This is a genomic window from Ruminococcus flavefaciens MA2007 (assembly GCF_000621845.1).
Classification (GTDB): domain Bacteria; phylum Bacillota; class Clostridia; order Oscillospirales; family Ruminococcaceae; genus Ruminococcus; species Ruminococcus flavefaciens_E.
Genome location: NZ_JHXF01000023.1, coordinates 1 through 57220 on the forward strand (window position 1 = coordinate 1; position 57220 = coordinate 57220).

Genomic DNA, 57220 nt, shown 5'->3' on the forward strand with positions numbered 1-57220 from the left:
TGATCTGTCATTGCTGTTGCCTCTATTATTTCTACTCCTTTTTGTTCGCACAGCTTTCTGAGTATCTGCCCTATATCTGCCTTCAACTGTCCATATATAGCTTTTCTTCTGTATTTCGGCGCAAACACTATGTGATACTGACATCTGTATGTGGAGTGGGTTGTATGCTTTATTTCATTTTTCATTGTTAATAACCTCCTTGTATCTCAGATAGTAATGTGGTCGCCAAACCTTTACTATTCTACCATACTTGGAGGTTATTTTTAAGCTTTTGCTAAAGCATTTTTATTCCCCCAGTAGAACTGGGGGTTTAGTTTCGCTAAAGCGCCAATAAGAAAAAGGGACTGCGTTTATTGCAGTCCCTTTTGTTTTATTCAAAAACTACTCTTTCAGTTCCCTCAGCATTTCCGCTACTTCCTCCACGGAGCATTTATAGTCGCCGTCGCCGCTGCGCTTATAGGTGCCTGTGTAGACGCTTCCGCCGATATAAATGGGCTCCTCGCCCTTTTTTATCTTAGGTACAGTTATGACTATGATATGCTTGCCGTCTATGCGCTTTATCTGAACGTCGTCATGTGTAAGGATATTTCTGCTCACCTTGCGCTTGTCGTTGATTATCTCCCAGAAATCGCTGAGAAGCCACTCGGGATCGGGTAGGTCTACATGTCTCAGAGTCTTATCGCTGAGCTCCTCTACTCCTAAAAGTATCACGCCGCCGAGAGTATTTGCAAATGCGGAATAGGTCTCCCACAGACTGTCTGGAAGTCCGCCCAAAGCTTTTTTTGCTTCTATACGGTTAGTCTCCTTGTATTTTTCAAGGTGCATTATGTCTATCATAGCCATTCCCCTTTCTGATTATATTATAGACTATATTTCGTCGTTCGTCAAGCTCAGGACAAAGAACTCGTGACGGCTGTCGCTACTTAGCAATAAGTGATTTGACAATCTATATGTTTTGCTATATAATATAATAGTATTTCTATATAACAAGGAGCGATAACAATGCTTAAAAAAATTACCGCAGCCGCACTGAGCACTGCTTTGTGTGTAACGGCTTCAATACCATTCACAGTAAACTGCGCAGCAGGTATTCAGCCCACAAATATCAACCTGTCAGCTGTACGCTCGGCAGACGATATCCCCGTACCTGCTGACCTGAGAACAGGTGAAACTCCCATGAAAAAGGGCGAACTTGGAAATAATATCCTGTACTTTCTCTATGAGGACGGTACGGTTTATATCAAAGGATACGGTGAAATGGGCGATTTCATCGGCACTCCCTTTGAAAAGTCGGCAAAAAACATAAAGAAAGCCGTTTTCATCAACGACGGCGACGGCATTACAAATATAGGCAATAGTTTGTTCTGCAACTGCCCCGAGCTTGAAGAAGCAGAGCTCCCCGACACTGTAACATCTATCGGAGTAAGCAGCTTCAGCTCCTGTCCAAAGCTCAAAAAGGTCAATATCCCCAAGGCTGTTACATCTATCGGAGTATGGGCTTTCGCAGACGATACCAGCCTTGAAGCCATTGAGCTCCCAGACAGTCTCAAGCTCATCGACAGAGCCGCATTTCAGGGCTGTACCGCACTTAAAGAAGTGACGTTTCCAGAAAAGCTGGAAACTCTGCGCGGATTGAGCTTCCAGAACTGCACATCTCTTACCGAGGTTACTGTCCCCGAAAACGTAACAACTATCGGACCTTACGCTTTCGGCGGCTGCACCTCACTGAAAAAAGCCGTTGTCAACGGCGGTTCAAAGCAGCTTGGCGAAAAGCTCTTTGAAAAATGTACAGCTCTTGAAGAACTCACTCTCCCCAATGCAGACACTGCTATTTTCAGAGAAAACGACGCAGAGCCTCTGAAATGGCTCGGCACTCTCTTCGGTTCTTTCGTCTCGGGTTATACATACGGCGTAGGCTTCGCCAATACTACCTATTATATCCCGAACTCACTCCAAAAGGTAACGATAACAGGCGGCACAAAGGTTGCCGATGAAGCATTCTACGGATTCAGCTCCCTTACAGAAGCAGTCATTCCTGATGATACCGAGTACCTTGGCGTAAGCTCTTTCAGCGGCTGTTCAGCTCTTGAAACGTTCAAAATGCCCTCTAAGGCAACATTTATCGGAGCTAACGCATTCCTAAACTGCAAGATGATAAATGTTGATATACCAGTCGGCGTTACCGAGATAGGCGCAAACGCCTTTGAAAACTGCTCATCTATCACAGAGATAAACATTCCAAAGGCAACAAATAAAATAGGCGATGCAGCATTCAGCGGCTGTACTTCGATTAAAAAGGCTGTGATAAGCACCTGCAAGGACGGTATCGGCAAGAGAACATTCAACAAATGTATGTCTCTCAGCGACCTCACTCTTCCCTATACAGGCTTTGATGCAGAATCCGCCGCAGCAAAGGACAGCTCATGCCTGTGTCAGCTCTTCGGCGAATATATCTCGGGATACACCTATAGCGTTACATACAGCGGCGCTACTTATTATGTGCCGAATAGCCTTGAAAAAATAACCGTTACAGGCGGAACCAATATCCCCGACGCTGCTTTCTATGGCTTCAATTCCCTTACTTCGGTAAGCATGCCAGATAATACAGAATATATCGGTGAAAACTCGTTCAGCGGCTGCTCAAAGCTCAAAGAATTCAAAATGCCCTCAAAGGCAACATTTATCGGAGCTAATGCATTCCAGAACTGCACACTGATAAACGTTGATATCCCCAAGGGAGTTACCGAGATAGGTGCAAACGCCTTTGAAAACTGCACTTTCCTCACTGAGATAAATGTGCCCGAAGCTACAGATAAGATAGGCGATTCAGCATTCAGCGGCTGTATCTCACTTAAAAAGGCTGTGATAAGCACCTGCAAGAACGGTATCGGCAAGAGAGTCTTCAACAAATGCACTTCCCTCGGCGACCTTACTCTCCCCTATGCAGGCTTTGATCCTAAGAACGCTGCAAGCAAAGACAGCTCTTGTCTGTGCCAGCTCTTCGGTGATTATGTCTCGGGATATACCTACGGCATATCATACGACAGCTCTACTTATTATGTGCCGAATACCCTTGAAAAAATAACCGTTACAGGCGACACCAATATCCCCGACGCTGCTTTCTATAGCTTCAGCTCTCTTACCGAAGTAAGCATTCCCGACGATACAACATATATCGGAAACCTTGCATTCTCAGGCTGTTCAAATCTCGAAAAGTTCGATATGCCGTCAAAGGCTGAATACATCGGTAATCATGCATTCAACGGCTGTGCAAATATAGTCGTTGATATCCCCGAAGGCGTTACAATGATAGGTGAAAGAGCCTTCGGCGGCTGCAACGCTCTCGCAGAGATAAATGTGCCAAAGGCTACTAAAGAGATAGGCGGTACCGCATTCTTCGACTGCACAGGGCTCAAAAAAGCAGTCATAAACGGCGAAGATACAATAATCGGTCCAAACTGCTTCAACAAATGTATCTCTCTTGAATCGCTCACGCTTCCTTTTGTTATACCTGATACAGTCAAGCAGACAGAGTCAGAATCATCATGGTTCAAGGGGCTTTTCGGCACCTATGTCTCAGGCTATACCTACGGTCTGTCTTGGGGAAACGGCACTATCTATATCCCCAACTCGTTAAAGGAACTCAATATAACAAACGGCAAAGAGCTTCCTGCTAACGCTCTCAGCGGAATGCAGCTGGAAAACGTTACTCTCCCGAAGACTATCGAATCTATCGGCAACAGCGCTTTCGACGGCTGCAATAAGATACTCAACGTATTCTATCCAGATAAGCAGGCTGCATGGGACAAGGTAAAGGTCGGTGAAAAAAATACAGTTCTTGACGAAAGACTGAGAGTTCTCGGTGATGACGGTGAATATCACAACGTGATAACTACCACAACAGTTTCCACAACAACTACGACTGCCGCAACAACAACTACAGTTACTACTACATCAGCACCTGTATCAAAGGACTATACACTGGGAGATGTTGATAACAACAAGGCTGTAGACGCAGTTGACGCTTCAACAGTTCTCACTGACTACGCATTAACATCTACCAACAAAAAAAGCGAATTTACCGAGGCACAGAAAAAAGCTGCCGATGTTGACGCAAACGGCGCTATAAATGCAGTTGACGCTTCATATATCCTTGAATACTACGCTTACACAGCTACCACAAAGGAAAAGCCTGTGACAATGAGCGAATACATGTCAAAGAAGTTAAAATAACAAAAAACAACCGCAGATAATCATAATACTCATGTAAAAGTTTTATGCTTAATATTGAGAGAACCCCTTTTGAAAAAGGGGCTTCTCTCAAACTCTCTCCCTAAAACTTTCAGTTTTATTTTTTCTCATATAGGGCTCGCTCTGTATAATTACAGGGCTTTTTTATTTGGGACGAGCCCTATATGAGAAAAAATCAGCTAAAAAAGTCTTTGGAAAGGGGTATGGGGGAAAGCCTTTCTTCAGAAAGGTTCCCCCCATAATTAGCTATAAGTTTCTATATAAGTATTGCGATTAAACTCTGCGGCTGTTTTTTTATCGATTATGGTCGGATAACAGAATGACTGTGAATGAAGAACTCCTCCTGACTTGGCTGCCAGCCCTTTTCCTTCGGCGGAAAGAGCTTATCGAACTCTGCAACAGCTGCCTCATCGTCACAGGGCTTATCTACGTCACTTGGATAGTAGAACCACTTCCTGCCGTCAAGAACGCCCTCTTTCAGCTCCTTGACAAGGAGCGCCGACGGGAAGAAATCTCCCTCGAAGCAGACATTGTACTTCAGACAGCTCTTATAGCCCCTTGCAACGTAATTATCGGGATTGCCGAAGTTTATGACCACGTCGTATCCCATTTCCGAAGCCTTGGCAAAGGTGTGCTCCAGCAGAGCCTTGCCGATGCCCCTGCGCTGATACTCGGGCAGTACGCAGAGCGGTCCCATGGTGAGGATATCCTTTTCATTGCCCTGCTCGTCCCTGAGCTTAGCTTTGCAGTACATAACGCTGCCCACTATCCTGCCGTCTGTTTCAGCAACATAGTCCAGCTCGCGGACAAAATCTGAGTGGTCACGCATGATATGTATGAAATAATGCTCAAAGCAGCCCGGAACGCTGAGATTCCAGAACGCCTCGCGGGCAAGATTTTCTACCTCGCGGTAGTCCTTTTCTGTTTCCTTGCGAATGATAAAGTCAAATTTATTCATTTTTATAACCTCCTGAAAATGCTGACAAGACACGAGAGGTTTGTGTGAGAAAGTAGTCGCAAACCTCTCGTTTACGCTGCTATCTCAGTTCTGTTATTATTTTTCAAACAACTGACTCCTTAATAAATATTGCGGTCATATCCGCTGGTTTTATTATAGCTTGTTTTTTCGGGATTGTCAATAGAATTTTCAAGTAAAAAAAATAATCAACTATCGATATCTGCCAAACTAAAGCTTTAAAGCAATATCACATTTGTGCTGCGGACTTAATCAGCACAAAATGAACATAACGTTATAAACGGGCAGTAAAATACAAAGCTGCAATACTTTACGTAAAAATAATTATACGAAATGCATAAAAAACAGCAAAAAGTGAACAAACAATCGTTTAAATCACAATAATCGACTTGTGTTGTTCATAAAAATGTAATAAAATTGTTGTATAAGCTGGGGAAAAGATGGGACGCAGCGGCTTCAACGCCATTGTGCTTTTCTTCAGTTGAGAAAAGGAAGAAACTTTAAAACAAAATCATGTTTGGAAAGTGAGGAATGATCGACATGAGAAAAGGCACTTTCAAGAAGATCGTCAGCGCTGGTATCACAGCAATGATGGTCGCAGCAAGTGTACCTTCAGTTCCTGCAGCCGTTGTTCACGGTGCTGATCAGCAGACCAGAGGCAACATCGGCGGTTTTGACTACGAAATGTGGAATCAGAACGGTCAGGGACAGGTTTCCATGAATCCCGGCGCAGGCTCATTCACCTGCTCTTGGAGCAACATTGAGAACTTTCTTGCTCGTATGGGCAAGAACTACGACAGCCAGAAGAAGAACTATAAGTCATTCGGCAATATAATTCTCACTTACGATGTCGAGTACACCCCAAGAGGAAATTCGTATATGTGCGTATACGGCTGGACAAGAAATCCTCTTATGGAGTACTATATCGTTGAAGGCTGGGGCGACTGGCGTCCACCCGGAAACGGTGCTGAAAACAAGGGCACAGTAACCCTCAACGGCAACACCTATGACATTGCCAAGACAATGCGTTATAACCAGCCCTCTCTTGACGGTACTGCTACATTCCCTCAGTACTGGAGCATCCGTCAGACCAGCGGTTCAAGAAACAATACCACAAACTATATGCAGGGCACAATTGACGTATCCAAGCACTTCGACGCATGGAGCCAGAAGGGACTGGATATGTCGGGTACTCTTTACGAGGTATCCCTCAATATCGAAGGCTACCGTTCAAACGGTTCAGCTAATGTAAAGAAGATAACTGTCGGCAGCGGCTCTCCTTCACCAAGCGAGACAACTACTACCACACCTACTCAGACTGTAAAGGCTGACGGCGACGGCAATTACTTCACAAGCACATTCGAGAGCGGTGCCGGCGACTGGTCAGGCAGAGGAAGCGCTTCTGTTGATACAGATTCATCTAACTACTATGACGGCAGCAAGTCTCTCTTAGTATCGGGAAGAGAGTCAGAATGGAACGGCTGCGCTATCCCGCTTGATCCAAGCGCTTTCGTACCGGGCAACACATACAGCTTCAGTGCTGCTGTTATGCAGAAATCAGGCGGAAGCTCAACGATCCAGATGTCACTCCAGCAGGGAGACGGCAACAGCGCTTCTTATACAAAGATAGCTGACTGCGACACCAAGAGCGGCGAGTGGACAAAGATCGAGAATACAGAGTTCACTATCCCTGATAACTCAGTCGATCTCATTCTCTACATTGAGACTCCCGAGAGCTCAGGTGACCTCTGCAATTTCTATGTTGACGCTGTTCAGGTATCCGAAAAAGGCAAAAAGTCCGCTGTTGTAACAGGACAGGGCAAGGTAGACACTACTTCAGCTCCTGATGATACACCGAAGACTACAGGCAAGAACTACAAGGGCGTTCGTGCTCATCAGAACCTTACATATAATTACGAAAAGGGCGGCAACGGCTTCAAGGACTACATGGGACCATACTTCCGTCTCGGTACTTCCGTAAGCGGCTATGAGATCGGCAACTCACAGGCTCAGCAATTCATCAAGAAGAACTACAACTCAATCACCTGTGAGAACGAAATGAAGCCTGATTCTATCGTTAAGGGCGTAAACGGAGACGAGGTTCAGATCAGCCTCCAGTCTGCAAACAGTATCCTTAAATTTGCAGAGCAGAACGGAATCGGCGTCCGCGGTCATACTTTCGTTTGGTACAGCCAGACTCCTGAGTTCCTTTTCAAGGACAACGGCAGCTATGTATCAAAGGACAGAATGAACAAGCGTCTCGAAAGCATGATCAAAAACACATTCTCACAGCTCAAGTCAAACTATCCTAAGCTTCAGGTTCATTCATACGACGTCTGCAACGAGCTCTTTGAGAACGACGGCGGCGGAATGAGAAACTGGTCCAAGTGGAAGGACGTTTACGGCGCAGGCAACTACGACTTCGTAGTAAATGCGTTCAAATATGCAAGAAAGTACGCTCCAAGCGAAACAAAGCTCTACCTCAACGACTATAACGAGTATATGTCCAAGAAGACTAACGACCTCGTTAACATGGCTAAGAATGTCATGAAGGAAGGCGACTATATCGACGGTATCGGTATGCAGGCTCACCTTGCAGCAAGCTATCCTTCAGCAAGCGAGTTCGAGACAGCTGTTAAGCAGTTTGAGTCACTTGGTCTTGACGTTCAGGTAACCGAGCTTGATATCACAAGAAATCAGAGCAATCAGGGCGAGCTCTATACTCAGATATTTGAAGTATGCATGAGACACGCTAAGAATATCTCAACTGTTACTCTCTGGGGTACAACAGACGAGAGAAGCTGGAGAAAGTCTGAAAACGGCGGTTCACCGCTCCCATTCAGCAATTACCAGCCTAAGAGCTTCTATAATGACATCATTGCTCTTACAAAGAAGATCGATCCGCCTAACTATGACGATGACGAAGAGGAAGTAGTAACAACTACAGCTACTACTACAACTGCTCCTCCTGTAAACGTTACAACAACTACAACCGCTCCTCCTGCACCTGCTAAGGACCTCAAGGAGATTCTCAACGAGAAGGTTTCTATCTGGGGCGACTCCAACAAGGACTCAGGCGTAGATATGGGCGACGTTGTACTTATCATGCAGTCACTTGCTAACCCTGACAAGTACCAGATGTCAGAGCAGGGACGGTTCAACGCAGACGTTGCAGAAGCAGGAAACGGCATCACAGCACAGGACGCTCTTATTTTACAGCGTTACCTCTTAGGTCTTATAAAGTCACTTCCTGCAAGCTATGCAGACCAGATCAAGACTGTAACTACAGAAGCTACTACAACTAAGGCTACTACTACATCAACTACTACAACTACAACAACAAAGGCAACAACCACAACTACAACAACTCAGCCAAAGTCAAACTTCAACTACAACGGCAACGTACAGTTCAAGGAAGCTCCCGGCAACTACTTCAACGGCTGCCAGCAGCAGGGCAAGGTTACAAAGGAGAGCTATAACGGTATAAACGGTTATAACAACTGCAATGTTTATACTCCTTATAATTATGATCCGAACAAGAAGTACAACATATTCTATCTCATGCACGGCGGCAGCGAGAACGAGAACACTTTGATCTCCCAGAACGATACAATGATCCAGAATATGCTGGACAACATGATCATGAACGGCGAGCTTGAACCTCTTATCGTTGTATTCCCGACATTCAACAAGACAGAAGCTGGCAAGTTCTACAGCGAGTTCCGTCAGAGCTTAGTTCCTTTCATTGAGGGTAAGTACTCAACATACGCAAATAAGGACACTTCTGCTGAGTCACTCAAGGCTTCAAGAATGCACAGAGCATACGGCGGCTTCTCAATGGGTTCTGTATCAACATGGGCTGTATTCGAGAACTGCCTCGACATCGTTGGCTACTTCATGCCTCTCAGCGGCGACCACTGGAACGGCAACTCCGCATATGACAAGGCTAAGAGTCTGGCAAACGCTGTTGACAAGTCAGGCTACAAGACAAACGAGTACTTCATCTTCGCTTCAACAGGTTCAGATGATATCGCTTATCCTAACGTAAATCCTCAGGTCGAGGAAATGAAGAAGATGAGCCAGTTCGTATTCACATCAGACTTCTCCAAGGGTAACTTCTACTTCATGGTTGCTCCCGGAAAGACACACTGGTGGGGATATGTAAGACACTATGTTTACGACTCTCTCCCATACTTCTTCCACGAGGGACAGTAAATATCAGAGAATTCTTCATAATTTAAAACTTTCTACGGAAAAACCGAGGCTTTTGTCCTCGGTTTTTTCTATATTATAAAAAATAGAAAGTTTTTCGCCGCGAATGTTGCTCTTTTCATGATTATATGCTATAAGCGCGGAGCCCGCGCAGCCTTTTTCGCGCTATAAATATTAAAATCGGTAGTTTTTCGCCGCGAATGTTGCTCTTTTCATGATTATATGTTATAATATACGCAAGCAGAGGAATTCTGCTAATAATAATGAAATGGCAGGTGAACACAATGAAGTTCAAAAAGTTTGCGGCTGCTGTTATTGCAGCGGCAACGGCAATTATCCCTCTCTCTTCAGATATTTCGGCAGCACTTCCCTCTTCTGCTGTTTATGCTGCTGAACACGCTACGGGAGCCGCTCTCCCCGAGTGGATACCTCAGAGCTTTGAATCTGCTCTGGATTTCCGCAATACCTACGGCGCTACTCATGTACAAGACGGACTTATATGCATTGTTTTCAGAGAGCAATATGAAAAAGTTCCCGAGGGCGAACCTCAGGGAGTTCTCAGATACGATATCAGAACTACCGAGAACATGATGAATGAGCTGTTCCACAAGACATACGCTGATGAAAACAGCAGGGACTGCTATGAAGTCGTTGTATATTATGCTCCGCAGAAGCAGGGCAATTTTGAAGCAGCACTGGTCGATACATGGATAAAGTCATCTGAGCTCGACCTTGGCTACAATCACGCTATAGCTCATTATTCGTTCTCTATAGGCGAGGAAAACGAAATAACCGAGACAGATATTTACAGCTGGCTTCCCGACAGCTATACGGAGTTCTATGACTATGCCGAAAAGAACGGCTCTGTTTCCGTAAAAGACGAGTTCGTTGTGTTCTGCATCAACGATACAGCAGGCATAAGATATCAGTGGGAGGAAACGTCGGACGACTATAGTACCTATTTCCAGCGCTATACTTCAAGCTACTGCTCAAGGGAGACTGCTCAGCCTCTTGCAGGCGGTCAGACGCCTCATATGGAGGTCTACAAAGCCGTAAAGGACGGAAAAGCACTGATAAAGTGGAGCTTTGTCCCATATGACGATGAGCTGAAGCTTCAATCAACAAAAAATCTTTTCGCGGACGCTGCTGTATCTGATAACGCTTCAAAGGTAACGCTAAGCAATAATTTTGTTAATAGCGGAGAATTCTCATACAATAATTACTCCATATACGGCACTGACGTGGCAATTTCGGGTGAGGACGCATACAGTTCATATGCTGAACCAAAGTCCGAGGTCGTAACCTCACAGAAGGAGCTTACTGAATTTCTTTCCTCTTACCTTAACGAGACCGCTCTGAAAAAATTCGTGTCACAGTACAGCGAGAAATACTTTGAGAACAACGTTCTTATGCTGAATGCTTATCTCGACGAATACCACGGACGTGTATCGAGGTTCGGACTTGACAGCATCTATCGTCCCAACGATATGCTCTATATAGACTACACTCCTATTATAAGCGGAGTACAGTCCAGAACATCATATCTCAGTATTCTTCAGCTGTCAATGCCAAAGAACGAATACAAGGACAATAAGGTTGAATGGAGCAAAGGCAGTGCACTCGCAGAAAACGTAAAGTGTATCACTTTCTATGATGAGGACACAGGTCAGCTTGTTGATATGAATAATGTTGACCTTTCCAAGCTCTTCGGTATAGAGATGAAGAATGTAGACGGTCAGAATCCTTATTACTGGGAAGTTATCACCGCTGAATGGCTCTCCCTCAATATTGACGAAAATTACCTCCCGAAGGGGTATAAACTGTCAAAGAATAAGCCGATATATGTCGACAACAATGGCAATAACACAGGCTATATCACGATCAGACTTACAAATAAGGAAAAAGTCAATGCAAAATACGCAATTGATAAGTACTCAACCATTACTAAGAATTTATTTACTGACGTATATACTACACTAAACGACTTCAAGCCTGCGGCAGTAAAAACACAGTCCGAGCTTAAAGAAATAATATCAAAGTATTTCTCGGAAGAGTATCAGGAAAAGATATTCGGAGCTTATGACGAAGCATTCTTCAAAAATAACGTTCTGCTCTTTGACTTGTGTTTTGACTCAACAGGCGGTCAGAAGGTCAGCATGAATGATACTGTATTATCGGACAACAAGATAACCGTTTACTACAATAAGCCTGCTCCTGACTTCGGAATGTGCAATACCGATTTCTTATTTATATTGCAGGTTACTGTTCCAAAGGACGAATATAACGGTCAGACAGCGGACTTCAAATGCATTGGAGACGCTAACGGCGACGGAGAATTCGGTATAGCCGATCTTGTTACGTTACAGAAATGGCTCCACAGCGGTTCAGACATCAAGCTTGATGACTGGAGAGCAGTTGATCTCTGCAAGGACGGTGCTGTTGATATATTCGACCTTGTTTCCATGAGGAAAAAGCTTATCAGGTTACACGATCTTGAGCCTCCGAAGAAATACCCTATCAATGTTCAGTATAAACGCTGTTATTGTACTCCCAGCTATAACCGTGAGGGAAGTATAAGCTATCTGACAAGTGCAGAGAAAGTCGGGACACTCTTAAACAGCCAAGGCGAACCATACGATGATGAGTGGTTCAATACTCATAAGCTCATGGTCATTACTGTTACCGAATCAAGCGGCTCTATAAGACATGAAGTTACAGAGCTTACAGACCAATATGTCACTATCAACAGGCTATTAACTCAGGTAATGACCTGCGATATGGCTGAATGGAATATCTATCTTGAGCTTGACAAGGACGCAGTAATAAGAGATGATTTCAAGATAAACTGGATCGAAGTACAAAAGTTATATTAATAATATTAAAGGCTGTACAGATTTTCTGTACAGCCTTTGTTTTTTATTTGCTTATGATAGCCTTTCTCATAAGAACAAGATCGTAAATATCAAGCTTTTCGTCCTTGGTGTAGTCAGCTGCCTTCCAGCTTTTCAGCTCTGCGCTCTTGTCGCCCAGAAGCCATTTCTGGAAGAGAAGAAGGTCAGTTACATTGAACTCGCCGTCCATGTTCACGTCGCCTGCCAGGTCATCAACAGGATCAACATGACTTTCATCAAATACCATTTTTGCATTTTTAAGGAACGGATCATCTGAGGGCTTCTTTACCTTTTCCCATGTATCTTTGCTGCCGTAGAAAGTAATAGTAGCCTGAGCCTTATTATCAGCAAACGCCATATCGTCGATAGATGTCAGCTTGCCCGAGATCTTAAGGTCTGTCAGCTTATCACAGCCGTCAAAAGCCATACTTCCTATCTCGGTAACGCCGTTGAGCTCTACCGATTTAAGCTCGGAGCAGAAGAAGAACACATTGTCTTTAAGCACTGTTACACTTGACGGTACAATAACAGATGTGATATCCATATTGCGCTGGAATGCGCCCGAAGCTATATATTTAATATCTGAACCCAACTTTACATCGCCCTTGCACTTGTCACCGTCAAGAAGTGCGCCGTTTACGACTACCAGTGGTGACTTCTCACGCTGTGCGGCTATCCACGGTGTATCCTCAAACACCTTCGTATTCCATTCAATTATATGGTCAGGGAACTCAACTTTCTCCAGTGATTTACAGTACTCAAATGCTCTGATACCAACCTTTTCAACGCTGTCAGGTATAGTTACCGATGTAAGATCAGGGCAGTTGTTGAATGCATAGTGACCTATTTCCTTGACTGAATTAGGAATAGTAACGCTTTTTATCTTGCTTATCTGGAATGCATACATTCCGATAACTGTAACGGGCACACCGTCGATACTTGCAGGTATCTCTACTGAAGTAGCTGACTTATCGCACAAAGTAATCTCAACATGGTCGGAATACTTCTTGTAAGTAAGCGCACCTGACTTGCCCTCATTACCTGTTTCTTCTGCATATGCACTGAGTACAGGAGCTGAAATTGCTCCTCTCTGAGACGGCAGAGAAATACCTGCTGTCATAGTTACTGCGGCAATAAATGCTGCTGCCTTTAAAGTTTTTTTCTTGTTGTTCATAAATAACCCCTCCTGTTATTATGATTATTATCAAGACACATCTGAAACAGATGTATTGATTACATTTTACCATATAAAAACAAAAATGGCAATACCCAAGTCATTAACGAATTATTAATTATAAGGAAAGCCGCCAATGTAACTCGGCGGCTTTATCATGGATTTATTTACTGTAGCTTTGTTCGTAATAAAGGTCGGGATCGTATTCCTCCCCTGTTTTGTTATCTACTATCTTGATAGAATCCCTTGCCTTTTCTATCATCACATCGTTTCCTGTTCGGTCAGTGATAAATAGGGTTATAGAGCCTATCTGCACCTCTGCAAGCACCTTTTCTCCTGTTACTACAGGAGTAGCTGCTTCCAGAAGAGTTTCTACCGCATCGGTGTTGGCAAACTCAAAATGCTTCTTTTTGCCGTAGTGAATATAGCTACGTCCTCTGTAAAGTCTGAGGTTGAAAACGGAATCCAGCTTTATGCATTCGTTTGTATAGTTGTCATAATCAGAAGGTTCGTTATAGCTGAAGTCATTAGTGTAATTATAATTCTTGAAATACATCAGTGGGAATACATATTCACGCGCAGGAGATACTGTAACAGGGCTCGAATAGGTATCAATTTCATCAAGAAGCTCGCTGCCCGTCTTTTTGTACGCGATATTATGCTCGTCCATGAAGCGTAAAGACTCATGGCAGGCAGAATTGATTATAATATCGCCTATATAGCTGTAAAACTCCGCGTTCTTGAACTCCTCCGCTGTCATTGCGGTATAATCCCTGCGGATAGCCTCGGCAAGCTCTTTTCCCTCTTCAACTGACAGTTCGATACTCTTGGATACATCCAACTTATCTCTAAATTCAAAATTACAGTAATCAGCATGACTTTCATCGATGTAATCTATGGGATCGCCTTCTCTTCTCAGGCTGTTATAATAAATTTCTTTTGTTTTGTTCTCTGCGAATTCTTTATCTGTATATATATCGCAGCTTATATCTGTGAGCATTTCAGAAGGAACTTTATACTGACGAACAATAGCTGAACCGCCCTTTGTGTAGTATATCATTCTTATATCCGCTATATCCAAATCATAATTTTTTTTCTTTGTTTCGCTATAAAGTCTGTCATCATCACTTAATCTGTAATCTGATAGAACATAGCTGTATTTATCAGGCTCAAAATGGCGGTCTATAATTTCCCTGTTAAGCCTTATAGCGTCATCAATTATCTTCTTGTCATGGAGAATAACAGCATTGTCTGCCATATCATATCCCCATATCTCTATCTCAATATCACTGACCAATAAAGACGAGGGGATATATTTTGCTCTGCCAAGACCGTCTGTAAGCTCAATGACCTTGATAATGCCTATAACAGCTGCGCTTGCAGCGGCAAAGCTTATGATAGCCGTCCAGAAGCGCTTGAAGCCGCGGCGTCTTATGACCTCCATAACGAACCAGATTATACCGCTGATTATAAGCGCTGCTATAAGTCCGCTCTTAATCGCAGTCATCTTCATTATTGTAACAATACTGTAAACCGCTGCCGACATGATGATGTAATAAAATGCTTTGTAAACATAGGGCTTTGAAACGTCCTCTGCCTTGCGGTGCTTGTAAAGCAGGAATGTAATTGCAATTATCACCGCAATAAAAATGAGACTTCTTATAATGAAGTTGAAATACATGGAATCCATGAATGTATACTCGGTCAAATCATATACTGCTCCGCTTGATATATAAGAATGAGGCATATAATAATCATCAAGATAAGTTATAAAAAATCCCAATACGCCTATCGGGCTTGTGGTAAAGAAAGTATAATTCTTGGTGACAGAGCTTTCAGTCAGTCCGAAATGTGCCGCTGAAACGATATTACCCCATGTAATATAAATGAACAGAGGAATCATTACATTTACAGCTGCTATGCTGAACAGTGCCTCGAAGGTGCTGCCTGCAAAGGTAATGGCAAATACAGAGATAGTATACAGCAATATCAGTCCAATTATCATGATAAAGAATATCCTTACCATATCATAGATATAATCCATCACATAGTCCATTTCAACGCAGCACGAACCGATAAGGAGCACTATCAGGGCAACTATTCCGCCTATAAGGAAAGGTACGACATAGGTGATAAGTCCTGAGGAATAATCCGCAAAGAAGCGCTGACGGTTGTTCAACGGAAGCGAATAGTTCATATCCACAATGGATTTATTGTAAAGATAGCGGAAATTGACCATAGGAACTACAAAGCCCATTCCTATACTGAGAAACAGTGCGATGACTGCAATAATTGCAAAGGGTATAGAATCGGTACGGTCAAAGATCTGGTTGTTTTGCAGATGTGTCTCCCATATAAGTATTCCCGCAAATACAGGCAGACAGAAGAGCTGGAATACGATATTGGTGATAAACAGCTTCATATCCTCTGAAAATTTGCTTTTGAAGCGCACAGAGAAGAAGCCTTTCTTTTTATTCTCCGATGTTGTCGCTGCTGTCATAGCCGAGCACCTCCAGTTCATAGATAAATATTTCTTCAAGCGTGAGCGGTATGACCTCTGTCAGCATAGGACGCTTTGTAAGGAGAGAAGCTTTTATTGCCTCTATATCGCCCTTTGCGATTATGAAGCATATACTCTGGCTCTGCTCATAATGGAGTATCTCGATTCCCTCCTGAGCGAAGTCCTCCTTGGTATAGCTCGGTACAGAGCCGTCCTCGTTTTTGTTGAATACCACCTGTATCTTGTGTACGCTGCCCTTAACATCGTCGATATCACGGGAGAATACTATCTTTCCGTTGTGTATCAATGCAGCCGTATCACAGACCTCGTTTATTTCCTTGAGGTTATGTGAGGATATAACTGTTGTAAGCTGACGGTCAAGCATTGCGTCAACAAGCATTTTCTTAACGATGATACGCATTGTGGGATCAAGTCCGTCAAATGCTTCGTCAAGAAGCAGATAATCGGTTCGGCAGGCAAGACCTATGATAACTATCGCCTGTCGCTTCATGCCCTTTGAGAACGTATTTATCTTCTTATCAAGAGGAAGTCCCGTCTTTTTGCGCAGTGCTTCAAATATTTCATCAGAAAAATTGCTATAGTAGTTCTTGTAGTAGTTTTTCAGCTTTTTCAGCGTAAAAGCTCCGAACTGTACGGTCTCGTCATTAATGAAAAATACCTTCTGCTTTACGTCTGTATTATCAAAAACGCTTTCTCCGTCAACGAGGACTTCACCTGATTCGGGAGAATATATGCCAGATATAAGGCGAAGTATAGTGGATTTGCCTGCTCCGTTGGAGCCGAGAAGTCCGAATGCTGTACCTTTTTCGATTTTCAGGTCTACGGCGTCAAGAGCCGTATAGCTGTCGAATTTTTTTACTGTATTCTTTAGTTCGATCATGCTTCATCATTCCTTTCCGTATGAGAGATACAGATTATCTATCCTTGCTTTCAAATCCTCGGGAGATATCCCCTTTTCAAAGGCTTCATTCACAGTGGAATCAAAATCTGTCAGTACCTTTTTTCTGAACTCATCATAATTCTGAGCCGATACGAAGCTCCCCCGCCCCGGAACAGAGTATATCACACCGTTGCGCTCAAGCTCCTGATAAGCCTTGGACACTGTATTGGGGTTGACTCCTGTGGACTTCGCAAGGCTTCTTACGCTGGGAAGCTGATCATTCTCTGCAAGAGTACCGTTTATGATGAGATTTACTATCTTATGATATATCTGCTCATAAATGGGTATCCTGCTCGTCAGGTCAATAGAAAACATAGGCAGCTCCTTTCTGTAGTGTGTGTACTATATCGAATAGTACAGTTATTACACTTGAATAATAACACATATTATCCCGTTTGTCAAGGGCTTTTTTGAAATTTATAAAAAACTCCCACTGTATTATCCAGTGGGAGTTGAAATATAATTATCACTTTTCTGCCTGTGGAAATGCCTTGATCTTGCCGACAACGAAGGATTGCAGAAGCAGAACGTCCGCAATATCAAATGCACCGCTCTGATTTACGTCCATTATTTCAAAATCAGAAGTGTTTTCAAGTGTAAGCTGACTTATAAGAAGCTTTCTCGCTGTAACAACGTCCAGCGAATTTACGCTTGAATCCTTATTAAAATCGCCGATGATAACATCAGGAACTTCAATTTTCTCAAAGTCTATGTCGTTTTTAAGTGCCTTTACAGAACCGTTCACAAAAAGTGATTCTGCGATAAGATTGACTCTGAGGATCGAAAGTCTGCCTGAGAAGCCAGCATTTATACCGCTGATATGTTCGCTCAGGTCAACGCTGCCCTCAAGAATATCTCCGTCATCCTGATCTTTTCTTATGCTGACATATTCCTCGAAGTAGTTTATACCAAAGCAGCCATGGTATTCGTGCTTATAGCTGTAAAGGTCATATTCATGACCGCCTGCTGAATATGTAGTTACATACTCATACAGTTCACGTTTATGTCCGTCTGCCGTTTCTGTCGTTATATACTCACCCGAGCCATATCCGCTTGTTGAATTTGACGGTGAAAAATCAAACCCGTTATTGTCAAACTCACTCTTGCTGTAATTATAGTCTATGGGGAAATTCTTGCATTTTTCGATAATACGAATACCCACGTTCTTCCAGACTGTTGTGGCACTGATGGAATATCCTATCTCGTACTTATCCTCAAAGGTATTTTCAACCTTGTACTTAGCCTTTACGTTATTACAGGAATCAAGAACGAACTTCTCTCTGTCAGGAATACGCTTGCCTGCTGAGAATTCCGAATAATATGTATCCTTTGATTCGGCTTTGAAAAGTCCGTTTTCATAACCGCGCATATAACCCTGAGTAATGGCATTGAAATAGTACGGTGCTATACATACGTCACGATGCTTTTTTACATCTGTGTAGATACTGCCCTTTTCTGTCGGCTCAGCCTCTGTAAGGCTTGTTTCGAGAATATCTACGTTATAATCTCCTGAGAATGAATTGCAGACAACGCTTACACGGGCAAGATTTCCTGCCTCTAAGCCATAGGGCTTTGCTGCATCGATAAGTGCGCATATCGGATATGAAAATTCCTTTGTTTCGCTTTCTTCCTTATCGGTTACATCGTCAACATGGACAATATAGTACGACTTAAATCCTTCTTCCAAAAGCGGCTGTATATCATAGTCGGGATGACTATGACGATAGACCTCGTATTCTTCGCCGTCAAGCTCGATATTACCCTGATATTCAAACATCTCAAGTTCTGACGCGCATGATTTCTCCTGAAATTCCACACGCACATAGGGATCAAGCATATATACTGAAGCGGCAGGGGAAATGCTTTTTGATGACTTATACTTACAGCTTAAATTGTAATTCTTATCAAGAACAGATGCCTTACCGTCAAATTCCTTTCCTACAGAAGCGCATGAGGTTATCCACTCTGAGACCTCTGCATGGAACTTTCCGTCTCCCAGCGGAGTCATCTTTGAATTATTTTCGTGAGAAGGATTTACATATCTTCCGTCTTCAAGCTGGTCAATAGGCCAGCAGGCATTAAAGTTCTGGAATGAATATCTCCAGCCGTCGATATTTTTGACGAAGCTGTGGTCGTAGGTTATCGGCTCGTGGTTCTCGTCCAAGGTCAGTTCTTCCTCGGGCAGCGTAAGATATGAACCTGTCAGGCATGAATTAGTAAAGGAATAGCCTCTACCTTTCTTGCCCTCGTTAAGTATACCGTACTTGTCGAGCCTCGTTCCTGCGCCTGTCAGCTCGTGGAGCTTTGCAAGGTGATCTGAGATATTTGATATCAGGTCTCCATAGAACTGCTCCTCTGTACCTTCCTTTACGATACCTGTTACATTTACTGCATAATAGCGAACAGGAGCTTCTGCGTCCTCTTTTGCTTCCTTGTAAAGTTCATAGACCATATCATCAGATACATATGAGCCTATCTTCTCGCAAGCAGAAAAATCTGTTGACTCAGTGCGCTTTTCAACGATAAAAAGCTCATCCTTGCCGCTGTTGAGCTCAAGAAGAGGTCCGAATTTCAGCTCGCCCTCTTTCTTTATATTGCAGTTAAGGTACATATCCATTTTCAGGTCAAGCTTATCGGCATATTCGGGCAGTGGGAAATCCTTGGACTGATACATGGTGAAATTATCGCAGTCATGCCAGTTTGCGCTATAGCAGAAGTACGTTACGTAAGCCTGATATGAGAACATGGCGTAGCCGCCGTCATACTGAAGCTTGTTGTGGTTCTTGTCGGCGTCATATTCAGTGTTTTCAACAAATCTGTTGCTGCCGAGTCCTGTCCAGTCGATATCGAATTCGTCAAGGACTTCCTGCGGAAAATCAGGTATGTAAATTATGTCCTCTCCTTCTTCTTCGGCATAGACCGCACTGAGCGCATTGACCGTCGGGATATATGCGCAGGATAATGTCATGGCTGCTGAAAGTGCTGATACTATTCTCTTTAGGTTCATTCTTATTCCTCCTTATATCATTTTTTTGTTATTTCAGTATTAATTTACGGCTTTGTTTCGTTATGTTTACTACATTATAACATCGTCGTATACAGATTTCAACCCATTTATTGCTTTTTTATGCATTATCTGTCATTTTACGCCAGCGGTATCATAAGTGTTACGGTCATTCCCTTTTCTATGCAGGAACATATCAGCTCGCCGTTCATCTTGTTCATAAGCTCATTAGAGATATAAAGTCCAAGTCCGTTTCCGTCCTTGCCTGAGGAATTGCTCTTTCCCCTGTAGAACTTGCCTGTGATAAGACCTATCTCCTCTTCGGGGACTCCGTTTCCGTAATCTCTCAGGGACATGGCAAGACATCTGTCCTTGATAGTATAGCTTATATCTATGGGTGTATCCGCGTACTTGTAGGAGTTGCTTATGATATTGCCGATGACCTGTGAAAGACGTATCCTGTCGGTATTGAGGATACACTCGGGGATATCACCCTCCCTTGCAAGAGAACGGATATCGTGCTCCGCAACAAGCTCATGGAGTATGGACGATACCTCGTCACGGCACTCCACGTTCATCTCCCCAAGCTCGTCAAGAGCCGATGACAGAAGGTCGCTTACAAGGACGTTTATCTGCTCTGCTTTCTGGTGGATATTGCTTATCTTATCTGTAACATAGCTGTCCATGACCTTGACGATGAGAAGCTCGCATATGAGCTTTATGCCTGTGATAGGCGTTTTAAGGTCGTGGCTAAGAGAAGCTACCATTTCCTTTTCCTTTATTTTAAGAGCGTCCTCTCTTGCTCGCGCCTCTTTCAGCTCCTCGCGCATTATATCAAAACTCTCGGTAAAGGAACCGAACATATTGGTCTTTTCCAGAAAAACAGGAGCGTCAAGCTCTCCCTGTGCAACTTTTTCCGCAAATATCTCCATTTTTCTGAAAGGTCTTATGATAGTCCTGTGGACGTAGACGCCGTAAAGCACAACCGAAAGAAGCAGTACCGAAATAAACGCCGCTGCTGCATAGATGAGCTTTTTTCTTACTATATTATACCCGTTCTTATCGGGATCGGGTATGACTGCCGTTCCAAGGAAACGTCCGCCCTCATTTATCGCAAGGCAGATATAGCCCTTGTATGTTGACTGCTCGACCGAGGTCACATCTTCAATTTCCTTGCCGCCTGTGGAATATATCATAAATCCGCTGCTGTCAAAGACCTTGAGCTGTGTTCCTAAATCTTCGTTTTCAAGAGAATCTATATGGTCGATGTTCTCCTTAACGGTCTGAATGATGTCATTTATAAAAAGCGGATCTGTTTCATGGCTTCGGTAGGAAATGGTCATCCTTGCAAAAACTGCCAGACCTGCGAGCATTACTGCCGCCAGAAGCAGCAATATCTTGCTGTAATTCTTCATTCTGCCCCTATTCCTCCGTTTTCTCGATGATATAGCCTACTCCCCATACGGTCTTGATTATATCGGGAGCATTCGAATCCTTTTCTATCTTTTCGCGGAGATGACGTATATGCACAGGTATGGTTCCCTCGCCTATGTACTCGTCCTCCCAGACATTTCTGAGAAACTCGTCCTTTGTGACAACTCTGCCGCGGTTATTGAGGAGATACAGAAGCATTTTATACTCCATTTGCTTCATTGTGACTTCTTTCCCGTTTTTATAGAGCTTACGTGTACCCGTATCAAGCAGGATATCCTTTGTTATCCTGCGTTCTGACGTCTCAGCTTCAATGCTTACAGAAACAGCTTTGGCGGAGACAGCATTTGCTGCCTCCGCTGCTTTTTCATATCGGTTTAGTATCGCCTTTACCTTTGCAAGAAGTATATTCAGTGTATAGGGCTTTTTTATGTAGTCGTCACCGCCTATGTTCAGCGCTGTCAGGATATCGTCGTCGCTTGTCCTTGCGCTTATGAACAGTATTGGCATATCGTATGCCGTTCTTATCTGCTTGCAAAGCTCAAAGCCCGAGCGCTCCCCTAAGTTTATATCCAGCAGGATAAGAGACACCTCGTTTTCGTCAAGGAACTTCAAGGTCTCGTCGTATCCCGTAACATAAGCAGTCTTAATATCAAAGATATTGAAGTATTCTGCTGTAGTTTCTGCAATAGTTATATCATCATCTACCATAAGGCACTGATACTTCATCTGCAAGTCCTCCCTTTACTGAGTGATACCTATCTTTCTGCCGTCCTCACCGATAAATACTATCTTGCCCTCAGAGGGGAGCGGAACTGTATTTCCGTAGTTCTTCATATAGCTTGAATAAGTCACGCGGTCATATTTGTCGTATACGTATACTGCGGAATTCTCAGGCATATCAAGGATAATAGTTTTGCTGTCGCCTTTTCCGAGCTTATACCAGACTGCTTTTTTAGTGCTGAGCTTTATCTCCGTTACGTCGCTTTTAAGCTCAGGGACAGCGTCCTCGGAGATAAACTCCAGAGCGCAGTTTGTTATATCTAATATCTCATTACCGTTTTCCGTTCTGACCTCAATATCCTCTAAATCACGTCCGCCTGGCATTACAAGAGCAGCCTGTGCACGGTCAGCGTCAACTATCTTTCTGCCGCCTACATAGCCCCTTATCTCGGGATATGTATTCACCTTCACAAACGGCATTTCTGCGTAATACACATTGGAGTACTTTCCGCTGGAAAGATAGTATTTTTTTCCGCTTCTTGCGTCCCATGCCGCCTGTACATCATCGCTGACGGGATTTTTATCAGCTCTCATCATTTCATATCCCGACATAGAGAAATTTCCCATGCCGCCCAAGTCCATGCAATTATCGGAACAGATATAGTCTCTGCCGTTTCTTTCGCGGAAAATAAGAATGCTCTGATTTTTAGCCTGGATCTCCTTGCCTGAGCCTATCTTGCCGTCCATAAGCACAAAGCTGTCCTCAGTTGTGTACTTATACTGCTTGATATCAGTCTTGTCATCAGTGAATGTCTTTATCTCCATGTACTTCTTATCGGGGAAGCTGACATAATTCAGTCCAGCTGCCGAGATATAGATATCCTCATAAGCCAGATACTTATCGGGAACTGTATCAAGAGTCTCTTTCTTTTCGGGAGCTTTGTGCTCAACATTTATGCCCTTGTCCGCAAGTGCGATATCCATAAGAGCCTCAGCCATAAGAGAATTGTAAAGGCTGCTGCCGCCCGATGAAAGAACTGATACACTTATCTTTTCATCGGGAGCAACAAGAAGCTGTGCGTGCTGATGACTTACGTCGCCGCCCTTGCTAACTACCTTGACACCTGCAGCCTTGTAGTCATCGTAATCTACCTGATCCCAGCCAAGTCCGAAGCCGTCCTCATACTTGTCGGCTGTCTTGTTTTCTGACATTTCTTTCTTTGACTTATCAGTCAGCAGCCTGTTGTCCCCCTTGAAAAAGCTGCTGCCGAATGTGCAGAGCTCTTCTGCTGTGGACATGATACCGCCTGAGCCGAGGTCCATACAATAATCAGGCGTAACCTCAACATTGCCGTTGATGAAGGTCTTGACCATTTCGTCAGTCCTGAATGCGTTCCAGGGAGTGCCTGTCTGCTGCATTCCGAGAGGAACGCAGATATTCTTCTCGATATAATCGGTAAAGCTCTCGCCGCTCACATGCTCGACTATAAGTTCAAGAAGCTCAAAGCCGTCGTTGCAGTACGCACCGTAATCTCCCGGGAATGTCTTGAGTCTCTGGGTGCTCAGCTCTCTCAGCATAGTATCATGAGGAGCTGCGTCCCTGTCGTTGTACAGCATGAAATCCCCTGCTGTAGTGCCCATAAGTCCCGATGTGTGATTCATGAGCATACGAACGGTTATATCCTTGTATCTTTCGTCTGCCATGCGGAAATCGGGCAGATAATCCGTCACGGGAGCGTCAAGCTCCACCTTTCCCTGCTCCACAAGCTGCATAACAGCTGTAGTGGCGAACATCTTGCTGACCGAGCCTATGCAGGAAAAAGTATCACTGCTGCTGTAGGGCTTGTTTGCCGCTGTATTATCCGAACTCTCCGCTGCTGCAAATGTCATTGCAGGGGCAGCGATAAGCGCTGCCGCCAGCAGAGATGCTATTCTTGTTTTTTTCATAATTGATCCCCTCATTCTGTCATAAGCTCGCAGACTGATATCTTCTTTATCTTTCTTGCTCCGATATATGCACAGCCGAAGCAGAACATAAGAAGTATCACGTCAAGTATTATAACCACAGGCATATTTACGCTTACCTTGCCGATATAGCTTGTAAGAAGTTTAAGCAGTGAAACTCCCACAGCAGTACCTGCTGCAACCGAGAACAGAGCCGCAGGCATTATCCTGAATGCGAGCTGCAGCATAAGCTCCCGTGAGGTATAGCCTATGCCTTTCATTATGCCGAATTCCTTGCGCTGTTTTCTGATAGTGGATTCCATGAGTATAAACAGGATTATCATTACAACAAAAACTGATATTATCATAAAAAGCGTCGTCAGGACAGCAATTCCAATAGATATAGCCCCCAGCTGTGTTTCCATTATGCTTCTTACATTCATTATGGACTTGATAATAAATCCGTCACTGTTGCCCTTAATGACAGTGTCACCTGACTGTATAGCGTATTCAACGTGTGTAACGCCATAGTTTGCCATTATCTCGGCAATTTTTCTTTCAGCCTCGTTTCTTATCCTTTCCTCATAGGATTCGCTGTCGCTTCTGTCCTGAGCAACATCTGCAACGCTTCTGCCGTACTTCTCGGTAAGAGAATATCTTATCTCATCAGCATCAACGCCCTCATTTAGATATATCTCAATAGTATCGGGCTTGTAGGTCGGAACTATGCGCTTCATACCGTCCATGGTGATATACAGGTTCATACCGCCGTTGGTTGCAGACGTAACAAGTCCTGTGATAACGTATTTTCTTCTGACATTGACATTGTCAAGAGTAATACTGTCTCCTGTTTTGAGCTTGCAAAGCTTAGCGTACATATTTGTTATCATGACCTCGTTGTCATGCTCGGGGAAACGTCCCTCAGAGGGGAATATATTCTCGGCTTCGCTGAAATCATCAAGCGCAACGGGTATCATCAGGTCGTTGTTATAATCAGGTGCTGTGAGATATGTAGTAAAACCTGATGTGGGAACAGCCTTTCTTATCTCAGGTATTTCCACAAGCTCTTCAGCAAACGCATATGCATCGCTTGTATTCATAAGCTCAACACGGAGGTCACTGAGCTCTACACCTGCGCTGACCGCTATAGCGTTCATATCCCCTGAGAAGAAATTGAACATTACAAAGCAAACAACGATAGTTATCGTGGAAATAGTGACACAAAGAGTAAGTCCGAGATTCTGCTTGAAGTTTTTAAGGAATCCCTTCATTGCAAGACGGAGATGAACGCTCTTTTTTGTCTTTCTGAGCGGGAAATGCTCCTTGCCGAAGCGGTGGTCGCCCTGTCCCTTGCGAAATGCACGTACAGGGGGATAATTTCTGACCTTGAAAGCTCTTATAAAGGAAATAAAAGCTACAAATGCCAGTATTACAGCCACTGTAACAGCGATAGGCATTGATGATACAGAACTGCCGCTGGGATGTCCCGATACTATCTCACCAACGCTGATAAGTGCAGGTGTTACCAGTAAAGACAGTCCTGTGCCGAGGATAATGCCTGCAAGCGAGATAAGGATATACTCAAGGACGTAGGAAAGAGTAATATCAGTTGATTTATAGCCTAAAGCTTCAAGTACTCCGATAGAAACTATCTGCTCGCTGATATCTCCTGCAATTCTGAATCTTATCATAACAGCAACGCAAACAATTATAACAGCAGACATTACGATAAGGAATTTCAGGAGAAGCTCCGCAGTGTAAGTAACTCCCATCTTCAATCCCTCATAGGTTATTCCAAGAGCAGAGCCCGAAATATCTTTTCCCGAATAATCCGAGAATTCTTTAAGCATATCATTGAAAAGCTCTGTTCCGCCCTTGCCTTTGAAGTCATTGAAACCAAGTACCACATATTTATCAAGGATAGCTTCAAGAACATGATAATCGCTCTCTGAAACTATCATTTTAAGTATGCTGTTCGGAGTATCAAAGAGAGCAGTATCATAGAAACCTGCTACAGTAAAAGTGAACTTCCTTGTACCGTATATCATTTCAAATTTGTCGCCCTCTTTATAGTTCATACTGTCACGTACCGAATAGGGCATATAGATCGGGTGCTCCATAGCGGCTATCTCGCTGTCGCTGAGCTTAGTCTCCATTGGAGAATGCTGTATCTTTGCTTCGTTTTCCTGTGTGATAAAGCACATATACATGGACTGTTCCTTGCCCAGCGCATTGAGATAATTGGTGCTCATGCTGTAGAGAGCCTCTGAACGGGCGCAGTCCTCTACTCTGTCGTCCTCCTTCAGGATATCAATAAATTTATCATCAAAATCCTTTTCGGTTATAAGCACGTAGTTCTCATAGCTTCCCGTGTTCTTCATCATATTAGGGAATATGTTTTTTAAGCCGATAATGCCTCCAAACGCCGAAGCACAGAGCATCATGCAAAGCATTACCAGTATCATAAGAGCTATTGATTCAAGCTTGTGCTTTTTTATATTTGCCCATGATAGTCTGACGATCTTGTTCATAACGATCACCAGCCCATTCCGTCAAGAAATTCCTGCAAGCCGTCTCTGCGCTTTTTCAGGTCGTCTGTACCGTATATTGGCATTTCATACTCGCCGACTATCGCGCCGTCTGACAGGAATATGACTCTGTTGCCGCGAAGAGCGGTTTTGATATCATGAGTAATCATTACAATGCTCTGTCCCTTGCTGTGAAGCTCGGTGAAAATATCAAGCACATCGCGGCTTGACGCCGAATTGAGACTTCCCGTAGGCTCGTCAGCAAAGAGTATCTTAGGATCGTTGATGACAGCACGGACTATGCCGACACGCTGACATTCACCGCCGGATAGCTGATTGGGATATTTTTTCCATATCTCCTCTTTTATGCCTACCTTTTTAAGAAGGTCTCCCACCTTTTTTACCAGCTCGGGGGAATTCTTCTGAGCAACAAGTGCTCCCGTCATGATATTGTCAAAGACGGTCATATTCTCTAAAAGGTATATGCTCTGGAATACGAAACCGCAGTTTTTGCGTCTGAAAACTGCAAGCTGGTCGTTGGAATACCCTGAGATATCCTCATTTCCGAAGAATACCTTTCCTAATGTGGGCTTATCCATTCCCGAGAGTGCATATAACAATGTGGATTTTCCGGAACCTGACGCGCCCATGATAACAGTGAAGTCCTTTTCTCTTATCTCGATGTCGAGATTCTTGATAACGTGCTGCTGAACGCCGCCGTTTGAAAAGGTCTTGCACAGCTTTTCGGTATGAAGTATAGAAGAACTCATATTTTTCTCTCCTTTTTTGCGGCGCACTATTATAATATAATAGCTGCGTACACCGCTGATGATCTAAACAGCTCCGATGTCTGTAATTACATTATACATCACACCGTCAGAAAAGTCTTTATCATACTAATATCAATTTCTTATCAGATTCTTAACTGTTTCTTTCCGCTTTATAAATAAAATTATACCACATATCAGAAAGCAAATCAATTTCTATTATAACAGCTGACATTTTATTTTAAAAATGTGGTTCGCAGGTAGATAAAGTAATATATCTTTACATATTGTGCACAAATATTTGTTAAATGTTAGGCTCCTATTTGTAACGCTAAAATTCAGGCTGCTGTGTTTTTTGAAGCTTCGTCGAGTCACAGAATTTGCCTGTATATCGGGATTTATAAAATTTAAGTTCACATATTATACACAAAGCCTGCTTCAAATTAGCGCTAATGAATAGTTTTTTTAAGGAATATATAAAAAACATTTAAGATATATTTAAGGACTATTTAATAATTTCTGTGTTATAATCATAAATGAACAGCAAAGCTGTGTATACGCGGTCAGAGTTTCTCAGCTGCTGTTTGGGATTATAGAGGACAGTTTCTGCAAGAATAATGGGGTATTATTTATTAATGCAGAAATATATCCGCCCATTACAATATACGAAAGGAAAAATAATTATGAACACACACACACACGTCAACACAAGTACAATTGTAAGAAAATTCCCTGAATGGGCAAGGGTAGATCGCGTCATCAATGGGGTAGAGATCTACAACATGAATATTTTCGATAATATCATGACTTTCAATCAGGATAATCTGGACGGTGACGCAATTGATTACTTCGGCACAAAGATAACCTACGGAGAGCTCCCTGCACTTCGTGAAGCCTATGCAAAGGGCTTAAAGCTTGCAGGCGTCAAGGAGGGCGACGTTGTTACTCTCTGCCTCCCCGTAAGCATTGAAAACCTTATGCTGCTTTTCGCCTGCAACCTGATAAAGGCTGTAAGCAATAACGTAAACTTTCTGTTCCTGAAAGATGATTTTCCGCTTTATACAAAGGACAAGGGTTCAGAGATAATCATTACTCTGGACGCATTTCTTCCTTATTTCACAGAGCATCTTTCAAACAGCAGCATCAAAAAGGTCATCTTGATGAGCCTTGACGATTTCCTGCCGCAGGAAAAGAAGGGAATGTTCCTTGATACTTCGGAAATGCCCGAGAAAATGCAGGAAGTTTTCGACATCAAGCAGATAACAGAGTGTCTGATGAACCTTGACAAGATAAAGGGCGTGGAATTCATACGCCTTGAAGACCTCAGACAGGCAGGCGAAAACAGTGACATAGAGCTGGACCTCGGTCCTACAGACCTTGACCGCGATATCAGCTATTTCTATACAAGCGGTACTACAAGCAAGCCTAAATGCGTTGTTTATAAGGAGTACTCGCTGAACGCATACGTTGAGATGCACGCAGGTCTCGATACACAGAATTATGTCGGAGAGCGCAATTTCCAGTGCATTCCCCTGACACATATGACAGGCGAGCGCGTTTGCGCTATCATGCCCCTTGCAAGAGGAGGTACACTGGTTCCGAGACCTATCTATAATAAATACACATTCGCAAGGGACCTTTCCGAGACAAACTGCAACTGCGTAATGGCAACTGCAAGCTTCTATCTTACAAGCGTAAGACAGGGAGTTCTCTCCCCTACCGCACTTGAAATGCTCAGACGTCCTGCTTCGGGCGGAGAAGCTGTAAATGTAAACTCTGTCCGCAAGATAGACAAGTGGCTCCGCGATAACGGCTGCAATGTGAGATTCTCACTGGGCGGCGGCGCAAGCGAAGAGGGCGGCGCAACTCTGGTCACATACTTCATGGACGAGGAAACAAAGACCAACGAAACAGGCAAGCCGCTTGAGCCATATGTATACGTAAAGCTTGTGGACGATGACGGAAATATCGTTGACGAGGACGAGGTACTGGCTAATCTTCACGCTTCAAGCCCTGCTTCGGCAGACCGTTATCTGAACAATCCCGAGGCTACAGCAGAGCGCTGGTACTATGACGAGAACGGCATGAAATGGGGAGTTACAGGCGATATCGCTGTAAGGCACGCAGACGGCTCATATACTATCATGGGAAGAGCTTCCGACTCTTATGTTGATAAGAACGGCAAGCGCGTATATCTCTTTATGATAGAGAGCACTCTCGACGAGAACGATCCTATCAATGAGTGGGAGATAAGCGCTTTCAAGAACGAGCGCGGCGGCTACGACGTTGTAGGTCAGATAATCCTTGATCCCGACGAAGCAGAGCCAAGTGCTGAGCTCGTTGAATATATCTGCAATAAATATCACCTTGACGCTGTCAAGTTCTACAAGGAATTTGAGATCGGCGAAATAACCGCTAAGAGAGACTATATCCTCCTTACTCACGATTACAGAGGATATGTTGCACCTTGCGGAAACGGTCGTCTTTTACTTATAGATTATTCGGAAAACGGCAGTACAATAATTTTCAGAACAGGCAAAAATTTCGTAATACCAGTAACAGAAAGCTACGGCGAGGAGGAAAAGTAATGAAAGCATCAAGAATATTAGCTGCTCTTGTTTCAGCAGTAACATTGACAAACACAGCAGGAATGTCTGCTTTTGCAGCAAACAATGACAAAAATGCAACAAACGGCGATTACAACTATGTAGCACTCGGCGACAGTATCGCAGCAGGCTTCGGTCTTGCAGGGGGCAATATTACAGAGGATCCTGCACTTGTCATCACAGACAAGCTCCTTGCTGATCCCGTAAAGGGCGCATATCCTGCAATTTTCACAGAATATCTTGAAAAGCTCGGCGAAGAAAAGGGCTACAATGTCAAGGGCACAAACCTTGCTTCAACAGCCTACCGTGCAGAGGATATTGAAAAGACAATAAAGAACGAAGGCTATAAGGGTGAATTCGCTTCAACAATACTTGAAATGTATCTCGGCGAGGGCGCAAGCGACGTACTTACCCCCTACCATGATTACTACAACAAGTACCTCTCAGAAGCAGACCTTGTAAGCATTCAGCTCGGCGGAAACGATATTATCATGAGCATCGTTCCTCAGATGGTATTCAGCGAAAATCCTGTCCTCAGAGCAGCAGGTACTTCACTCATGCTCACACTGTTCGGTATGGACACAGAAATAGCTCTCGGCGGCGGTCTCCAGATAATCAACGAGAACAAGGACAGCATAACCTCTGATGATTTCATCGAAGCCGCAAGCTTCATGTACAATGTAAGCGCAAAGGCTGACGAACTTGTTGACGATTCGGCAAGCCACGTAAAGGGCGTTGTTGAGGCAGTCAAGGGAATCAACGGCGACGCTGATATAGCTCTCGTCGGTATGTTCAATCCTTACCGTACAGCTGAGGAATCCGAGACAATGGAAGAGGATATCTTTGAGGTACTGGGAAAAATTTACGCTGCTGCTGCAAATGCTGCTGCCGAGAGCGAGGACGAGCTCACTGCAAGCGGCAAGCAGACTGCAAATTACATAAACAACCTTAATGATAAGGTCGACAAGATAACAGAAATAGAAGATATCATGGATAAGTACAACGACTCGGCAGAGCTTGAAGACGTTCTGTCAATGGTTGAAAAGTACGATGATATCACTGAGGTTCAGGAGCTTTCAGAACTTGTAGCTGTTTCCAAGAACGCTCCCGCAAAGGAAGAGCTTATGGACGTTCTTCTCAAATACGACGATATCAACGAGCTCCAGTCAGTTATTGATCTCATCAATAACTATGACGACCTTTCAGAGCTTACAGACCTTATGGAAGTTATGTCAAAGAACCGCACAGAAAGTCAGGCAACAGCTGAAAAAGCTATCGCAGCTGAGATAGCTGCTCCTATGGCTATGCAGGCAGCAGGCAAGAACGTTGATCCTCAGATGCGCCGTCTCAATGAGAAGCTCATTGAAGTCGCAGCACAAACAGGCGCAACTTATGTTGACGTTTACGGCATCTCTCCCGAGGACGACTTCGATCCACACCCAAATGCAAACGGTCACAAGGAGATCGCTGATATCCTGTTCAATACAATGTCCGAAACTATCAATAAAAGAATGGTAGTTCCGGAGCCTGTTGAAGAGCCAGCTCCTGAGGAAACGCTTCCTGCTGAAGAGGTATCAAATTACAACTTTAGGGTTCTCGGAGATGTCAATGGCGATGATGAGGTAAATACAGATGACGCAATGCTCATAATGTCTCACGTACTTGGTTATATACAGCTTTCAGACGCTGATCTCAGATATGCTGATATCAACGAAGACGGTGAAGTCGATTGGTACGACAGCTATGTACTTATGTTATTCACAAGTGATTACGATCCAAGATACAACTGGTACAACACCAATCCTTACACTATGGGATACTTTTATCCGACAAGACCTTACGGCAGAATGCACTCACCTTACGGAAGAATGCACGCTCCTTACGGCAGAGTAAGATAAAAACGAATTATCGGGGCTTTTAGCCCCGATTTTTTTGCAGTCATTGTTTTTTTCAATTACTTATGATATAATAATTTTGAAATCAAACTGCATACTATGCAGAATCAAACTCAAAGAGGTGAATATCATGAGAAGATGCGTTGTATACGCTCCATGCAAGGTTTGAGGGAACTGCATGGAGAATAACTTGATAATACCCTCGGACTTTGCATTTCTGACGATAAATAATATCAAAGGAGCAAAGTCAAATGAAAACTTCGATAAAGCAACTCAAAAGCTATTTATTACTATGGGGCACACAATCTCTTTCTACGCTGGGAAGCTCGATGACCGCCTATGCACTTGGACTGTGGCTGTACAAAAGCACAGGCTCGGCACTGAAAACAGCTCTGCTGACTGTATGCTCATACGCGCCCTATGTGGCAATGAGCATTTTTGCAGGAGCACTGAGCGATAAATGGAACAAAAAGCGGACAATGCTCGTATGCGACCTGTTCGCGGCATTCACAACAATAGCAGCTTTTCTGCTGGTAAAAAAAGGTTCTCTCGCGCCGTGGCATCTTTATATACTCAATGCTTTAAACGGTCTTATGAATACAGTCCAGCAGCCTGCAAGCGAAGTAGCGGCAACTCAGCTAATTCCAAAGGAATACTATCAGAAAACAGGAGCTCTGCGCTCGCTTTCCCAGTCCATGAATACTATACTGACGCCTGTACTGGCTACAATGCTGTTTGCATTCGGCGGTATATCAGCAGTTATGACTGTTGACCTTATCACCTTTTCAGCGGCGTTCATGGTACTGCTGCTGTTTATAAAGATACCTGAGCCAAAGCACACCGAAAAGACTGATGTATCCATTATTTCTTCCGCAATGGAAGGTCTTTCATGGCTGAAGGCAAATCCGCTGATACTCAAGCTGATTTTCTTCCTTTCAGGCATAAATCTCATAGCTTCGGCATATAATGCAGCTCTGTCCCCTATGATACTCTCAAAGTCCAACGGCGGCGAGGGAGTTCTTGGCACGGTCAATTTCTGCGTCGGAGCCGCAACATTTCTGGGAACGTTCATAGCTTCGTCCACACGTCCGCCTAAAAGCCGAATAAAGGCTATCTGCCTTTCACTTTTCGTATCCATGAGCACGGAGAATTTCATGCTGGCATTCAGTGATTCACCTGTGGTATGGTGTGCGGCGGCAGTTCTTGGCTGGCTTTTCATACCTTATATGGGAGCAAATCTGGACGTTGTTTTCAGAAGCACTATACCTGCCGATATGCAGGGCAGAGTCTACTCATGCCGAAATACGCTGCAATTCTTCACTATCCCTGTAGGCTATCTGTCGGGAGGCATACTTATCGACAAGGTCTTTGAGCCTTTCATGTCAGGGCAAGCCTCGGATACTCTATTTGTATCATTATTCGGCAGCGGTAAGGGTTCGGGAGCAGCTATGCTCTTTGCTATCCTCGGAGTGTCGGGCGTTGCGGTATGCGTAATTTTCAGCCTGCTTCTGAAAAAAGAAAAGGAATAATCTGCTATAATACAAAAAGGAGCCATAAAGGCTCCTTTTTCATTATATTTATCAGACTTTGCATCATTCTCTGAAGCGATCACGTTGTTCCGTGACGCTTATCTATCGTGCCGCGTTTTTTCTCAGGGTGAAGCTCATAGTACATCTTTTTATCGACGTACATAAGCTCGTCTGCATTATGGAGAGCAAGACGTACATTCTTTACATCGCTTTCATAAGCCACACCTATAGCAAATACAACGTTTTCGTATTTTTCGGATTCCCTGCGCAGCTTATCAGCCTTGTCCTTCAATTCTTCCGCTGTGATATCGGGCATGATAACAACAAACTCGTCACCGCCTGCGCGGAATATCTCATGTATCGCAAAAACATCACGGAGAGCATTTGCTGCGTTTTTCAGCAGCATATCTCCTGCATTATGTCCGCCGCCGTCATTGACTGCTTTCAGACCGTTAAGGTCAGCAAACAGAACTCCCACAGACTTTTTCGATGAACTCCGAGCCAGTGCGTCAACGTAGTTGTTCATCTCATTGCGATTCATAACTCCTGTGAGCATATCAGTTGAGCTGAGAACATGAAGTCTGTCCATCATACGGTAGCTGTAAAGCTCCGAAGCAAGGATAAAGGTAGTCAGTTCAAGAGTTTCCTTTATGGTATCTGCTGCTTCAGCGCTAAAGTTGAGCGCCCAGATATAGCCTAAAAGCTCATTTTTGAACTCAAGGGGGAACAGTACAATGGTTTTGCCGCCTGCACTTGTAATAGATTTATGCCAGAGAGGATTTCGCTCCTTGACTATTTCCATATCATGCTCGTTTTTAACGATAACACAGTTGCTTCCCGAAATAGTATCCTTCCATGAGTCAGCGATATCATAGAAAGCGTCGTCCACATAGTTTTCCATGGGCAAAAGCTTGGTATCCTCCGCAAAAGCCTCGCATAGAACCGAGCATTTGCGTTTCTCAGTATCCATAAGAAGAATACAGCAGTGCTCGGAATCGCAGAGGTCACGTATATCTTTACAGATAGAAGCCATAGTTTCCTTGAAATCATCAGGACTTCTCAGTTTGATACAGGTCTCAAGAACAGCTGAGGCTATATCAGCGGAAATAGTGGACATTCTTTTAGCGTCAGGCTTGAAGTTCACTTCCATGATGTACATACAGTAGCAGATATTGCCGTCATCGGGGAAAAGCGGCAAAAACGTCATATTGAACCATACATCGAACCTTGCAGGGTGTGCATAGGCGTGAATGCATTTCTTGTTGACTGCCGCATTATAGCAGGCGTCCTCGAAATTCATGTCACGGGTTAGGTAGTTTGTGTATTCACTGTTGGGAATGAATTTCTGTGTAAGCATTGCCAGATTATCAGCAGGATGTTCAATACTGTCGATGTAAGGCTTATTTCCCGTAACAATGCGAACTTTTCCGTAATTTCCGTTTACAAGCTTCTCAACAGACACAACACAGGCTGCTGTCGGGACACTGTCAACAAATGACTGAAAATCCATAAAAGCTCCCCCTTTTTATTTTAAAATAAATCAAATAATCAGTATTTCTCTGCGTTTATAAAAAACTCTCTGAATTTATTGTACTATTTTTTACGCGATTCTTCAAGGATATTTTGTTAATAATATAATATCCGTATCTTTTTTGTGATTATATACAATGAAAAGCAGTTTTAGTTGTAGATAAATACCACAGCAGCCTTATTCTCACAAATAAAGAAGATCCTGTATCCAGCAGCAATTCCGAATACAGGATTTATTGTATTATTCTATGATTTTATAAGAAGCCCCATGCTCACTGCTTTTTCAAGCAGCGTTTTATTGCCCATATTCATAGTGCCGAAGCTCTCCACGCAGCAAATGACCTGACGGCATTTCTGCATTACGGACAGAGCTTTTGTAAGACTTTCCTCCCCTATCGGCTCAAAGGCTTTTTCTGTTATGAGCACTGATGCAAGGCTTTTTGCAGCATTGTATTCAACATCATTTTCGTGGATAACTCCTGCCGCAAAGGGAATGCCCTGCCGCTGCAAACGCCTGTATACTGGGAGACCGCTGCCGCCTCCGCCAATGACAAAGATCTGCGGCTCCCCCTCTCTGGGCTGTGCTTCGGCAGTACCGAACAGATTATCGAATGAGCCGCAGCTTATATCATACAATTCGCTTATATAGCTGCCGCTGAATATCTCCTCGGGAGTGCCTGTTCTGTCGGCTTTGCCGTGAGCAATGCAGAGTATCTTGTCGGAAAAGCGCTGTGCTAAGTCAAGCTCGTGGAGAGTCTGTACAACGGCTATATTTCGGCTGCGGACAAGCTCCTTTAGTATGCTCAGAAGCCGCAGCTTGTTGTTGATATCAAGGAATGAAGTGGGCTCGTCAAGAATGAGCACCTGCGGCTCCTGTGCGATAGCTCTGGCAAGCATTACGGTCTGTCGCTGACCGTCGCTTATGCAGCGTATATCAGTATCGGCAAGGTACGTAACGCCTGTCAGCTCCATAGCCTCACGCACTGTTTTTCTGTCTTTATCGGAAAGGATGCCGAGCCTGCCTGTGTAAGGATAACGCCCCGTGGAAACTATATCCTCGCAGGTCATTTTTTCGGCGGATATCCTGTCAGTGAAGCACACTGACAGTTTCTTTGCAATTTCGTTAAGGCTCATGGCAGTGATGTCGGTATCGTTTATGCGGACAGCTCCGCCAAGAAGGGGCAGCTGTGAGGCGATACTCCTGAGAACTGTGGATTTGCCTGCTCCGTTTGGTCCGATTATAGTGAGTATCTCTCCTGCACAAACCTCGATATCCAGCCCGTCAACTATGACTTTCCTGCCATAGCCTACAGACAGGGCTTTTGCAGTAAGTACCTTTTCGCTCATACTGCACCTCGTTTCTGACTGCGGCGGCTCAGCATTGCCGCAATGACAATGGGAGCGCCGAAAACTGCTGTGATAGTGCTGATACTCAGCTCCACGGGAGCGAACAGCATACGTGCTATAAGGTCACACATAAGGCAGAAAACAGCTCCGCCGATGAATGAAGCAGGGATAACTATGATAGGCTTTGCGGTGCCGAAAGCTGTCTTTACAAGGTGTGGCACTGCTATGCCCACAAAGGATACAGGTCCTGCAAAAGCCGTAACACAGGCGGAAAGTATGCTTGAAAGGAGTATCAGTGCCAGTCTGAAAAGTCTCAGGTCAATGCCCATATTCTTAGCGTAGCTCTCGCCGAGCTGATAGGCGCTCATGGGCTTCGACAGCATAAATGCCGCCGCAGAAGCCGTCAGCACGATAACTGCGATGACCTTTACATTGTCCATATTTATGCCCGAAAAACTGCCCTGCGACCAGTTGTGGAGGTTCACTATATTTGCGTCGTCGGCAAAGGTAACGGCAAGCTCTGTGACTGCGGAGCATATATAGCCTATCATGACGCCTGCGATTATGAGCTGTGCCATGTTCTTTACCCTGCCCGAGAGAAGCAGTATCGCTCCCATAGAAAGAAGCGAGCCCACGAATGCCGCCCCCACCATTGCGGCTGAGTTCAGCATTATGCCGTTCTGCATTGCGAACATCATGGAAAGTGCCACTGTCAGCTTAGCTCCCGATGATATACCCAGCACATAGGGACCTGCAATGGGATTGTTGAAAAAGCTCTGCAATAAAAAGCCCGATACTGAAAGAGCTCCGCCAAGAAGTGCCGCGGCAATTGCTCTCGGCAGACGTATGTCCGCAACTATGGTATGTGCGGCAGAATTATCCTCTGAAAGAGCTGAAAAAACTTCGGAAACTGTCAGCTCGGTAGTTCCGCTGATAAGCTCCAGAACAAAGAAAACAGCCGCCATTATCAGAAGTGCTGTGAAGCCTGAAGTCCAGCGCAGGGCTCTTTTTTTAGTCATTGTATCACCTCATTCAAGTCTGTGAAGGTAGGTAAGCTCGGTATTTGTGGGAGTGCCTGTGAATACTTTGTTGAGGTCGCATATCATATCAGCCGCACCTGTAGTCTGCTGGAACATATTCTGTCCAGTACACCACACATTGCCGTTCCTGACAGCCTTGAAATCCGCAAGAATACTGCTCTTTTCGATGAGCTGGTCTGCTGTTTCGAGCTCCCCGTCAATAGTGCTGTTGTAGATGAGGATATCTGCGTCGTGAGCGATATCGTAAAAGGTCTCGGTCTGGATATTCATGGTGGACAGAGCGTTGTCGTCGATGTTCAGGTCGTCGGCAGTGAAGATATACCGTCCCCCTGCAAGGTCTATCATCTTTGAAACGTAGTCCCCAGGCTTGCGTATGCTGACATAGCCGCCGGAGGTGATGTAGAAAAATGCGGCAGTTTTGCGCTCGGCTTCGGGGATATCGGATACGGAAAGCTCCTCGAAAGCCTTTGTTTTCTCAGTAAAAAGCTGCTCCGCTGAGCTGTAATCCCCTGTGAGAAGTCCGTAGAGCTTTATCCATTCCATTCGCCCAAGAGGGTGAGTCTCATAGCTTGAACGCTCAACAAGTACGGGTATATCAAAGGATTCAAGCTGCTCCTTGACCTCGGGAGTATGGTATATCATGGTGGACTCGATTGCAAGTCCGCATTTGTCGGCAACAAGGCTCTCGTAATCAGGAGAACTGTACTTGCCGATGTATTTTATCTTTCCCGAATCAATGGCGTCCTGGATATGCGGCAGACTCCAGCCGTTTTCGGCAGTGGATGTCATTTTTACCTCGTCAAGCTTTTCAATGCCATCAAATAAGTCCATAGCCGAAGAAGCCGCAACGTAGATATTCTCCACAGGCTGCTGTATAACGGTCATACCCGATGTATCATCGGGAACTGCTGTCCCCTCGGGGACTACAAGGAATTTATCATCGCCGATAGTTACCACTGAGCAGCCGTTTTCGCAGTAGTCAACGCTGAACTGCTCAGCGTATTTCAACTCCATGCTGCCTGCAATATCAAGTTCGGCAGGGGCTGCCTTTTTCGAGCAGCCCGTGCAAAACAGCAGGACTGTGACTGTCAGGACTGATACAAATCGTTTCATTTCTTTATTGTTGATGAATCAAAATACAGCGTATATTCTATCATATGAGGCTCGCTCATTGCGGTTGTCTCAGCCTCTATGTGCATTCTGTAGTCGAAGCCGCCTACAGGTATCTCAAAAACGGAATGACCGTCAGCTATCTCGGGAGTGTATTCAAGGTAATTAACTACCATTTTATCGTACTTGTCACTGCTCCATACTATTTTAGCTGTTGCTTTGCCGTCCTTTACGGTCAGCTTTGCAGGAGACTCCACGGAAGCCTTGCCTGAACCGCCCTCAAGCTTTACGTCGATGATGTACTCGCCGTCCTCAAGCTTCAGCGACTCGGCAGTTGCGTATCTTGCCTCCTTAAATGCTGTATCCGGAAGTGAATCCGCACGGAATACCAGTGTGCGTCCGTACCATTCCTGCTTCTTGGCGCTGAGTGCAGCGCACTGTATCTCCTTGTCGAGAGCTTCTACTGGAACAGTGAAAACCGACTGTCCCTTTTCGTTTGTGGTATATGTTATACGGTCGGACTCAGCGGCGTTCTTTGCCTCGTCCTCAGTGCCCATGAAAAGAGCGTCGTAGGACTTGCTGTCGATGATTATATCGGCTATCATATCGTGGTCGCTGACGTGAAGTATACATCCTGCTATCTTGAACATAGACGAGCTTGAATCAACCGACACATTATAGTTGCCCATGTTCAGCTCGTTGATATTTACCTCTGTCATGCCCTCGAATCCGACTTCGTTCTGAGCTGCCGTAACGTGCTCGGTTGTTGCTTCTGTTATGGTTTCAGCAGTTGTCGCGGCAGTGGTCTGCGGAGCTGTTGTCGCAGATGTACTGCTCTGCTGTGAGCTGTCTTTCTTTGTACCGCATGAAGCGAGTACAAGCATAGTCAAAACTGAAAGTGCGATTATTCTTTTTTTCATGTTTTTCTCCTGTAAATAAAATTTTCGGGCGAACAATGTTCGCCCGTTATGCTGTTTACTTTATGGAATCAACTGCTGCCTGAGCGTGTTCAACATAGAGCTTTCTGATATCCTCGTTTTCGCCGAGTCCTCTCAGCAGACACTCTACCTTGAAGCCCTCAGCCTCGAAAATGGACTTCCATGAATCCTCGTCATCGCCTGCCATGTCGTTGTTTGCATGGTCGCCTGCAACTACCATGAGAGGTTCAAGAACTACCTTCTCATATCCGCCTTCCTTTACCTTTTTAAGAACGTCCTCAACAGAAGGTGAAGCCTCAACTGTGCCTACGAAATAGTTTGTGTGACCGTCAGCTGTGAGCATATCCTGCATTTTTGCGTAAACGCTGTTTGACTCAGCCTCTGTACCGTGTCCCATGAAGCAGATAGCTGTTTTTCCGTCGTCGTAATCCTTAGTCCAGTCAACGATAGCGTTCTCAACGCGCTTGAAGTCGTCGTCTGTTGTAAGAAGCGGCTTACCGATGACTACCTTGTCGAAAGCGTCGGAATAGCTTGCTATCTCATTAACGATGTCGTTGTATTCAAGACCGTCCATAAGGTGTGTAGGCTGAACAACAAGAGTCTTTACGCCGTTCTTCTGTGCTCTGTCAAGAGCCTCCTTGACATCGTCGATAACCTCGTTGTCACGGCGCTTAACGTGGTCGATGATTATGTTTGCTGTGAAGCCGCGGCGTACTGAGTAATCAGGGAATGCCTTTTCAAGAGCGTCCTCGATAGCGCCTATTGTAAGACGGCGGCTGTCATTGAAGCTTGTACCGAAGCTGAGCACGAGAAGCTCATTCTCGCCTATCTCGTCCTGATTTCTCGGATTGTCAAGTGAAGCGTCGCCTGTGTCGTAGTTCTCTTCCTCGTCCTCTTCAGCAGCCTCAGTAGTTGTCTCGGCAGCTGTTGTAGCTTCAGTAGTATCAGCAGCTGTAGTTGCTTCTGTAGCAGATGTTGCTGACTCCTTGCTCTCAGATGAGCTCTTAGCGCCGCCGCAGCCTGTAAGTGCAGAAGCGACAACAGTAAGTCCCATTAAGAATGCCAGTGATTTTTTCATATAGATCTTCCTTTCTCTGAAAGGCATGACCGCATAACGAAAAAACCTTCTGATTTATCAGAAGGCATTGCAAACAGACTCATTTAAGAGCCTGCAAACAGTACGATCAATACCTCGTGACCTGACCTTTCGGTCTTGTACCAACAAACGGCAGGTTTCCTGACTTATGCATCAACACGGCATACAGCCTTCCCGATCGCTCAGTGACTATATTCGTATACCGCTCCGCAATTACAGTGACGAGATCGCACAGGATTCTGACCTGTTTCCCTTTTAACTTTTCGTCTGAAAGCTCAGAGAAAAGCACCGTTTGCTTTATTAAATTTTGAACAATAACAATTATAGCAGAACAGGTCAAAAAATGCAAGTATTCCGCGTATTTTATACGTTTGCGACAATCGGAACTCACTTTTTGAAGCCTTTTTTGTTGTCAAGCATATAAAGCAAAGCGTTGCATATCGCCGCAGCTACATTGCTGCCGCCTTTTCTGCCTTTTGCAACTATACAGGGCACTCCCAATGCTATGAGCATTTCCTTTGACTGCACCACATTGACAAAGCCTACAGGAGCGCCGATTATAAGCTCAGGGACAAAGTCGCCTTTTTCTATATGCTCGCAAAGCCGCACAAGTGCCGTAGGAGCGTTGCCTACGGCGTATATCACTGGCTTGCCAAGCTTCGCAGCCTTGTCAACAGAAGCTGCCGCCCTTGTTGTACCCTCGCGCTTTGCAGTCTCGGCAATGTCCTCATCAGCCATGAAGCACATACAATCGCAGCCGTGACGGGCAAGAGCGGCTTTGTTTATGCCTGCCTTTGCCATATTTGTATCGGTGACTATGACCGCGCCCTTTTCGAGGACTTCCAGTGCTGTATCAACAGCTCCCTCGGAAAAATACAGATTCTTTGCGTAGTCAAAGTCAGCAGTTGTATGAATTGCGCGTATGACTATGGGCTTGATGTTTTCGGGAATAGGAGCTTCAAGCTCGCTCTCGATTATCTCAAAGCTGCGTCTTTCGATGTCCGACGGCAGCACATATTCTAAATTCATACACCCTCCTCAATGATACGATAAATAAGCTCCATATCGAGATTTTTTCTCACATTATAGGCAAGCAGGTCAAGCTGCATATTCCTGTATTTCCGCCTGTCAACAGCTTCTCCGCTGTAGGTCAGACCTCTGCGCTGATACAGTGCCCTGACAAGCCTGCCCGAGACCTCGGCACTGTCAAATATGCCGTGTACATAGCAGCCTGCGGCGTTTCCGAAGAAGCTGCCGCCCTGTGTGGTAAGAGCTTTTCCCAAGTCATCAGTAACTCCCATATGGACTTCATAGCCGTAGAATTCAGCTCCCGAAAGGCACGAGAAAAAGCCCTCGATATGGCAGAATCTGCCTTTTGTCTGAGTCTGACACTTCTCGGCAGTAAACTCTGTAGCACAGTCAAGGAGCCCCAGACCGCTGATACTTCCGCCGCATTCGCTGCCAACCGTATCGGAAATAGTTCTGCCCATTATCTGATAGCCGCCGCATATGCCGAAAACTGGAACACCTGCCTTGAAGCAGTCCTTTATTCTGTCGGCAAGCCTGCTTTGTCTGAGCCATTCCATGTCGGCAATGGTACTTTTCGTACCGGGGATAATTATCATATCGGGAGTCCCAAGCTCCGCCGCTTTTGAGACATATCTGACAGAAACGCCGTCGTACTGCCCGAAAACGTCAAAGTCGGTGAAGTTTGATATCTTCGGCAGATGTATCACCGCAATGTCGATAACTCCCTCAGAAGACTTCGAATTGAGCTTATCTGACAGGCTGTCCTCGTCCTCAATATCGCATTTTATGTAAGGTACTACTCCTGCAACTTTTTTACGGGAGCGCTGTTCCAGTATATCTATACCGTCGTGAAACAGCGATATATCGCCGCGGAACTTATTCACAACAAGTCCCTTTACCTTGTCGCGCTCGCTGTTTTCAAGAAGCTCCAATGTGCCGATAAGCTGAGCAAAAACGCCTCCGCGGTCAATATCTCCCACAAGAAGCACGGGAGACTTCACAAGCTCCGCCAGCCCCATGTTCACGATGTCATCAGCCTTTAGATTGAGCTCTGCGGGACTTCCTGCACCCTCAATGACAATGATATCGTGCTGACTTGCAAGCTCATTGTAAGCCGTCATAATATCGGGGATAAGCTCCTTTTTGCGGCGGAAATAATCTGCGGCACGCATATTTCCGCGAACCCTTCCGTTGACTATGACCTGCGAGCCCACATCAGTGGTAGGCTTCAAAAGTATGGGATTCATCAGCGCCGAGGGCTCTATCCCTGCGGCTTCCGCTTGCAGAGCCTGCGCTCTGCCTATCTCCGCTCCGTCGGGAGTTATAAAGGAATTAAGCGCCATATTCTGGGATTTGAAAGGCGCTACGGAGTAACCGTCCTGCCGAAAAATCCTGCAAAGAGCGGCAGTCAGAAAGCTCTTTCCAACGTTGGACATGGTGCCCTGAAGCATTATGTTTTTAGCCATTCAAGCACCTCCTCAGTACGGTGATGAGCCTGATATTTTCCTCATGAGTTCGGACTGCAACACGGTAAAAGCCCTCAGTCAGTCCGTTGAAATTAGTACAGTCACGGATAAGTATCCCCTGTGAAAGAAGCTCCTCCGCAAGTCCTCTCCTGCTCTTGAAAAGGAGAAAATTTGCAGTGCCGCTGTACACCTTTACTCCGATTTTTGAAAGCTCAGCGGCAAGAAATCTGCGTTCCTCCGTGATGTATCTGACAGTTTTGCGGACGTAGTCCGTTTCATCAAGAGCGGCAATACCTGCCGTCTGAGCAAGAGCCGAAACGCTCCAGAACTGACCGCTCTGCTGTATCATTTCGGCTATGTGCGAACTTCCGCAGACAGCATAGCCAAGCCTTATTCCAGCCATTGCAAAAAGCTTTGTAAAGGCTTTGAGAATTATGCAGTTCCCATTCATAAACTGCCGCAGGCTGTAGCTTTCACTGTCCTCGACAAATCCCATGAAGCACTCATCACAAACAAGGATCACATTATTATCCCTGCACTTCTCTGCAATATTTGCCAGTATTTCGGGAGCTGCAAGCCGTCCCGACGGATTGTTCGGAGTACAGATAAAACACATATCGAGGGAGCTGTCGAGCTTCTGGAGAATATCCTCTCCGAGCTCAAAATCCCTACTTTCAGCGAGAATATGCACCAATACTTCACAGCCGACCTCCGCCAGTGCACGGCTGTACTCGGTAAATGTGGGAGCGCAGACCATAGCCTTTTTCGGCTTAAATGCATGAACAATGCGAAAAATAAGGTCGTCGGCGCCGTTTCCGCAGACAATATTTTCCGCACTTATACTTTCGTGCTCCGCAAGTTTTCCGCGGAGCTCCGCACAGCACGGATCGGGGTATTTTTCAGCGCAGTCAATACTTTCGGCAATTGCTCTTTTCACGCTCTCAGGAACTCCAAGCGGATTGATATTCGCCGAAAAATCAAGTATATCGCGGAGCTGTCCAAAATTTCCGCCATGCTGCTGTATCATAGAAGTCCTCCAAAAATAATGCACCTTGCGGCGGCTGAGATAATCAGCATGAACACCGAGGTCACGTACATAAGTTTATTTGCGCGTCGAATGTCCGCAGGCTCCACGGGACGGTCATCGTCGCCGATATATGGCTTTTTGTGGAGCTTTCCGAAGTACCATGCGTCGCCTGCAAGCCGCAGATGAAGCGCTCCTGCGCAGGCAGACTCAGTCTGGGCGGAATTTGGACTTGCGTGATTGCGTCTGTCACGTCTCCATATACGGAAAGCATTGCGTCCGTCAAGCCCTGAAATGGGAGCTGCAATTACCATAAAAAACGCCGTCAGACGGGACGGGATATAGTTCAGAACATCGTCGAGCTTCGCAGCAAACCGCCCTATATCTGCGAATTTTTCGTCCTTATATCCTATCATGGAATCCATTGTGTTCACGGACTTGTAGAAAAAAGCTCCCACAACTCCGCCAAGCCCCATGTAAAAAAGCGGCGCTGTCACGCCGTCGGATGTATTCTCGGCAACAGTCTCGACAGCAGCTCTGATAATGCCGTCACGGTCAAGGACTGCCGTATCACGTCCGACTATCATGGACACAGCCTTTCGTGCCGCCTCTGTATCCCCCGATTCTGCGGCTCGGCAGACCTTCATGCTCTCCCTGCAAAGGCACCTCGCCGCCAGCATATAACAGCACAGCACTGTCTCAGCTACAATGCCGACGATAAGGCTGAAATGGTAGCAAACCAGCAGCAGTGCAAGGGGCACAGCTGTCGACAGCAGTATCACCGTCATTCCGAGAATAACGCCGCCAAGTCTCAGGTTTTTCATGCGCTTGCGGACAAGCTTTTCCAGTGTGCCGATGAGCCTGCCGATGAGTTTTATGGGGTGTGGGATATTATAGGGATCGCCCACGGCGCAGTCCAGCAGAAAGCCCAGTATTACAGGCAGTGCAGGTAGTAAGATTTTCATATTTTCTCCGTGATGATAAGTGTATTTCCGTCCCAGTCACAAAGGTATCCGTGACCGTTTTCACACTGAAAGTCAAAGTAATCTCCGTGTGGGACAGCAAATTTTTCGAGAATCGACATTATAGTTCCGCCGTGAACGACAAATGCGATTGAAGCCGAATCAGCGCAGTTTTTTATGGTATCTTCAAAGGCTTCGGCACATCGTCTGCGAAAACCCAAAGGAGCTTCGCCATTTGGAAATGGCAGACTACCGCCGCTGTCGATCCACTTCTGATAATATGTATCATTTGAGAGTTCGATATAGTTCTTGCCCTCAAAATCGCCGAAATCGCACTCTCGAAGTTCATTTTCGATAATGTATTTGCGGTTTGGGAACAGTATCTCCGCGGTCTGAATACAGCGCTTCATGGGGCTGCAAACGACAGTTTCACATTGCGGCAGCTTCATTGTTTTTAGCTGAGCCATTCCCTCAGCACAAAGCGGTTCATCAGTTCTGCCGATGTAGCGCTTTTCAAGATTTCCAGCGGTAAGACCGTGGCGAAAAAACAGTATCTTCACAGTACACACAGCCTTTCCGCTAAAACTGCCGCCGCCAGAATGGCTATCTCACACATTTGCAGAAACCAGCCGCAAAGGTCTCCTGTAATGCCGCCGAAATCCCGATATGCAGAGTACCTGTGCCATAAAAGTACAAGGACAGCCGCCGCAGCCGCTGATAAGCCTTGAGCAGGCTGTATAGCCGCCGAAGTAACGGCGCTTAAAGCGATGAAAACTCCCAGCATCACACAGGTCGCCTTTTTGTGTGACGGACGTACAAAGCTCTGAAGCGTTCCCTCGCTTTTTGCCGATTTAAAGGTAACTGCGGTCAGTCCGCTGAGAGCACGCGAAAGCACATAGCCGCAGGCTGCAACACCAGTCGTTTCAATTTCTTCAATCTGCGAAAAAAGCGCGGTCTGCAAAATGAGATAGAGACAGAGCTTTATTACAGCGAATGAACCGATATGCGGATCGGACATTATCTCAAGCCGCTTTGCTTTGTCGGCGTATGAAGCCCGTGCGTCACAGACGTCGCAGAAGCCGTCAAGGTGTATACCTCCGGTCACAAGTACAGGGAGAAAAACGGCTGCTGCCGCAAAGAGGAACTGCCCGATATCAAGCCAGTTGCAGACTATCCGCCACAGTATCAGAAGTCCGCCGGTGACGGCTCCCACAAGCGGAAAGAAGCCGAGAGCATAGCGGCGATTTTCCTCTTTCCATTCCACCTTTGGCACAGGTATGCGCGAATACATGAGAAAAGCCGAGCAAAGTGACCTCAGCATGGTATCTCCCCTTTCAGAACGATAGGTACGCCGTAAACGCACTCGATAACGTTGTCGGCAAATTCGGCTATACGCCTGTTTACCTCGCCAAGCAGACGTATATATTCGGCAGTTCCCTCAGCATAATCGATACCGTCGCTGCCTACCTGATTGGAAACGATGACAAGCTTTTCTGAAAACTCCGAGAGCCTTTTTATACCGCTGATAATCTTATCGGCAGGATAGCATATCTCAGTCTCCGAGAACATCTCATTTGCGCAGAGATTCCCTACACATTCAAGAAGCACAGCGCAGTTGACAGGCAGCGATATTTCGCCTATATCCGTATATTTTTCAACTGTTTCAAAGCCTTTTTGCCCGCGCATTTTTCGGTGGCGGTCAATAGTTTCAAAAGCCTCCTCGCCGAAGGGCTGCATGGTGGCGATATAGACCTTTTTTCCGCAGAATCCGTCCAGTATGCGTTCTGCAAAGCTGGATTTTCCACACTTTGAACCGCCTGTCACCAGAGTTGTCATGTAAGCTCAGCGTACCTTTCTATATTAGTTTCGTCAAATCTGTGTGAGTTCCTGTACAGAGCCAGCGCACCGTCAAGAAGCGGCAGGAGCAATACTCCGCCTGTACCCTCGCCAAGACGAAGCCCTGCATTTATGGGGGCTTTCAGTCCGCAGTAAGCAAGAAGCCCCTCTCCTGCGGGTTCTTCCGAGCAGTGGCTCGCCAGCATATATTCACGGCACAGCTGATTCATTCCACAGGCGATAGCCGCCGCAGCTGCCGAAATCACGCCGTCTATAATAACAGGGACATGGTAATAGGCTCCTCCGAGAAAAATCCCCGTCATTGCGGCAATTTCAGCTCCGCCAAGCTTTTGCAGGAGCTCAAAGGGCTTGTTTTTATCGGGCTTGTTGACTTCTATCGCGCGTTTTACGGCTTCGATTTTTCTCTGCAAGCCCTCGGTGGAAAGACCTGCCCCCCTGCCTGTGACCTGCTCAGGCGGAAGTCCCAGAAGCACTGAAGCAATGGCAGCTGTGGAAGTCGTGTTGCCGATACCCATTTCTCCTGTAACGATGATTTTCGTGCCGTGCTCTGAAAGCTCTTTCACTGTGTCAATTCCGATTACAATGGCAGATCCAGTCTCCTCGGCAGTCATAGCGGCTCCTGATGTAATATTATCAGTGCCGTAAACAACCTTGCGATCGACAAGATCGGGGCAATTCACGCCGACGGATATCCCCACATCAACAGCAATCACCTGAGCGTTGAAAGCTTCTGCAACTGCGTTAATATTGGAGCGCCCCTCGGCTATCGCCTTAGCGCACTCAGCTGTGACCTCCTGTCCGCACTGAGTAACGCCCTCGCTGACAACGCCGTGGTCACCGCACATCACAACAGCCGTTCTAACCGAAATATCAACGTCGGGACTGCCCTGAACCGCTGCGATACTCTGTATCATCTCTTCAAGCAAACCAAAGCTGCCGAGAGGCTTGGCAATGCTGTCCCACCGCGACTTTGCCGCAATATATGCAGCTCTGTCAGCAGGGACGATATTATTTATCCTGTCCATTTTTATCTCCGAATGCGATACAAGCCCTTACGAAACGCTCCGCAAGCCTTATATCAGAATAGAAATTGATATGCGGAAATCCGGCGTAAAGACTGCTGCTTACATGGCAGCAATCCCACGTTCTCCCGTCGGTCTTTTCGGCAGTAAAGCCGTTTCCGCAGTCCAAGCTGTCAAAGTAGTGGAACTCATGAGCACGGATAGTATCTCCGCAGCCGCAGAGCAGACTGTCAGACTTGGCTGTCATGGTAATGTAGCCGAAGCGCTGTAACCGCGATGTTGGAAATACCTCCCCGTCAAGAACTCCTGCCATAGCGTAGGAATTGCCGTTCTTGTCGGTGAGCTTTTTATGCAAATACATGAATCCGCCGCACTCTGCAATCGTGGGGATACCGCTGTTTATGGAGCTTTTTATGCTTTCCAGCATGGAGCTGTTAGCGGAAAGCTCCGCGGCGTAAAGTTCAGGATACCCCCCGTAAAGGAGAAGTCCGTCAGCCTTTGGGACAGCTTTATCCGAAATTGGCGAGAAATAAACGATTTTACAGCCCATTTTTTCAAGGAGCTCGATGTTTTCACGGTAAATAAAGCAGAATGCGCTGTCCTGCGCAGCAGCTATGGTCGGAGCTTCAGAAAAATGCGGTATCTCGGGAGCTTTATATTCGGGAATCGGTGAATCAACGATATTCATAAGCTTATCCAAGCAAATATACTTCTCCGCAAGGACGCCAAGAGAGCTCAGTTTCTCCTGAATATCGGCTATTTCATCAGACGTCACAAGTCCGAGATGACGGCTCTCAATGGTGATATCATTTTTAGGCAGACAGCCGAAATACACCGTGCCAAGCTCCGTGCAAAGACGTTCCGCAAGAGGAATAAGCTTCTCGGGCAGGCGGTTGAAAATAAAGCCTGCTATCCTGTTGGGACGATAGCGGAGAAATCCGCTCATTACCGCGCCTATTGAGTCACTCATGCCCTTGCAGTCTATAACTATGACCGCAGGAGTTTCCGTAAGCTCCGAGACCGAATGCGCGCTGCCAACTGTGCCGTCATAGAAGCCCATAACTCCCTCTATAACGGCGATATCAATGCCTTTTCCGTATTCGTCCAGCAGATGCAGAAGCGTATCCCTGCCGCAGAAAAAGCTGTCCAGATTATGGGATCCTACGCCAATGACCTTGCGATGAAACATGGTGTCGATGTAATCGGGACCGCACTTGAAAGCGGCAACGCTTAGACCGCGTTTTTTCAGCGCAGCAAGAACAGCACAGGTGACAGTAGTCTTTCCGCAGCCGCTGTTAGTACCGCCGATAATGAAGCGCCTCATGCCAGACCTCCGCTTATGATAAACACGGGATTCTGAGCTTTAAACATAGTGTGGGTGCCTATTTTTTCAGTTCGAGCAGCAGCTATCTGCGTTATCTCAGGCGAAGTTCCATATCTCTCAAAGCATTTTACAGCTTCGTTAAGAGTTTCCAGCGAAACAGCCGTAACAACTATGTCTGCTTTTGGATTTTTAGCGTATATTGCGTTAAAAATTCCGTCCATATTTCCCGAACTGCCGCCTATAAACACCTTGTCAGGCGCCTGCACGTTTTCAAGAGATTCGGGACAGCTCCCCTCGCTGATGATTACATTGTCACAGCCGAAAACACGGGCGTTTTTTGCAGTTAGCTCCGCCGCCTCGGCTTTTTTATCAAAGGCATAAACTCGCCCGTCAGGGCAGCGATAGGCGGCTTCAACGGACACCGAGCCCGTGCCGCAGCCGATGTCCCAAACAACAGAATCGAACTCTATATCAAGCCGCGAAACGGCAATGCAGCGCACTTCCGACTTAGTCATAGGGATCTTTTCACGCAGAAATACATCATCGTTTATTGCAGTCGGGATATGCCGCAGAGCGTCAACATTTTCAGTTATCATGACTGCAAGTCCACATATATCGCAGTCGGTAAGATTCTCGGCTCTGCCCGATATTATGCGCTCTGTGGGATAACCGAGGTCAGCGCCGACGTGTACCGTTACATCGCCCATGCCGTAGCTGCAAAGCCGACGGCACACCTCAGCTGCCGTAATATCGCCGCCCAGCAGGAAAAAGCAAAGCTGATTCAGCTTGACATTTATGGCGATATTGGAGCTGTGCCCGTGGAGAGTCACGAACTTCATTTTCTCATACGAAAGTCCAAGTTTTCCGCAGAAATAAGCCGCTGATGAGATACCTGCAACTATCTGTACATCGTGCTCCTCAAGCAAGGGCAGGAGCTTTTTAGCTCCGCTGAAAAATCCGCAGTCTCCTGACATCAGCACTGCGGCGCAGCCGCAGTCACAGGCGCGGAGCTTCGCGGCGATATCCTGCGGTATATAGCTGCAAAACAGTTCTTTCCCCGAATCCTTGAACGGACTGAGCATACGCTCCGCGCCGATGAGCAGCTCGGCTTCGGCTATAGCAGCCTCAGCCTCCTTGGTCAGCGAATCACCGCCGTTCACACCTGTTCCCACTATGTAAACTTTCATTTTTTCAGCTCCTTTTCGATGATGTTGATTATCTCCTCAAGGCTGTGCCCAGACTCGGCAGGCCGTGTCAGTGTAATCATTTTCACGCCGCATATTCGCGCAGCTTCGGCTTTTTCTGAGTATCCACCAGTCTCGCCGCTCTCCTTTGTGACAAGTATACTCGCGCCGCTCATTTGCAGGTGAGCAATGTTCTGTGCCGTGGTAAACGGACCTTTTTCCTGTATGACCTTCGCCGTATCGAAGCCCGATTCGCGGCATTGCTCCAGTATTTTTTCCGAGGGCAGAACCCGTATCCAAAGCCTTTCGCGGTAATCTCTTAACTTTGTCAGCTCAGGCAATGCCTTGCTGCCGAGTGTACTGAGTACAGTTCCCTCGGTACTGTTGAGAAGCTCTGTCAGTTCAGCCATATTGCTGACCGTTTTTCCGCAGCACACCGAGCTTTTCCGCAGAAGCCGCAGATACTTCACATCAGCAGCTTCGCAGGCGGCTTTAATATTTTTTGTAGCTTCAACAGCGTATGGGTGAGTCGCGTCCACGACCATGATATATCCGTTTTTCAGAATCAGCGCTGTCATCTCATCGGTTTCAAGTCTTCCGCAGAGGACATTCACGTCCTCGGGTAGAAGCTCCGCACCGTACTCCGTAGCTACCGAAACATCGGCTGATATTCCGCTTTTTGAACAGTGCTCGGCAAGAAGCCGCCCCTCGGTAGTTCCGCCGAATATGAGCAGCTTACACATTTCTGTAGCCCCTCGGAGTCACCATTTTTCCGCCTATTACCTTGGTCTCTGAGCTGCCGATATACACAGTCGTGAACATATCCACAGCAGTATTGCGAAGCTCTGCAAGCGTCATGATTCGGCTCTCCTCGCCTTCCCTGCCGATGTTGCGCACATAGCCGCAGACCGTGTCTCCCGAGCGATATTTAAGTACAATATCGCAGGCTTTTTGCAGATAGTCGGAACGGCTTTTTGAGGACGGATTGTAGAGGACTATCACCATATCGCACTCCGCCGCACACTCAAGGCGTTTGCGTATCTTTTCCGCAGGAGTGAGCAGATCTGAAAGGCTTATAACCGCGAAATCATGCGTAAGAGGAGAACCGAGGACTGCTCCGCCGCTGAATGCCGCCGTAACTCCTGAAACGACTTTGATTTCAACATCGGGATAGCTCCCACTGAGCTCGTAAGCAAGCCCTGCCATGCCATAGAGCTGAGGATCGCCGCTGCAAACAAGGGAAACTGTCTTGTCAGCGGCTTCTTTCAGCGCAAATCCCACACGCTCACGCTCCTGCTTCATGCCTGTTGAACTGTATTTTTTCTCGGGGAAATGCTCCCTGAGCAGCTCCACATATTTAGTGTAGCCCACTATCAATTCGCTGCTGATTATAGCCTTTTCTGCGGCTATTGTCATGCCGTCGCGGCTGCCTGCACCAATTCCCACAACGTAAAGCATTACAGTATCTTCCTTTCAAAATCAAGTATAATCGGCTTTTCTGCGGCAGCTACAGTTACTCCGTTTGCCGCTTTTTTCCGAATTATCAGCCTGCCGCCGCCGCATTTCACGGCGCTGCGCTCACATACGTTGTCAACTCCCGTGACCTTTTTCACGAAAAGCGAGGAGCTGAAATCGCCCTCTGTCTCCATAAGCTCCTGCGCTGCATATGTGCGGAGCTCCAAGCCGTATTTTTCACAGAATTGAAGCAGTCCATTCTCGTCTTTTTTTATGTCAATAGTGGCAATTTCCGCAACGCGCTCCATAGGGATATCCGCATTATGAAGCGACATACGGACTAAAATATCGATAGCCGTGAAATCTGTTCCGCGCTTGCAGCCGATACCGAGAATGATGTTTTTAGGCACAAGCTTCAGCGTTACAGGAAAGGGAGTTTTATCCTCAGTTCCGATGTACAGACCGATATTGCAGTCTGGTTCCGTCGTTATCTCTTCGGGGATATTTATACATTCATAATCACTGAGAAGTCCTATCCTTTCGCCGCTTAGAACTGCCGAAGCAACGGCTTTTGCCCCGTTCAAGTCGGTTATGATAAGTCCGTTTGCAGCAGCGAAGCTGTCAGGGGAAAAATGTCCGCCGATATCAGTTGCCGTGGTAACTGCCGCCTGTGCGCCAAGAAGCTCCGAAAGACGAACAGCAAGGGCATTAGCGCCGCCGATATGTCCCGAAAGTATGGGGATAACGAAACGTCCGCCCTCATCAATGACTATCACCGCAGGATCGGTGGTTTTTGATTTTATATGGGGAGCTATCGCCCTCACAGCAATTCCGCCGGCGCAGATAAAAACAATTGCGTCATATTTGTCCCATATATCCGAAACAAGTCCGCCGATATCCTCAAAGCACCTCGAACCAAAATCCGAATAACTGCGGATACAAAAGCGTTCAACGGCTATAAAATCGGCGCTTTTTTTGATACGCAGGGAAAGCTCCCTGCCCTTTTCCGAAATGGAGATAACAGCGGCTTTCATCACTTGCTTGCCTTTCGGAACTCTGTCTCGAAGTCAGCTGAGTACAGCTTCGATAAAGAGCGGACGTCGCCGAGGAAGTCACCTACTGTTATGAGTGCTGTTTTGGTTATTCCGTTTTTTTCGGCAGTCTCCGCGAGACTGCCTACTGTACAGCGGCATATCTTTTCATCTTCCCATGTTGCCTTGTACACTATCGCCGCAGGAGTTTCGGCACTGTATCCGCCTTTTATGAGCCTTTCGGAAAGCTCCGCCAGCATTCCCGTACTGAGGAATATCACCATAGTCGCATGGTGAGCGGCAAGGCTCTCTATGCTTTCTTTTTCGGGGACAGGGGTTCGTCCTGCCATTCGCGTGAGAATAACGGTCTGTGACACGTCAGGGAGAGTATATTCAGCTTTCAGAGCCGCCGCTGCTCCGCAGAATGAGCTTACCCCCGGACACACATCATAGCCGATACCCAGTCTGTCAAGCCTGTCCATCTGCTCGCGGACAGCCCCATACACACAGGGATCTCCCGTGTGGAGACGGACTGTGGTATTGCCGCTGTTTTCGGCTTTTTCCATAACGGCAATGACCTCGTCGAGAGTCATTACAGCACTGTTATGTGTCTCACAGCCGCTCTTTGTATAGTCCAATAATTGGGGATTTACAAGAGAGCCTGCATATATCACAACGTCAGCTTCTTCAAGGAGCTTCTTTCCGCGCATGGTTATAAGGTCAGCCGCACCGCTGCCTGCGCCAACAAAGTGTACCATATCATTTCACCGCCAAATCAAGTATCTCGTCTGCGTATTGCGTTTTCAGAAGCATATCGTGCTGATAGGAGAATATCACCGCGCCCACTTTAGCTTCTCCCTTGGCTCTTGCCTGTAAATAACCGTGGATACGCTCCGTAAGTATATCAAGGAGCTTCTGCTCCTGACCGCTCTCATAAAGGATATCAAGGGCTGCGTCAGTTGTTGCGCAGTCGCTTAGCCTGCAAAGCAGATTGTTATCCAGACCTGCAAGAGCTCCGCAGGCAATAAGAGTTTCCATTCTGCCGTCAGCATAGGAGGAATGGGTGTTCATGATACCAGAGCCCAGCTTGACCAGCTTGCCGATATGACCGTATATCAGGATATTCTTAAACCCAAGTGTTATTCCGATGTCGATAGCGTCGCCTATAAAATTACTGCACATGACACACTGCTCGCTGAGCTGCGGCAGCTTTTCGGATACGAACCTCTCGCTGTAGTTTCCCACCGTAAGCACAAGAACGCTTCTGCCCTCTTTTCGGCGGATATTCGCCTCTGTGCGGATAGTTTCTATCAGGGCGGAGCTGCTCATGGGCTCGACTATCCCCGTAGTTCCGATTATGGATATACCGCCCACTATACCGATACGGGGATTGAAGGTCTTTTTCGCCAACTCCTCCCCCTTCGGAACAGATATGACGACTCTGAAGCCGCCGCGGTATTCCTGCATTTCTGCGGCGTCATTCACGGACTGTGCTATCATTTTTCGCGGTACGGAGTTTATAGCTGCCGCTCCCACAGGCTGGTCAAGTCCTGCCTTCGTGACTGTACCTACACCCTTTCCGCCGATTATCTCCACACCGCTGTCAATAAGCGAGACCTCCGCAATTATCTCGATACCATTGGTGATATCGGGATCGTCGCCGCTGTCCTTTATAACAGTGCAGGAGGCTGTTTTACCGTTTATTGTACAATCGGATATTTCAAGCCGCAGACGCTCGCCTTTCGGAAGAAGTATATCTGCGTACTTCACTTTCTGTCCTGTGAGAAGCGCCTCTGCGGCAGCCTTTGCAGCAGCCGCGGCACAGGAGCCCGTTGTGTAGCCGCAGCGCATTTTCTTTGTACCGCAGTATATGAATCTTTCTTCCATGCCGCACCTCCCGTTGAATTAATTATGTTTTTATTTTACCATATTATAACTGTTAAGTCAATCATAATCGGATACAAAGCTTCTATTGGATAAGTAATATGATTTGAGATATTTTTCGTATAAAAAAACTCCCTGAATCACTCAGGGAGTTTTTATTGCTTAAAAAGCGTTTAATTACTGGTTCTCATGGAAGAAGTATGGCAGAGCGTCATAGATGTAATGACGAACCTGCGGCCACCAGTGTACATTGCCATTTGCTTCGAGGAAGTAAAGGTTACCCTTTGAGAAATCGGCTGTGTATGTGAACACATCTGTATTCTTCTTCAGCTCGTTTATCATCGGCACCATATTGCCGTATGCGATGTCTTTGGTACCTGTTGCAGCAAATACAAAGTACTCATTCTTCTTGAAGCCTGATTTTCTTGCTGAATTGAGGACCTTGCCTGCGCCGTCCCAGCAGTGACCTGACAGAGGCATGAAGTATGCAATAATATCGAGGTTATTATTGAAGTTTGCCCATGTTGAGCCGCCGCCCATTGAGAATCCGCCGTATGCACGGTGATATCTTGATGCTTTAAGGCCTTCAATAGATATATTTCCGTTTGCATATGTGGAGTACTTGTTTTCAACGTAAGGAATTATAGACTTGCGCATTTCCTCCCAAACGCCGTCAGCACTTGGAGCCTTGTTGAATGTTGGAGTTACAACGATCATCGGCTCTATATCGCCGTTTGCGATCATGTTATCAAGCATGATGTCGATATTGATGTTATTGTCGTTGAAGCAGGTCTCCTCGCTCTCTCCGCCGCCGTGCATGAGGTAGAATACGTTGTACTTCTTGGACTTGTCATAGCCATATGGAAGATATACGTACATATTCTTGTTGCCGTTGATACCGTTGTAGTTTTCCTTGACAACAGTACCGTGTTTTGCAGGCTGCTTGAAGTAGCTGTCAGGCGCTGCCTTATACTGTGGATTTGCATTGTATTTGAAGTTGCTTACCTTTATTTCGCCGACTGTACCGCCGCCTGTTGTAACTGTAGATTTTACGCCCTCGGCTGCGAACTGAACGTCATCAACATAGAAATTGAATGTTCCTTCAGTTGACTCGATATATAATATAGGCTCATTTGCGTCCTCAGGGATAGTAAATGATGTATTCTCAAGCTTTGTCCACTTCTTGCCCTCAGCATCAGCCTTAGCAATGTTGACATAAACTGCCTCATTGGAAGAGTCCTTGTACTGGAGCTGGAGCTTCATCTCCTGAGCCGAGTCAGTAGGCTGCATTACTGCTGCCGAGAAGCTGTATGTACCGCCGGGCTTGAACTCGCTTCCGAGTACGTAGTTGATACCGTTCCATGCAGCCGATCTGCCTGAAACTTTTACAGACTTGCTGCCTGAGTAGAAGTGGTCGCTCTCAGAAGCTACAGAAGCGCCGCCTCTTCCTTCCCAGCCGTTTTCGCCTGATTCAAATGACTCCTTTTTGGTGTCAATTGAAGGAACAGTAGTAGTTGTTGTTGTTGTCGTTGTGGTCGTAGTGGTTGTTGTGGTGGAAGTCGTAGATGTGGTTGTTGTTGTTGTTGTTTCTGTAGTAGTCGTTGTAGACTTAGTGGTAGTTGAAGTTGTTGTCGGAGTAGTTGTTGTAGTTGTTGAAACAGGATCGGTATTTCCCTGAGCTATGCTCTCGGGAAGTTCCTTGATAAGTCCCAGCAGGTATTTCTGTATAGCAAGAGCGTCCATATTTGTGATACCGTCACCGCTGTTGCTTACGTCGCCGTTTGCCATACCCTGTTCTGTAATACCGCCGTCCTTGCCGACGCCGTATTTGTCAGGATTTGCAAGGCACTGCATGATCAGGACGATATCTGCGAAGTCTACCTGCTGATCGCAGTTTGAATCGCCCCAGAGTTTAACGTCTGTGCTTGCCGCATCGGCTGCCTGTTTTATAGGCAGACTGGCAAACGAAGTCCATAGCATTGAACAGGTCATCAAACCGGTCAATGCGCGTTTGAATTTGTTTGTTCTTTTCATTAAGTATTCCTCCTAATTTAATATTCCCCTGTTTTATATCTTTTAGGCTATTCAGCCTATACTAATATAATATCATATAAGAATATGATTATCAACTCAAAATATGATAGAAAGGTGGACAAAATGTATATTTTACAGCATTATATACATCAACTTGTAAAATACAATAGCATATATAGTACGTATTGTTCAACTTGCAGTGTACTTCATTTTACTATTCAGTACTTTATTTTACTATTAATCTACTTACTTTCCTCGCAAAACTTTACCGCTTACATGAACTATGTCCCTTTTTTGAATTGATTACGCATATCACAAATGCCGAATTTCAGGCAGAATAAGTGCGGTCAAATGCTAACGCTCATATTGAAGCTGTAATAATACTGAAAAAAGTGCCCGCTAACCATAGTGCTTATACAGAAGTTTTATGCTTATTATTGAGAGAACCCCTTTTGAAAAAGGGGCTTCTCTCAAACTCTCTCCCTAAAACTTTCA

The 57220-nt window shown here is 45.7% G+C and carries 41 protein-coding genes and 1 riboswitch; of the genes, 6 read left to right on the forward strand and 35 right to left on the reverse strand.

From position 1 onward, the window contains the following. The coding region (gene tnpA, locus T497_RS0110405) for an IS200/IS605 family transposase (RefSeq protein WP_028515561.1) at nucleotides 1-185 on the reverse strand (185 nt) is incomplete at its 3' end. A 196-nt stretch (nucleotides 186-381) separates the two neighbouring features. Then, nucleotides 382-837, reverse strand: a complete 456-nt coding sequence (locus T497_RS0110410; RefSeq protein ID WP_028515562.1) for an AlbA family DNA-binding domain-containing protein — start codon at nucleotides 835-837, stop codon at nucleotides 382-384. Between the two features lie 165 nt (nucleotides 838-1002). Here T497_RS0110410 and T497_RS0110415 point away from each other — a divergent pair, with 165 nt between their 5' ends. Then, on the forward strand, nucleotides 1003-4233 hold the full coding sequence (locus T497_RS0110415; protein ID WP_028515563.1) for a leucine-rich repeat protein: 3231 nt from the start codon (nucleotides 1003-1005) through the stop codon (nucleotides 4231-4233). A 319-nt stretch (nucleotides 4234-4552) separates the two neighbouring features. Here T497_RS0110415 and T497_RS0110420 read toward each other — a convergent pair whose 3' ends face one another. Continuing rightward, the gene (locus tag T497_RS0110420; RefSeq protein WP_028515564.1) at nucleotides 4553-5209 is read right to left on the reverse strand and encodes a GNAT family N-acetyltransferase; all 657 of its coding nucleotides are present in this window, start codon (nucleotides 5207-5209) and stop codon (nucleotides 4553-4555) included. A gap of 558 nt (nucleotides 5210-5767) precedes the next feature. Between T497_RS0110420 and T497_RS18665 the strand changes: the two genes are divergently transcribed. Then, a complete protein-coding gene (locus T497_RS18665; protein WP_207640333.1) occupies nucleotides 5768-9442 on the forward strand; it encodes an endo-1,4-beta-xylanase in 3675 nt (1224 codons plus the stop codon). Between the two features lie 281 nt (nucleotides 9443-9723). Then, complete coding sequence (locus T497_RS0110430) at nucleotides 9724-12312, forward strand: dockerin type I repeat-containing protein (RefSeq protein WP_028515565.1); 2589 nt, start codon at nucleotides 9724-9726, stop codon at nucleotides 12310-12312. A gap of 43 nt (nucleotides 12313-12355) precedes the next feature. On the opposite strand, the gene T497_RS0110435 is transcribed toward T497_RS0110430, so the two are convergent. The 10 genes from T497_RS0110435 to T497_RS0110480 form a co-directional block, all read right to left on the reverse strand. Then, entirely contained in the window at nucleotides 12356-13504 is a 1149-nt protein-coding gene (locus T497_RS0110435; protein ID WP_028515566.1) for a leucine-rich repeat protein, read from the reverse strand. Between the two features lie 163 nt (nucleotides 13505-13667). Continuing rightward, nucleotides 13668-16004, reverse strand: a complete 2337-nt coding sequence (locus T497_RS0110440; protein ID WP_028515567.1) for an ABC transporter permease — start codon at nucleotides 16002-16004, stop codon at nucleotides 13668-13670. Next, complete coding sequence (locus tag T497_RS0110445) at nucleotides 15976-16905, reverse strand: ABC transporter ATP-binding protein (protein ID WP_028515568.1); 930 nt, start codon at nucleotides 16903-16905, stop codon at nucleotides 15976-15978. Before T497_RS0110445 ends, T497_RS0110440 begins: the two co-directional genes overlap by 29 nt. Nucleotides 16906-16911: 6 nt before the next feature. Then, nucleotides 16912-17280, reverse strand: coding sequence for a GntR family transcriptional regulator (locus T497_RS0110450; RefSeq protein WP_028515569.1), 369 nt, complete (start codon nucleotides 17278-17280; stop codon nucleotides 16912-16914). Between the two features lie 151 nt (nucleotides 17281-17431). Continuing rightward, nucleotides 17432-19972 (reverse strand): dockerin type I repeat-containing protein, encoded by a 2541-nt coding sequence (locus T497_RS0110455; RefSeq protein WP_028515570.1) that lies wholly within the window; start codon nucleotides 19970-19972, stop codon nucleotides 17432-17434. 137 nt (nucleotides 19973-20109) lie between these two features. Then, entirely contained in the window at nucleotides 20110-21384 is a 1275-nt protein-coding gene (locus T497_RS16595; RefSeq protein WP_051530626.1) for a sensor histidine kinase, read from the reverse strand. A 7-nt stretch (nucleotides 21385-21391) separates the two neighbouring features. Continuing rightward, complete coding sequence (locus T497_RS0110465; protein WP_028515571.1) at nucleotides 21392-22129, reverse strand: response regulator transcription factor; 738 nt, start codon at nucleotides 22127-22129, stop codon at nucleotides 21392-21394. Nucleotides 22130-22144: 15 nt separating this feature from the next. Continuing rightward, nucleotides 22145-24070 (reverse strand): serine hydrolase domain-containing protein, encoded by a 1926-nt coding sequence (locus T497_RS0110470; protein WP_028515572.1) that lies wholly within the window; start codon nucleotides 24068-24070, stop codon nucleotides 22145-22147. Between the two features lie 11 nt (nucleotides 24071-24081). Continuing rightward, the gene (locus T497_RS0110475) at nucleotides 24082-26598 is read right to left on the reverse strand and encodes an ABC transporter permease (protein WP_037324896.1); all 2517 of its coding nucleotides are present in this window, start codon (nucleotides 26596-26598) and stop codon (nucleotides 24082-24084) included. A 5-nt stretch (nucleotides 26599-26603) separates the two neighbouring features. After that, nucleotides 26604-27365 (reverse strand): ABC transporter ATP-binding protein, encoded by a 762-nt coding sequence (locus T497_RS0110480; RefSeq protein ID WP_028515574.1) that lies wholly within the window; start codon nucleotides 27363-27365, stop codon nucleotides 26604-26606. 680 nt (nucleotides 27366-28045) lie between these two features. On the opposite strand from T497_RS0110480, the gene T497_RS0110485 reads away from it, so the two are divergent. The 3 genes from T497_RS0110485 to T497_RS0110495 all read left to right on the forward strand — a co-directional run bounded on the left by T497_RS0110485 (nucleotide 28046) and on the right by T497_RS0110495 (nucleotide 33392). Further along, nucleotides 28046-29950 (forward strand): class I adenylate-forming enzyme family protein, encoded by a 1905-nt coding sequence (locus T497_RS0110485; RefSeq protein ID WP_028515575.1) that lies wholly within the window; start codon nucleotides 28046-28048, stop codon nucleotides 29948-29950. Beyond that, nucleotides 29950-31866: a dockerin type I domain-containing protein gene (locus T497_RS16600; RefSeq protein WP_155266897.1), complete on the forward strand. Its 1917-nt coding sequence runs from the start codon at nucleotides 29950-29952 to the stop codon at nucleotides 31864-31866. Before T497_RS0110485 ends, T497_RS16600 begins: the two co-directional genes overlap by 1 nt. Before the next feature lie 248 nt (nucleotides 31867-32114). After that, on the forward strand, nucleotides 32115-33392 hold the full coding sequence (locus T497_RS0110495; protein ID WP_028515576.1) for an MFS transporter: 1278 nt from the start codon (nucleotides 32115-32117) through the stop codon (nucleotides 33390-33392). Between the two features lie 79 nt (nucleotides 33393-33471). On the opposite strand, the gene T497_RS0110500 is transcribed toward T497_RS0110495, so the two are convergent. The 22 genes from T497_RS0110500 to T497_RS16605 form a co-directional block, all read right to left on the reverse strand. Beyond that, a complete protein-coding gene (locus T497_RS0110500) occupies nucleotides 33472-34902 on the reverse strand; it encodes a GGDEF domain-containing protein (RefSeq protein ID WP_028515577.1) in 1431 nt (476 codons plus the stop codon). 266 nt (nucleotides 34903-35168) lie between these two features. Continuing rightward, a complete protein-coding gene (locus T497_RS0110505) occupies nucleotides 35169-36269 on the reverse strand; it encodes an ABC transporter ATP-binding protein (protein WP_028515578.1) in 1101 nt (366 codons plus the stop codon). Further along, entirely contained in the window at nucleotides 36266-37288 is a 1023-nt protein-coding gene (locus tag T497_RS0110510) for an iron chelate uptake ABC transporter family permease subunit (protein ID WP_028515579.1), read from the reverse strand. Before T497_RS0110510 ends, T497_RS0110505 begins: the two co-directional genes overlap by 4 nt. Before the next feature lie 9 nt (nucleotides 37289-37297). Beyond that, on the reverse strand, nucleotides 37298-38422 hold the full coding sequence (locus T497_RS0110515; RefSeq protein ID WP_028515580.1) for an ABC transporter substrate-binding protein: 1125 nt from the start codon (nucleotides 38420-38422) through the stop codon (nucleotides 37298-37300). Further along, complete coding sequence (locus tag T497_RS0110520) at nucleotides 38419-39339, reverse strand: hypothetical protein (RefSeq protein ID WP_028515581.1); 921 nt, start codon at nucleotides 39337-39339, stop codon at nucleotides 38419-38421. Before T497_RS0110520 ends, T497_RS0110515 begins: the two co-directional genes overlap by 4 nt. A gap of 55 nt (nucleotides 39340-39394) precedes the next feature. Further along, entirely contained in the window at nucleotides 39395-40435 is a 1041-nt protein-coding gene (locus T497_RS0110525; RefSeq protein ID WP_028515582.1) for a sirohydrochlorin cobaltochelatase, read from the reverse strand. A 132-nt stretch (nucleotides 40436-40567) separates the two neighbouring features. Further along, nucleotides 40568-40761, reverse strand: a riboswitch (cobalamin riboswitch). 79 nt (nucleotides 40762-40840) lie between these two features. Beyond that, nucleotides 40841-41482 carry a precorrin-8X methylmutase gene (locus tag T497_RS0110530; protein ID WP_028515583.1) on the reverse strand — a complete coding sequence of 214 codons (642 nt, stop codon included), beginning with the start codon at nucleotides 41480-41482 and terminating at the stop codon, nucleotides 40841-40843. Beyond that, nucleotides 41479-42948: a cobyric acid synthase gene (locus tag T497_RS0110535; protein ID WP_028515584.1), complete on the reverse strand. Its 1470-nt coding sequence runs from the start codon at nucleotides 42946-42948 to the stop codon at nucleotides 41479-41481. The genes T497_RS0110530 and T497_RS0110535 overlap by 4 nt, the downstream gene beginning before the upstream one ends. After that, complete coding sequence (gene cobD / locus T497_RS0110540) at nucleotides 42941-43975, reverse strand: threonine-phosphate decarboxylase CobD (protein ID WP_028515585.1); 1035 nt, start codon at nucleotides 43973-43975, stop codon at nucleotides 42941-42943. The genes T497_RS0110535 and cobD overlap by 8 nt, the downstream gene beginning before the upstream one ends. After that, the gene (gene cbiB, locus T497_RS0110545; protein ID WP_028515586.1) at nucleotides 43972-44937 is read right to left on the reverse strand and encodes an adenosylcobinamide-phosphate synthase CbiB; all 966 of its coding nucleotides are present in this window, start codon (nucleotides 44935-44937) and stop codon (nucleotides 43972-43974) included. The genes cobD and cbiB overlap by 4 nt, the downstream gene beginning before the upstream one ends. Then, complete coding sequence (locus T497_RS0110550; protein ID WP_028515587.1) at nucleotides 44934-45494, reverse strand: histidine phosphatase family protein; 561 nt, start codon at nucleotides 45492-45494, stop codon at nucleotides 44934-44936. Before T497_RS0110550 ends, cbiB begins: the two co-directional genes overlap by 4 nt. Then, entirely contained in the window at nucleotides 45491-46255 is a 765-nt protein-coding gene (cobS, locus tag T497_RS0110555; protein WP_028515588.1) for an adenosylcobinamide-GDP ribazoletransferase, read from the reverse strand. The genes T497_RS0110550 and cobS overlap by 4 nt, the downstream gene beginning before the upstream one ends. Further along, nucleotides 46249-46770, reverse strand: a complete 522-nt coding sequence (locus tag T497_RS0110560; RefSeq protein ID WP_028515589.1) for a bifunctional adenosylcobinamide kinase/adenosylcobinamide-phosphate guanylyltransferase — start codon at nucleotides 46768-46770, stop codon at nucleotides 46249-46251. The genes cobS and T497_RS0110560 overlap by 7 nt, the downstream gene beginning before the upstream one ends. Beyond that, on the reverse strand, nucleotides 46767-47816 hold the full coding sequence (gene cobT / locus T497_RS0110565) for a nicotinate-nucleotide--dimethylbenzimidazole phosphoribosyltransferase (RefSeq protein WP_028515590.1): 1050 nt from the start codon (nucleotides 47814-47816) through the stop codon (nucleotides 46767-46769). The genes T497_RS0110560 and cobT overlap by 4 nt, the downstream gene beginning before the upstream one ends. Next, nucleotides 47800-49137 carry a cobyrinate a,c-diamide synthase gene (locus tag T497_RS0110570; protein WP_028515591.1) on the reverse strand — a complete coding sequence of 446 codons (1338 nt, stop codon included), beginning with the start codon at nucleotides 49135-49137 and terminating at the stop codon, nucleotides 47800-47802. The genes cobT and T497_RS0110570 overlap by 17 nt, the downstream gene beginning before the upstream one ends. After that, complete coding sequence (gene cbiT / locus T497_RS0110575) at nucleotides 49134-50324, reverse strand: precorrin-6Y C5,15-methyltransferase (decarboxylating) subunit CbiT (protein ID WP_028515592.1); 1191 nt, start codon at nucleotides 50322-50324, stop codon at nucleotides 49134-49136. Before cbiT ends, T497_RS0110570 begins: the two co-directional genes overlap by 4 nt. Then, complete coding sequence (gene cobK, locus T497_RS0110580) at nucleotides 50321-51064, reverse strand: precorrin-6A reductase (protein WP_028515593.1); 744 nt, start codon at nucleotides 51062-51064, stop codon at nucleotides 50321-50323. Before cobK ends, cbiT begins: the two co-directional genes overlap by 4 nt. Continuing rightward, nucleotides 51057-51779 carry a precorrin-3B C(17)-methyltransferase gene (gene cobJ, locus T497_RS0110585; RefSeq protein WP_028515594.1) on the reverse strand — a complete coding sequence of 241 codons (723 nt, stop codon included), beginning with the start codon at nucleotides 51777-51779 and terminating at the stop codon, nucleotides 51057-51059. Before cobJ ends, cobK begins: the two co-directional genes overlap by 8 nt. Next, entirely contained in the window at nucleotides 51779-52810 is a 1032-nt protein-coding gene (locus T497_RS0110590; protein WP_028515595.1) for a cobalt-precorrin 5A hydrolase, read from the reverse strand. Before T497_RS0110590 ends, cobJ begins: the two co-directional genes overlap by 1 nt. Next, nucleotides 52810-53565, reverse strand: a complete 756-nt coding sequence (cobM, locus tag T497_RS0110595) for a precorrin-4 C(11)-methyltransferase (RefSeq protein ID WP_028515596.1) — start codon at nucleotides 53563-53565, stop codon at nucleotides 52810-52812. The genes T497_RS0110590 and cobM overlap by 1 nt, the downstream gene beginning before the upstream one ends. 1 nt (nucleotide 53566) lies before the next feature. Continuing rightward, nucleotides 53567-54694, reverse strand: coding sequence for a cobalt-precorrin-5B (C(1))-methyltransferase CbiD (cbiD, locus tag T497_RS0110600; protein ID WP_028515597.1), 1128 nt, complete (start codon nucleotides 54692-54694; stop codon nucleotides 53567-53569). Nucleotides 54695-54868: 174 nt separating this feature from the next. After that, on the reverse strand, nucleotides 54869-56725 hold the full coding sequence (locus T497_RS16605) for a carbohydrate binding domain-containing protein (protein ID WP_051530627.1): 1857 nt from the start codon (nucleotides 56723-56725) through the stop codon (nucleotides 54869-54871). Nucleotides 56726-57220: the final 495 nt, after the last annotated feature.

Coding starts and splice junctions, on each gene's coding strand:
- T497_RS0110430 (WP_028515565.1), top strand. CDS start 9,724: ATGAAGTTCAAAAAGTTTGCGGCTGCTGTTATTGCAGCGGCAACGGCA.
- T497_RS0110520 (WP_028515581.1), bottom strand. CDS start 39,339: ATGAAAAAAAGAATAATCGCACTTTCAGTTTTGACTATGCTTGTACTC.
- T497_RS0110450 (WP_028515569.1), bottom strand. CDS start 17,280: ATGTTTTCTATTGACCTGACGAGCAGGATACCCATTTATGAGCAGATA.
- T497_RS16600 (WP_155266897.1), top strand. CDS start 29,950: ATGAAAGCATCAAGAATATTAGCTGCTCTTGTTTCAGCAGTAACATTG.
- T497_RS0110590 (WP_028515595.1), bottom strand. CDS start 52,810: ATGAAAGCCGCTGTTATCTCCATTTCGGAAAAGGGCAGGGAGCTTTCC.
- cobM (WP_028515596.1), bottom strand. CDS start 53,565: ATGGTACACTTTGTTGGCGCAGGCAGCGGTGCGGCTGACCTTATAACC.
- T497_RS0110510 (WP_028515579.1), bottom strand. CDS start 37,288: ATGACTAAAAAAAGAGCCCTGCGCTGGACTTCAGGCTTCACAGCACTT.
- T497_RS16595 (WP_051530626.1), bottom strand. CDS start 21,384: ATGAAGAATTACAGCAAGATATTGCTGCTTCTGGCGGCAGTAATGCTC.
- cobT (WP_028515590.1), bottom strand. CDS start 47,816: ATGGACAGGATAAATAATATCGTCCCTGCTGACAGAGCTGCATATATT.
- T497_RS0110485 (WP_028515575.1), top strand. CDS start 28,046: ATGAACACACACACACACGTCAACACAAGTACAATTGTAAGAAAATTC.
- T497_RS0110535 (WP_028515584.1), bottom strand. CDS start 42,948: ATGGCTAAAAACATAATGCTTCAGGGCACCATGTCCAACGTTGGAAAG.
- T497_RS0110480 (WP_028515574.1), bottom strand. CDS start 27,365: ATGAGTTCTTCTATACTTCATACCGAAAAGCTGTGCAAGACCTTTTCA.
- cobK (WP_028515593.1), bottom strand. CDS start 51,064: ATGTGTAAGCTGCTCATATTCGGCGGAACTACCGAGGGGCGGCTTCTT.
- T497_RS0110525 (WP_028515582.1), bottom strand. CDS start 40,435: ATGAAAAAATCACTGGCATTCTTAATGGGACTTACTGTTGTCGCTTCT.
- T497_RS0110420 (WP_028515564.1), bottom strand. CDS start 5,209: ATGAATAAATTTGACTTTATCATTCGCAAGGAAACAGAAAAGGACTAC.
- cbiT (WP_028515592.1), bottom strand. CDS start 50,324: ATGAAAGTTTACATAGTGGGAACAGGTGTGAACGGCGGTGATTCGCTG.
- T497_RS18665 (WP_207640333.1), top strand. CDS start 5,768: ATGAGAAAAGGCACTTTCAAGAAGATCGTCAGCGCTGGTATCACAGCA.
- cobJ (WP_028515594.1), bottom strand. CDS start 51,779: ATGCTTTACGTTGTGGGAATTGGTGCAGGCAGCCGCGACGGCATGACA.
- T497_RS0110455 (WP_028515570.1), bottom strand. CDS start 19,972: ATGAACCTAAAGAGAATAGTATCAGCACTTTCAGCAGCCATGACATTA.
- cobS (WP_028515588.1), bottom strand. CDS start 46,255: ATGCTGAGGTCACTTTGCTCGGCTTTTCTCATGTATTCGCGCATACCT.
- T497_RS0110465 (WP_028515571.1), bottom strand. CDS start 22,129: ATGAAGTATCAGTGCCTTATGGTAGATGATGATATAACTATTGCAGAA.
- T497_RS0110515 (WP_028515580.1), bottom strand. CDS start 38,422: ATGAAACGATTTGTATCAGTCCTGACAGTCACAGTCCTGCTGTTTTGC.
- T497_RS0110415 (WP_028515563.1), top strand. CDS start 1,003: ATGCTTAAAAAAATTACCGCAGCCGCACTGAGCACTGCTTTGTGTGTA.
- T497_RS0110445 (WP_028515568.1), bottom strand. CDS start 16,905: ATGATCGAACTAAAGAATACAGTAAAAAAATTCGACAGCTATACGGCT.
- T497_RS0110500 (WP_028515577.1), bottom strand. CDS start 34,902: ATGGATTTTCAGTCATTTGTTGACAGTGTCCCGACAGCAGCCTGTGTT.
- cobD (WP_028515585.1), bottom strand. CDS start 43,975: ATGATACAGCAGCATGGCGGAAATTTTGGACAGCTCCGCGATATACTT.
- T497_RS16605 (WP_051530627.1), bottom strand. CDS start 56,725: ATGAAAAGAACAAACAAATTCAAACGCGCATTGACCGGTTTGATGACC.
- T497_RS0110560 (WP_028515589.1), bottom strand. CDS start 46,770: ATGACAACTCTGGTGACAGGCGGTTCAAAGTGTGGAAAATCCAGCTTT.
- cbiD (WP_028515597.1), bottom strand. CDS start 54,694: ATGGAAGAAAGATTCATATACTGCGGTACAAAGAAAATGCGCTGCGGC.
- T497_RS0110475 (WP_037324896.1), bottom strand. CDS start 26,598: ATGAACAAGATCGTCAGACTATCATGGGCAAATATAAAAAAGCACAAG.
- cbiB (WP_028515586.1), bottom strand. CDS start 44,937: ATGAAAATCTTACTACCTGCACTGCCTGTAATACTGGGCTTTCTGCTG.
- T497_RS0110440 (WP_028515567.1), bottom strand. CDS start 16,004: ATGACAGCAGCGACAACATCGGAGAATAAAAAGAAAGGCTTCTTCTCT.
- T497_RS0110410 (WP_028515562.1), bottom strand. CDS start 837: ATGATAGACATAATGCACCTTGAAAAATACAAGGAGACTAACCGTATA.
- T497_RS0110505 (WP_028515578.1), bottom strand. CDS start 36,269: ATGAGCGAAAAGGTACTTACTGCAAAAGCCCTGTCTGTAGGCTATGGC.
- T497_RS0110495 (WP_028515576.1), top strand. CDS start 32,115: ATGAAAACTTCGATAAAGCAACTCAAAAGCTATTTATTACTATGGGGC.
- T497_RS0110470 (WP_028515572.1), bottom strand. CDS start 24,070: ATGAAAAAAACAAGAATAGCATCTCTGCTGGCGGCAGCGCTTATCGCT.
- T497_RS0110435 (WP_028515566.1), bottom strand. CDS start 13,504: ATGAACAACAAGAAAAAAACTTTAAAGGCAGCAGCATTTATTGCCGCA.
- T497_RS0110530 (WP_028515583.1), bottom strand. CDS start 41,482: ATGAATTTAGAATATGTGCTGCCGTCGGACATCGAAAGACGCAGCTTT.
- T497_RS0110570 (WP_028515591.1), bottom strand. CDS start 49,137: ATGAGGCGCTTCATTATCGGCGGTACTAACAGCGGCTGCGGAAAGACT.